This window comes from Streptosporangium sp. G11, assembly GCF_051192615.1.
In the GTDB taxonomy this organism is placed as follows: Bacteria; Actinomycetota; Actinomycetes; order Streptosporangiales; family Streptosporangiaceae; genus Streptosporangium.
Genome location: NZ_JBPJUQ010000068.1, coordinates 1 through 44,693 on the forward strand (window position 1 = coordinate 1; position 44,693 = coordinate 44,693).

General features: G+C 71.0%; 32 protein-coding genes and 1 pseudogene. 19 read left to right on the forward strand and 14 right to left on the reverse strand.

Annotation, left to right across the window (positions count from 1 at the left end):
* Positions 1 to 232: 232 nt before the first annotated feature.
* Positions 233 to 530: pseudogene (locus ACSDR0_RS39220) on the forward strand (transposase); the annotation flags it as partial.
* Here ACSDR0_RS39220 and ACSDR0_RS39225 read toward each other — a convergent pair.
* Together ACSDR0_RS39225 and ACSDR0_RS39230 are read right to left on the reverse strand one after the other, a co-directional pair.
* Positions 526 to 1,614 (reverse strand): NADPH:quinone oxidoreductase family protein, encoded by a 1,089-nt coding sequence (locus tag ACSDR0_RS39225; RefSeq protein WP_435294023.1) that lies wholly within the window; start codon positions 1,612 to 1,614, stop codon positions 526 to 528. The pseudogene ACSDR0_RS39220 and the gene ACSDR0_RS39225 sit on opposite strands and share 5 nt — an antisense overlap.
* A gap of 331 nt (positions 1,615 to 1,945) precedes the next feature.
* A complete protein-coding gene (locus tag ACSDR0_RS39230) occupies positions 1,946 to 2,614 on the reverse strand; it encodes an alpha/beta hydrolase (RefSeq protein ID WP_435294024.1) in 669 nt (222 codons plus the stop codon).
* 183 nt (positions 2,615 to 2,797) lie between these two features.
* Here ACSDR0_RS39230 and ACSDR0_RS39235 point away from each other — a divergent pair, with 183 nt between their 5' ends.
* Positions 2,798 to 3,760: an AraC family transcriptional regulator gene (locus ACSDR0_RS39235; RefSeq protein ID WP_435294025.1), complete on the forward strand. Its 963-nt coding sequence runs from the start codon at positions 2,798 to 2,800 to the stop codon at positions 3,758 to 3,760.
* Positions 3,761 to 3,857: 97 nt separating this feature from the next.
* On the opposite strand, the gene ACSDR0_RS39240 is transcribed toward ACSDR0_RS39235, so the two are convergent.
* The 4 genes from ACSDR0_RS39240 to ACSDR0_RS39255 form a co-directional block, all read right to left on the reverse strand.
* On the reverse strand, positions 3,858 to 4,790 hold the full coding sequence (locus ACSDR0_RS39240; RefSeq protein ID WP_435294026.1) for a hypothetical protein: 933 nt from the start codon (positions 4,788 to 4,790) through the stop codon (positions 3,858 to 3,860).
* A 181-nt stretch (positions 4,791 to 4,971) separates the two neighbouring features.
* Positions 4,972 to 5,178, reverse strand: a complete 207-nt coding sequence (locus tag ACSDR0_RS39245) for a hypothetical protein (RefSeq protein ID WP_435294027.1) — start codon at positions 5,176 to 5,178, stop codon at positions 4,972 to 4,974.
* Positions 5,179 to 5,728: 550 nt separating this feature from the next.
* On the reverse strand, positions 5,729 to 6,832 hold the full coding sequence (gene manA, locus ACSDR0_RS39250; protein ID WP_435294028.1) for a mannose-6-phosphate isomerase, class I: 1,104 nt from the start codon (positions 6,830 to 6,832) through the stop codon (positions 5,729 to 5,731).
* Positions 6,829 to 6,969, reverse strand: coding sequence for a hypothetical protein (locus tag ACSDR0_RS39255; RefSeq protein WP_435294029.1), 141 nt, complete (start codon positions 6,967 to 6,969; stop codon positions 6,829 to 6,831). The genes manA and ACSDR0_RS39255 overlap by 4 nt, the downstream gene beginning before the upstream one ends.
* A gap of 395 nt (positions 6,970 to 7,364) precedes the next feature.
* On the opposite strand from ACSDR0_RS39255, the gene ACSDR0_RS39260 reads away from it, so the two are divergent.
* The 5 genes from ACSDR0_RS39260 (at position 7,365) to rfbC (ACSDR0_RS39280) (ending at position 13,312) form a co-directional block, all read left to right on the forward strand.
* The gene (locus ACSDR0_RS39260; RefSeq protein WP_435294030.1) at positions 7,365 to 8,285 is read left to right on the forward strand and encodes a hypothetical protein; all 921 of its coding nucleotides are present in this window, start codon (positions 7,365 to 7,367) and stop codon (positions 8,283 to 8,285) included.
* Positions 8,286 to 8,298: 13 nt separating this feature from the next.
* Positions 8,299 to 9,564, forward strand: a complete 1,266-nt coding sequence (locus ACSDR0_RS39265; protein WP_435294031.1) for a sensor histidine kinase — start codon at positions 8,299 to 8,301, stop codon at positions 9,562 to 9,564.
* The gene (locus ACSDR0_RS39270) at positions 9,561 to 10,226 is read left to right on the forward strand and encodes a LuxR C-terminal-related transcriptional regulator (RefSeq protein ID WP_435294032.1); all 666 of its coding nucleotides are present in this window, start codon (positions 9,561 to 9,563) and stop codon (positions 10,224 to 10,226) included. The genes ACSDR0_RS39265 and ACSDR0_RS39270 overlap by 4 nt, the downstream gene beginning before the upstream one ends.
* 285 nt (positions 10,227 to 10,511) lie before the next feature.
* Positions 10,512 to 12,509, forward strand: coding sequence for a DUF1996 domain-containing protein (locus ACSDR0_RS39275; RefSeq protein ID WP_435294033.1), 1,998 nt, complete (start codon positions 10,512 to 10,514; stop codon positions 12,507 to 12,509).
* Between the two features lie 203 nt (positions 12,510 to 12,712).
* Positions 12,713 to 13,312: a dTDP-4-dehydrorhamnose 3,5-epimerase gene (rfbC, locus tag ACSDR0_RS39280; RefSeq protein ID WP_435294034.1), complete on the forward strand. Its 600-nt coding sequence runs from the start codon at positions 12,713 to 12,715 to the stop codon at positions 13,310 to 13,312.
* A 197-nt stretch (positions 13,313 to 13,509) separates the two neighbouring features.
* Here the strand turns inward: rfbC (ACSDR0_RS39280) and rfbB are convergent, their stop codons facing one another.
* The gene (gene rfbB / locus ACSDR0_RS39285) at positions 13,510 to 14,493 is read right to left on the reverse strand and encodes a dTDP-glucose 4,6-dehydratase (RefSeq protein ID WP_435294035.1); all 984 of its coding nucleotides are present in this window, start codon (positions 14,491 to 14,493) and stop codon (positions 13,510 to 13,512) included.
* A 364-nt stretch (positions 14,494 to 14,857) separates the two neighbouring features.
* On the opposite strand from rfbB, the gene rfbA reads away from it, so the two are divergent.
* The gene (gene rfbA, locus ACSDR0_RS39290) at positions 14,858 to 15,730 is read left to right on the forward strand and encodes a glucose-1-phosphate thymidylyltransferase RfbA (RefSeq protein WP_435294036.1); all 873 of its coding nucleotides are present in this window, start codon (positions 14,858 to 14,860) and stop codon (positions 15,728 to 15,730) included.
* A gap of 86 nt (positions 15,731 to 15,816) precedes the next feature.
* Positions 15,817 to 16,131 carry a DUF5988 family protein gene (locus ACSDR0_RS39295; RefSeq protein ID WP_435294037.1) on the forward strand — a complete coding sequence of 105 codons (315 nt, stop codon included), beginning with the start codon at positions 15,817 to 15,819 and terminating at the stop codon, positions 16,129 to 16,131.
* Positions 16,132 to 16,244: 113 nt separating this feature from the next.
* On the opposite strand, the gene ACSDR0_RS39300 is transcribed toward ACSDR0_RS39295, so the two are convergent.
* Complete coding sequence (locus ACSDR0_RS39300; RefSeq protein ID WP_435294038.1) at positions 16,245 to 16,934, reverse strand: TetR/AcrR family transcriptional regulator; 690 nt, start codon at positions 16,932 to 16,934, stop codon at positions 16,245 to 16,247.
* 513 nt (positions 16,935 to 17,447) lie between these two features.
* Between ACSDR0_RS39300 and ACSDR0_RS39305 the strand changes: the two genes are divergently transcribed.
* Positions 17,448 to 18,989 (forward strand): MFS transporter, encoded by a 1,542-nt coding sequence (locus tag ACSDR0_RS39305; protein ID WP_435294039.1) that lies wholly within the window; start codon positions 17,448 to 17,450, stop codon positions 18,987 to 18,989.
* Positions 18,990 to 19,235: 246 nt separating this feature from the next.
* Here the strand turns inward: ACSDR0_RS39305 and ACSDR0_RS39310 are convergent, their stop codons facing one another.
* Positions 19,236 to 22,013 (reverse strand): helix-turn-helix transcriptional regulator, encoded by a 2,778-nt coding sequence (locus ACSDR0_RS39310; RefSeq protein ID WP_435294040.1) that lies wholly within the window; start codon positions 22,011 to 22,013, stop codon positions 19,236 to 19,238.
* 621 nt (positions 22,014 to 22,634) lie between these two features.
* Between ACSDR0_RS39310 and ACSDR0_RS39315 the strand changes: the two genes are divergently transcribed.
* Positions 22,635 to 23,429: a thioesterase II family protein gene (locus ACSDR0_RS39315; protein ID WP_435294041.1), complete on the forward strand. Its 795-nt coding sequence runs from the start codon at positions 22,635 to 22,637 to the stop codon at positions 23,427 to 23,429.
* A 689-nt stretch (positions 23,430 to 24,118) separates the two neighbouring features.
* On the opposite strand, the gene ACSDR0_RS39320 is transcribed toward ACSDR0_RS39315, so the two are convergent.
* The 4 genes from ACSDR0_RS39320 to ACSDR0_RS39335 all read right to left on the reverse strand — a co-directional run bounded on the left by ACSDR0_RS39320 (position 24,119) and on the right by ACSDR0_RS39335 (position 29,035).
* Positions 24,119 to 24,979, reverse strand: coding sequence for a 3-hydroxybutyryl-CoA dehydrogenase (locus ACSDR0_RS39320; protein WP_435294042.1), 861 nt, complete (start codon positions 24,977 to 24,979; stop codon positions 24,119 to 24,121).
* On the reverse strand, positions 24,976 to 25,995 hold the full coding sequence (locus ACSDR0_RS39325; RefSeq protein WP_435294043.1) for a 3-oxoacyl-ACP synthase III family protein: 1,020 nt from the start codon (positions 25,993 to 25,995) through the stop codon (positions 24,976 to 24,978). The genes ACSDR0_RS39320 and ACSDR0_RS39325 overlap by 4 nt, the downstream gene beginning before the upstream one ends.
* Positions 25,996 to 27,372 carry a crotonyl-CoA carboxylase/reductase gene (ccrA, locus tag ACSDR0_RS39330; protein WP_435294054.1) on the reverse strand — a complete coding sequence of 459 codons (1,377 nt, stop codon included), beginning with the start codon at positions 27,370 to 27,372 and terminating at the stop codon, positions 25,996 to 25,998. It lies immediately after the preceding gene.
* 232 nt (positions 27,373 to 27,604) lie between these two features.
* Entirely contained in the window at positions 27,605 to 29,035 is a 1,431-nt protein-coding gene (locus ACSDR0_RS39335) for an acyl-CoA carboxylase subunit beta (protein ID WP_435294044.1), read from the reverse strand.
* A 984-nt stretch (positions 29,036 to 30,019) separates the two neighbouring features.
* Between ACSDR0_RS39335 and rfbC (ACSDR0_RS39340) the strand changes: the two genes are divergently transcribed.
* From rfbC (ACSDR0_RS39340) to ACSDR0_RS39355, 4 genes are all read left to right on the forward strand, one after another.
* Positions 30,020 to 30,631, forward strand: a complete 612-nt coding sequence (gene rfbC, locus ACSDR0_RS39340; protein WP_435294045.1) for a dTDP-4-dehydrorhamnose 3,5-epimerase — start codon at positions 30,020 to 30,022, stop codon at positions 30,629 to 30,631.
* Positions 30,632 to 30,659: 28 nt separating this feature from the next.
* Positions 30,660 to 31,784 carry a DegT/DnrJ/EryC1/StrS family aminotransferase gene (locus tag ACSDR0_RS39345; protein ID WP_435294046.1) on the forward strand — a complete coding sequence of 375 codons (1,125 nt, stop codon included), beginning with the start codon at positions 30,660 to 30,662 and terminating at the stop codon, positions 31,782 to 31,784.
* A 220-nt stretch (positions 31,785 to 32,004) separates the two neighbouring features.
* Positions 32,005 to 32,904 carry a proline iminopeptidase-family hydrolase gene (locus ACSDR0_RS39350; protein ID WP_435294047.1) on the forward strand — a complete coding sequence of 300 codons (900 nt, stop codon included), beginning with the start codon at positions 32,005 to 32,007 and terminating at the stop codon, positions 32,902 to 32,904.
* Between the two features lie 4 nt (positions 32,905 to 32,908).
* Entirely contained in the window at positions 32,909 to 33,859 is a 951-nt protein-coding gene (locus tag ACSDR0_RS39355) for an ACP S-malonyltransferase (RefSeq protein WP_435294048.1), read from the forward strand.
* 48 nt (positions 33,860 to 33,907) lie between these two features.
* On the opposite strand, the gene ACSDR0_RS39360 is transcribed toward ACSDR0_RS39355, so the two are convergent.
* A complete protein-coding gene (locus tag ACSDR0_RS39360) occupies positions 33,908 to 34,156 on the reverse strand; it encodes an acyl carrier protein (RefSeq protein WP_435294049.1) in 249 nt (82 codons plus the stop codon).
* A gap of 264 nt (positions 34,157 to 34,420) precedes the next feature.
* Between ACSDR0_RS39360 and ACSDR0_RS39365 the strand changes: the two genes are divergently transcribed.
* The 4 genes from ACSDR0_RS39365 to ACSDR0_RS39380 form a co-directional block, all read left to right on the forward strand.
* On the forward strand, positions 34,421 to 35,959 hold the full coding sequence (locus ACSDR0_RS39365; protein ID WP_435294050.1) for an amino acid adenylation domain-containing protein: 1,539 nt from the start codon (positions 34,421 to 34,423) through the stop codon (positions 35,957 to 35,959).
* A gap of 435 nt (positions 35,960 to 36,394) precedes the next feature.
* Positions 36,395 to 37,867: an AMP-binding protein gene (locus ACSDR0_RS39370; protein WP_435294051.1), complete on the forward strand. Its 1,473-nt coding sequence runs from the start codon at positions 36,395 to 36,397 to the stop codon at positions 37,865 to 37,867.
* Positions 37,864 to 39,105, forward strand: coding sequence for a type III PLP-dependent enzyme (locus tag ACSDR0_RS39375; protein ID WP_435294052.1), 1,242 nt, complete (start codon positions 37,864 to 37,866; stop codon positions 39,103 to 39,105). The genes ACSDR0_RS39370 and ACSDR0_RS39375 overlap by 4 nt, the downstream gene beginning before the upstream one ends.
* A 131-nt stretch (positions 39,106 to 39,236) precedes the next feature.
* A partial coding sequence (locus tag ACSDR0_RS39380) for a beta-ketoacyl synthase N-terminal-like domain-containing protein (RefSeq protein ID WP_435294053.1) occupies positions 39,237 to 44,693 on the forward strand: 5,457 nt, incomplete at its 3' end.

Genomic DNA, 44,693 nt, shown 5'->3' on the forward strand with positions numbered 1-44,693 from the left:
TCTGGGGCCGTCCGGCTCCTGAGCCTCGCCGCCGTCGACGTCGGTTTATCTACCTGCTTTGAGGAACGAAGCACTAGTACTTCAGTGACACTTCAGGATCTTCCTGAATGAGATCGCATGGAGACGGCCACCGCGTGATCATTCGGTGTTTGTGAAGACATTCAACGACCCTGCGGTGGCCGTGGGCCATAGCGTGAACCCTGCCGACTGGCAGATCACCTTCGATGAGCTGGTGGCTCGGATCGCGGGCCGGTTCGGCCGCATCGAGCCGCGCCGTACGGCACGGGCCTGCCTTTCGGCTCCGCTGTCGAACATCGAGCGCAAGAACTGCTGGTACCTGGCTGAGCAGGCCGGACACGCCGGGCCGCACGCGATGCAGCGGCTGCTGCGCACCGCCCGGTGGCAGGTCGATGAGGTCCGTGACGACCTGCGCGAGTACGTGATCGAACATCTCGGCCACGACAGTGGCGTGCTGATCGTCGATGAGACCGGCTTCGTGAAGAAGGGAAGTGGCGGTGCCGGGTGTCAGGAGACCCGGACGATGGTCTTGCCATACCGTGGACTGCGCAGGTCGGCGATGACCGCGGGAACATCGTCGAAGTCGCGGACACTGCCGACGGGTGTGGCGATGACCTTCTGCTCGGCCAGTTCGCAGAGACGGCCGTAGGCCTCGGCGTCCTCCTGCGGCGTGAAGCCTCCAGCGAAGACACCGACCGCGGAGTAGTTCCGTCGGACCATGTCCATCGTGTCGATGGTCAGCCAGGAGCCGGCGGCGTATCCCACGATGGCGACCTGCCCGTCTCGCGCGAGCGCGCGGAGCGCCTTGGTACCCGGCTCTCCGCCGACCACGTCGAACAGAACGTCCACGCCGGCCCCGCTGGTCAGTTCTCTGGCTCGGGCGGCCACGTCCTCGGTCTTGTGATCCACCGTGTGATCCGCGCCGATCCGGGCGCAGAAATCACGCTGCTCCTGGCTGCCGGCAACCGCTATGACGGTCGCGCCGAGCGCTTTGCCCAGCTGGATGACCGCGCTGCCGGAGCTTCCGGAGGCGCCAAGGACGAGCAGCGTCTGGCCCTCGGCCAGGGAGATCCGCTGCACGAGGGAGGCATAGGCCGTCCGGAAGGCGATGATGAAGCCTGCGGCCTGCTCGTCGCTGAAGGTGGAGGGGATGCGCCAGGTCTTCTCCTCGCGGACGTAGGTGTATTCGGCGCAGCCGCCGATGCCCTCAAGGAACGGTGTGAGGCCCATCACCCGGTCGCCGACCGCGTAGGCCGAGCCGGACGGAGCGGCGACCACCTCGCCGGCGACCTCCTGGCCCGGTGCCGGCAGCGCCGACATGCCCGGATAGGAGCCTTCCATCATCAGCATGTCAGGCAGGCCGACCCCACTGGCGCGCACCTTGACCAGCAGGCGCCCCGCGGGTGGGGTCTCGAAGGTGTGCCGCCGCAGCTCCAGGACCTTCTCCGGAACACCGAGGGCCACGGCCCGCCATGCCTTACCTGTGAACATTGTCGAACCCCGTACTTCGTTCTTCGGATGTCCGTGTGATCCGCGGCCTGGCAGGCCGGGGCGTGGGTGTCGCCGGTGGTGTGGCGACGGCACCCCGAAGACCATGCGAACGGTGTCCCGATGGTGGCTGGGAACAGGCTGGGTCCCGGCGGTGTTTCGGGACGGTCGAACCTACTGGGCCGGGACCGTAGGGTGTGTCCGGCGCGTTGTCGTTCCCGCGGGTCGCTGTCCGGTAGGACGTCTGAACGTGCCATGCCAGTACGTCAGGGCGAGCTCCCGGGCCTGCTTCGCGTCTTCCTCAGCTCCACCAGTCCCTTGGGCTGATCTGGCCTGACCCAGCGCTTTCGGTTCGCATCGACCTTTCAGGGCCACTGATCGACAGGTGATGTCCGTACTCACACTGACAACCGGTGTCCGTTCCCGCCTGCGATGCCATTCAGGCCGGTCGCGAGATCCCGTCGATGAGGGCGGCCAGCCGGCGTGGCTGGGACAGGAACGGAGAGTGAGAGCTGGTGATCCGGCGAATCTCGGTGGCCTGGGCCGCCATCTGCTCCTGCAGCGCGGGCGGGAGGGACTTGTCCTGCTCGGTGACGATGTAAGTGGACGGGATGTCCCGCCAGGCGGCCGCGTCGACCTTCTCCGCGAACGATCGGACGGTCTGCTGGACCAGCCCGCTCATCGCCTGCTCGGCGTCGGCGTCGGTCAGGTCGCCGTAGAGCGAGGTGCGCGGGTCGTCGCCGAGCGGGAACAGGCCGCCCATGTCTTCGGGGTCGGGTGCACCGTGGAGGGTGTACATCGACTGTCCCTTGTCCGGCATGTACGCGGCAAGATAGATCAGCCGCACGACGTTGCCCGCTCCGGCGGCGGCCTCGGTGACCGGGATGCCCCCGTAGGAGTGACCGAGCAGCACGACCGGCCCCTCGATCGACGCCAGCTCCTCGGCCAGCACGGCGGCGTCCTCATGCATGCCCGCGGTGGGATGCTCGCCGGCGCTGCGTAGCGCCGGCGAGCGCGTGTCATGGCCAAGGGCGTGCAACTCGGGTTCGAGCCTCGCCCAGCATGCCGGCCGGTGCCAGGCGCCGTGGACGAGCATCACAGTGGTCATGAATGGCGCTCCAAGTTTCTCATTCGGTATGTCCGGAGGGTGTCAACCCGCCACCGGGAAAGCCCGATGGCCGTCGGCAAACTCGATGCGGGCGGACCGGCAACGAGTGCCGATGCGTGGCATGACCGCAACGCTAGGCGGTAAGGATTGGACTTGGAATGATCAGAGGTCCAACATAGTTGCGTGAGCGTCCAGCAAACTGATCCCCTCCAAGACGTCCTCACCCTCCTCGGCACGACCAGCCACATGTCCATCGGGCTGGTCGCCGGCGGCGAGTGGGCGCTGTCGTTCGAGCCACCGCCGGCGGTCAAGTTCAACGCGGTGCGCCGCGGCCACTGCCTGCTCACCGTCGACGGCGTGCCGGAGCCGATCGAGCTGACCGAGGGCGACTGCTTCCTGCTCACCCAGCCGCGGGCCTTCACCCTGGCCAGCGGTTCGGGGGTGCGGCCGGTCCCGGCCCGCCCGGTCTTCGCGGCGGCCACCGGCGGCATGGCCCGGGTGGGCACCGGCGAGGACGTGATCTTCATCGGTGGCCGGTTCGACTTCGGCGAGCGGGCCCAGGAGTTGTTGCTCGACGTGCTGCCGCCGGTGATCCACGTACCCGGCCGCACCGCAGAGGCCGCGACCGTGCGCTGGGCGCTCGAGCAGATCGACGCCGAACTGCGCGACCGGCCGCTCGCCTCGACACTGGTCGCCGAGCATCTCGCCCTGGTCATGCTGATCCACCTGCTGCGCCTGCACCTGGCCGTCGCCGGGCCGGGCGCGGCGTCCGGCTGGCTGGCCGGGCTCACCGACCCGATCGTGGCCCCGGCGCTGGGGGCCATGCACGCCCGGCCGGCCCACGCCTGGACGGTGGCCCAGCTGGCCGAGGTCGCGGCGGTGTCCCGGTCGACGCTCGCCTCCCGGTTCAAGCATGCCGTCGGGCAAGGTCCGCTGGACTACCTGACCGGCTGGCGGATCGAACTGGCCGCCGAGCGCCTGCGCCGCGGCGACGAGACGGTGGCGATGATCGCCCGTGAGGTCGGCTACGGCTCGGAGAGCGCACTGAGCAACGCGTTCAAGCGTGTCACCGGCGCGTCCCCGCGAGAGTACCGCCGCCGGATCGGTGCAATCGGCGATTCCGGTGGCGGCACAGTTCGGATGTGACCCCAGGTTGGGGACGTGACTTCCTATCGGCTATGTCGCCCAGCGATCCCGCTACCAGGGCAGATTCCAACCATGATGTCAAAGTGTCACTGGAGAACTAGGCCGGTGGCGCGAGTCGCGTCACCTGGTCGAGGGTGGTCTTGTCGAGCCTCGCCTGGAGCAGCCCGTTGTCGACACCGGGGTCGCAGGCCGGCGAGACCCGGACCTCCGCGGGTGGCCCGTCCGGGTAGCCGAACAGGAGCCGGAGGTCGACGACGCCCTGGACGCCCTCGCTCCCGCGGCACACGTCGCCACTCGGCCGGCTGTCCAGGGCGTTCAGCGTCGCGGCCAGGGCCTCGGCCGTCTGCCCGCCGTGCTCCAGCCGGGGGGACCGCCCGTCGTGGGAGGCCTGCCCGCAGACCAGGACCGAGACGGGCTCGCCGGGCACCATCCGCTCGTTCTGGCCCCGGCGTCCGGTGGACCCGTGACAGGGGTCGTCCGGCCGTACGGGGTTCCACGTTCCGGTCCGGTAGGCGGCGGTGATGTCCCGCCCGACGTACGAGCGGCTGCCGACGGTGCCGTTCGTCGTCGTCACGCAGGCGTTGACCTCCTCGGCGCTGCCCACCCAGAGGGCGTCGCCACGGGGGTAGGCGAACCGGATGAGATAGTTCGTCATCGCCCCGCCCGCCGCCGTGCACGGAGCGTCGAGATCGTCCGTGGTCACCGGGAGATAGCCCAGGTCGTGGGCCATGGCCGTGGCCCCGCCTGTCAGGATCCGGGATCCGGCGAGCCGCTCGCCCCCCGGGTGCGCGTTGTCCCCGGGGTAGGCGCAGATCATCGCCGAGACCGGCTCTCCGGGGACGAGCGACTCCCCGGCCCCGTTGAGGTCGGCGGCGGCGGGCACCCAGCCGCCGGGCCTGTCGCCACCCCATCGCTCCGGGCACGACGCCGGCACGGACGACGGCGCGCGCACCGCCTGCGAGATGAGCATGGTCGCCGCGCATGCCGCCGTCAGGGCCAGGGCGACGCGCACACCGTGGAGAAGCCTCACGATACTGAAACGTCAATCTCCGGTGAAGGGTTCGGGCTGCGGGGAAAAGGAAAACGCGTCCCGCCGGCCCGGGGGATTTTCCGGGAAATCCCGCTGTGCGCGTCATGTTCCGGGCGGAATTTCGTCGTCGTGGGGAAAGCGGATGGTAAAGCCGGGAGATTCCGCACGTCCTGCCTCCGGGTCACTTCTTGGGGGCGAAACCGTGTCTGACCTCGCCCTTGCTGCAGCGCGGGCAGGGGCGGTATTGGCGAGGGAAGAAGGTGGCTTTCAGTGTGCCGGATCCTTGGCATTTGCGGCACTTTGAGAGGTAGTTGCGGATCCAATCGGAGATAACCCATATAGTGAGCACGGCGAGGATGAGCAGCGCAGGTTCCATGGTGAACTCCACCGGGTGAGGGTTCCGTGAGGCCTTCGCCAATAACACCTCGCATTCACGCCGTCGCGTTACGTTTCAACGAACGGTATATCGCCTGCTTATACCGCTTGCGGTAACGCATGGAATTGTGATTACCCCTCTTATGGTGTTTCGGGGTAAAGGTGAAGTGGTGGTCGGGCCGGGGCCGCCGGAGACGCCGGGCGTCACGCGCCCGTCCCGATTCCCGGCCCAGGCTCCCCCCGTTGGGGCCGGGACCGGGACGCTCAGCCGGTCGCGAGGTGCTCGGCTTCGTGGTGCAGTACCTCGACCAGGATCAGCTCCAGATGGAGGTCTGGATCCGCGAGGTCGTCGGACGGTGTCATCGATACCTCCAGCCTCGCTGGTGGGGACGCCCCGCCTGCCCCGTGGGTTATCCGCCATAGCGGGCCGGTATGGAGGTAAGGCCCCCGCCCGCCGTCCTGAGCGGCCTGGCCCCGGCCGGACGCGCTCGACACCGGAAAGTACCGCGCCCTCCGCCCGGCGCCGTGAGGGGCGCCGGGGGAGGGCGGTTCGGTGGATGCGCCTACTCGGTTCCCGGTTCGGCCCAGAAGACCGTTCCGGGACCGTGCAACTCGACGGGTCCGTGGGCGGCGGGGACGAAGGCGGACTCGCCGGGACGCAGGGTGTGCCCGCCGGTCTCGATCTCGCCCTCGGTGCACAGCAGGATGCGCGGCACCCCGCCCTCCAGGGTGAGGCCGGATCCGGGGACGGCCGTGCCGAGGCGGAACTCGGGGGCGGGGGTGCGGTAGAGGTCGCCGACCGGCTCGACCCGCAGGGCCGGGATCGAGGGGTCGGTGACCCGCAGCAGCTCCTCCACGTCCATCGGCTTGCCGGTCAGCCCGGCGCGCAGCACGTTGTCGGAGCCTCCCATGATCTCCACGCCGAACCCGCTCAGGTAGCAGTGCAGGACCCCGGCGCCCAGGAAGAGCGCCTCGCCGGGCCGCAGCTCGTGGCGCCGCAGGAACAGCGGGGCCAGGCAGGCGGGGTCCTGCGGGTGGATTCCCGCCAGGCGTACGACCAGTTCGTTGTCGGGACCTCCCGCCACCGAGGCGGCCCGCGCGATGGCGGCCACGAGATCCGCCCTGCCGTCCTTGGGCCACTCCACCATCACGCGGAGCGCGGCGGAGGCGTCTCCGGCGGCCAGCGGCGCGACGACGGACTCCAGCTCCGTGACGCCCAGGCCGCCGATGAGGGCGGCCGCCTCCCGGGGAGGACGGAACCCGGCCAGCGCGGTGAACGGGGTCAGCGCGCAGATCAACTCGGGCTTGGGGAACGGGTCGACGTAGGTGCCCCGGGCGAAACCCTCCCGCGCCTGCTCCTGCGAGGGGTGAACCTGGAGCGAGAGCGGCAGGTCCACGGCGATCAGCTTCAGCAGGTACGGCAGCCGCGAGCCGAACCGCTCGACGGTCTCCTTCCCCAGCTCGGCCTCAGGGTCGGCGGCCACCGTCTCGGCGAGGGAGAGCCATGTCCCCCGGCGCAGCACCGACGAGGAGCCGGACGGGTGGGTGCCGAACCACATCTCCGCCTCGGGCAGCTCCGCGGGGGAGGGGCGCCCGGTCAGCGTGGCGATGGCCGTGTGCGAACCCCAGTCGTAGTTCTTCACGGGGTTTCGCAGGAGGTCCGTCATGACGCCTCCACCGGCGCGGGCGCGGTGGCGCCGGGCCGCCCGCCGTTCTCCGGCCGAGAAGACCGCCGCGTGGGCGTGCCGCCAGGCCCGGCCTTGCCTGCCGCCGCGCGGGCGGCGGGGATGAAGGAGTCGTTCATGATCCTCTGTGTCCGTGTGAGTCCGTGAGCAGGAATCGAATGAATGTCGCAGAACGCCGATGTTACGCGTCCTCGGTACCGCACGGCTGTCAGGGCGCCGCCAAGACCCGGTGCCGGGTCCGTGGACGGGGAGGTGGAGGGCGCCGGCCGGCCCCGTGGCCGTCGAATCGCGGGCCGGCACCGTAGCAGCCCGCCCCGGCGGGCCCGCCAGGACGAAAGTCCCGGTTCACGGGCTGGACGGGTCCCGGTTTCCGGGCCGGGGACACCGGTGTGGGTCCGGGCGGCGAAGCTCCCGCGGACGGAGAGTGGGGCGCGGCGAAAATGGTGTTTACTCGGGTCTGCGCAGCGCGGATGGGACCGTCGCTCGCGGCGTATCAGGGGACAGGAGGTTCACCGTGGGCGCAGACCGCCGCGCGAATCGTGAACGCGGGTTCCCGGAGCGGCACCCCTGGGGCCGGCAGACGAAGTACGTGGTCCTCGCCGTCGCCGTGGGGGCCGTCGCGGTCGGGGTCCCGCCGCTGCTGACACCGGGGCAGGACGGCCTGTTCACCGCGAGGCCCCAGAACGTCCCGCCCGCCGCGCGCTCCGGAGCGGCCACGCCGTCCCCCGCCCCGTCCGAGGGGCTCACCGAGGCCCTCCCCACCGGCCGCCGCACCCCCGAGGGGACCGCGGACCGGCCCACCGCCACGCCCGTTACCACGCCCGCCGTCTCCCCGAGCGCGTCGCGGAGACCCCGCCTGGCCGTCCGGCCGAAGGTCTCGCCCACCGCGCGGTCCGTGCCCCGTTCCTCCGGCTCCCCGGGGCTCTCCTGTGTCGCCCCCGCCGGGTCCGGCGCGGGCGGTACCGTCGAGATCACCTCCACCCGCCCCTCCTGCGCCGTCTACACCACCGCCCTGAGCACCGGCTGGCAGGCCCTCGGCACCGGGACGAACGTCACGCCCGGCCAGAAGCTGCCCGACGGGCAGCAGACCGCGATGAGGGTGCAGAAAAGGGTCAAGAAGCGGGAGGACCCGGCGACGGTGACGCTGCTCGCCGCCTCGCCGTTCACGGTCGGCGGGAACACCACGCTGCGCCTGCGGATCTTCGGAGGCAGGGAGTTCGGCACGATCCTGCGCGTCTCCGCCTCGCCGTCCGCCGATCGCGCGGGCACCCGGACCATGGTGCTCGAGGCACCCCCGCTCCGCTGGTCCACCTTCACGCTGCGCGTCGGGGCGCTGTCCCCCGAGCGGCTGCGCCGGGTCGACCTGGCCATCGCCACCGACCAGATGCCTCAGGCGTACGAGTTCTTCGTCGACGACATCGTGTTCAGGGGCTGAGGGGGGCAGGACGGTGACACGCTTGCACGCCTACGCGGTGGACCCCGTGGTGGCGGCGGCGGCACTGTGCCGCGCGGTGATGCTGGGCCGGGCCGCGGTCGTGCTGACCGCGGCCGGGGCCGGGCTGCTGCTGGTGACCGACAGGTGGCGGGTGCTGGCGGTGCTGGCCTTGACCGTCTTCGCCACGGTCGCGGAGGTGACGGTACTGACCCGGTGGCCGGCCGTCGTACGCAGGGCACTGCCCGTGATCGCGGTCGACTGGCTCGTCGCCCTCGCGATCCTCGCGCTCAGCAAGGGCGGCATGGCCTACTTCTGCTACGCCGCGGGCTCGGCCGCCCTGGGCGGCGCGTTGCTGGGGATGCGGGCCCTGGCCATCTGGGCGGCCCAGGCCGCGTGCGGCTTCGCGGCCGCGGCCTGGACCCTGCGGGAGAGCAGGCCCCCGCCGGACGTCGCCGCCTTCGTGATGGCCTTCCCCATGACCAGCGTCCTCGCCGGTGTGGGCGGCGCGGTGGCCACCGCCGCCCTGGTCCGCTACATGAACCTGGCCGTGGACGTGGTGGCCTCCGCCCAGCGCTCGGCGGCGGCCGACGAGCGCGCCCGGCTGGCCAGGGAGCTGCACGACTCCGTCAGCAAGACGCTGCGAGGGGTGTCCTTCGCGGCCCTGGCCCTGCCCTCCTCGCTGCGCCGCCAGCCCGCTCTCGCCGAGCAGCTGGCCGACACCGTCTCCCGGGGCGCGGAGGTCGCGGCGCGGGAGGCGCGGCAGCTGCTGGAGGGGCTGCGGAGCGACGTGCCCGACCAGGCGTTCGAGGAGACGATCCACGGGCTGTGCCGCTCCTGGTCGCGCGGCTCCGGCATCGGCGCCCGGATCACCGCCGCCCGCTGCGATCCCGGCGTCGCGGTGCGCTACGAGGTCACCCGCATCCTGCAGGAGGCCCTGGCGAACGTGCAACGGCACGCCCGTGCCCGGGAGGTCGTCGTACGGCTGGCACAGTTCGACGGTTTCCTGGAGCTCGTCGTCGCCGACGACGGCGTCGGCTTCCACGTCCCGCGCGAGCTGGGCGGGCTGCAGTCACGCGGGCACTTCGGGATCGTCGGGATGTCGGAGCGGGCGCGGGCCCTGGGAGGCTCGCTGCGCGTCGTGTCCGGCCCGCGCGGCGGTACGGTGGTGACGCTGCGGGTGCCGATCTCCGGGGGCGGGCCGGACGCCGGCGAGCTCCTGCACCGCGCGGGTTCTCCCGTGCCCTTCACACTGCGCAACCCCGTGGAGCCCTCCCTGTGATTGACGTGCTGGTCGTCGACGACAACCCGATCGTCCGGGCCGCGATGTGCGCCTTCCTGGACGCCAGTGACGGGGTGCGGGTCGTGGGCGAGGCGTGCAACGGCCGCGAGGCGCTCGCCGCCGCCCGGCGGCTGAACCCGGCGGTGACCCTGCTGGACCACCGCATGCCGATCGCGGACGGGCTCTCCGTCCTGGGTGAGCTCGCCCTTCATACGACCGTCCTCGTGCTCACCAGCGACTCGGGGGAGGACCTCATCACCGCGATGCTGCGCGGCGGGGCGCGCGGTTACCTGGTGCACGGCCAGTTCGACCCGCCGGACCTGCTCCGCGCAGTCCAGGCCGTCGCCGCGGGGCGGGGCTGGCTCTCGCCCGCCGCCGCCTCCGTGGCCACGTCCCTCTTCCGCAGCCAGGCGGAGCAGGAGCGCGAGCAGCGCGAGCGCGCCGAGCGCCGCCACGCCGCGCAGACCCGCTACGGGATCACCCGGCGGGAGCGCGACGTGCTGATCCTGCTCTCCCAGGGCCTGTCCAACGCCTCCATCGCGGTGCGGCTGGGACTGACGGAGAAGACCGTCAAGAACCACCTCAGCCAGATCTTCGCCAAGCTCCGGGTGAGCAGCAGGACCGAGGCCGTCGTCGTCTGGACGGGGGACCGTCCCGCCTGACGCCCCGCCGGACCTGACGCTCGGCCGGTTCTGACGCCCGCCGGGCGCGTACCCGGGAAGTAGGCCGTGGTCATCGGCCGAACCGGGACCTTTGGCCCAGTCCGCGACCTTCCGCTCGCCGTTAGCGTACGACCCGCCGTCGCACGGGGCGCTCGCCGGACGTGGCAGGGTGCTCTCCGGCGATCAGCCGGCCACGGGACCGTGGCCGCGCGACGGCCCCACGTTTCGCCGGCGGGCCCGCGAGCCCGCCGGCATGCCTCGCAACAGCCATCCGAAAGGACCTTCATGGTCGACCAGAAGCGACGACGGGTTCGGGCCGCCGCCGATTCGCCGGGCGTCTCCGAGTTACGGGCCGTCGCACGGCAGGGGCGCCGCCTGGGCAGGATCGCCGCGACCGCCCTCCTCGCCGCCGGTCTCGTCGTGGCGATGAGTCCGCCGGCCCCGCCGTCGGACGAGATCCTGGCCGCGGGAACCACGGAGCTGGCCGCCGCCGCGTCGCCCGCGCACCTCACGGGGGAGCGAGGGCGGGCGAACCGCGACGCGGCACTGCCGACGGCGTCTCCGAGTTCGACGTTTTCCGGGCCGCCGCCGCGGGCGCAGTATCGGGAGTTCGCGGCGAATTGCACGGTGACGCGTTATCTGTCGGACGACCCGATTGTTTATCCGGGTCTGGCGGGTGCGGCTCATAATCATACGTTCTTCGGGAACAGGGGGACGGACGCGGATTCGACGAACGCGTCGTTGGTTTCTGGGTCGACGAGTTGTCAGGATCCGAAGGACGGTTCGGCGTACTGGTCGCCGACGTTGTTGCAGGATGGTAAGCCGGTGAAGCCGGAGATGGCGACGATTTATTACAAGTCGGGTGTCTCGGATTATCGGACGGTGAAGCCGTTCCCGGTGGGGTTCCGGTTGGTCGTCGGTGACGCGAAGATGACGTCGGCGGCGGATTTCAAGGGTTACTGGAGTTGTGGTAACGCGAGGTCGAAGGATTTCCCGGCGTCGTGTCCTTCGGGGTCGTCGTTGATCATGCGGCATCAGGCTCCGAGTTGCTGGAACGGCAGTGATCTCGACAGTGCGAACCATCGGAGTCATGTGGCGTATCCGGTGGGCGGGGTGTGTCCGGCCGCCTATCCGGTGGCGGTGCCGATGCTGGAGATGAAGGTCCCCTACAAGCTTCCCGGCGGTAGGACCGAGGGGTTGTCGTTCTCCTCGGGAGTGAGTTACTCCTTCCACTACGACTTCATGAACGGCTGGGACCAGCAGCGTCAGGTGGCGCTGGTCAAGCACTGCGTCAACGGCGGACGCCAGTGCAACGGCGTCGGCTACGACCAGCACAAGCCCGGTACGCCGGACGAGGACGGCGGGACGTCCTCGCCGACCCCCACCGCTTCTCCCACCACGAGGCCGACGGCCTCCCCGACTCCCACGACGAAGCCGACTCCGACCACGAAGCCGACCGTGTCCCCGACTCCCACCTCGACCCCCAAGCCCACCGCGTCTCCGAGTTCGACGTTTTCCGGGCCGCCGCCGCAGGCGCAGTATCGGGAGTTCGCGGCGAATTGCACGGTGACGCGTTATCTGTCGGACGACCCGATTGTTTATCCGGGTCTGGCGGGTGCGGCTCATAATCATACGTTCTTCGGGAACAGGGGGACGGACGCGGATTCGACGAACGCGTCGTTGGTTTCTGGGTCGACGAGTTGTCAGGATCCGAAGGACGGTTCGGCGTACTGGTCGCCGACGTTGTTGCAGGATGGTAAGCCGGTGAAGCCGGAGATGGCGACGATTTATTACAAGTCGGGTGTCTCGGATTATCGGACGGTGAAGCCGTTCCCGGTGGGGTTCCGGTTGGTCGTCGGTGACGCGAAGATGACGTCGGCGGCGGATTTCAAGGGTTACTGGAGTTGTGGTAACGCGAGGTCGAAGGATTTCCCGGCGTCGTGTCCTTCGGGGTCGTCGTTGATCATGCGGCATCAGGCTCCGAGTTGCTGGAACGGCAGTGATCTCGACAGTGCGAACCATCGGAGTCATGTGGCGTATCCGGTGGGCGGGGTGTGTCCGGCCGCCTATCCGGTGGCGGTGCCGATGCTGGAGATGAAGGTCCCCTACAAGCTTCCCGGCGGTAGGACCGAGGGGTTGTCGTTCTCCTCGGGAGTGAGTTACTCCTTCCACTACGACTTCATGAACGGCTGGGACCAGCAGCGTCAGGTGGCGCTGGTCAAGCACTGCGTCAACGGCGGACGCCAGTGCAACGGCGTCGGCTACGACCAGCACAAGCCGTGACCGGGATCCGGTAACGCCGCCCTGGCCGGTGTGGGGTGTCACGCGATCGCGTGGCACCCCTGCTCGCGTCCGCAGATGAGGGGTTCCCAAGGCGCGCGCGGAACTGAAGACTCCGCTGGGAGGAGGCCACGGCGCCCACGGCCTCGCCGTTCCACGCCCCCGCCCACCGGCGGGACGGGGCGTGACCCCGGAAGGAGACAGCGATGAGCATGCGCCCGCTCGGCATCGACGGTGCGTGGGTGTTCGAGCCGAAGGTGTTCCCCGACAGCCGCGGCAGCTTCCACGAGTGGTTCCACGGAGACGACTTCCGCGAGACGATCGGCCAGGGCCTGACCCTGTCGCAGGCGAACTGCTCCGTCTCCCGCAGGGGGACGCTGCGGGGCGTGCACTTCGCCGACGTCCCGCCGGGCCAGGCGAAGTATCTCAAGTGCGTCAGGGGAGCGGTCTTCGACGTGATCGTCGACATCCGCGTCGGATCGCCCACCTTCGGGCACTGGGAGTCGGTGCTCCTGGACGACGAGCGGCACCGCGCCGTCTACGTCGCCGAGGGGCTCGGCCACGCCTTCATGGCCCTGACCGACGACGCGACCGTGGTCTACCTCTGCTCCGAGGGGTACGCGCCCGGCCGCGAGCACGGGATCAACCCGCTCGACGCCGAGCTGGGGATCGGGTGGCCCGCGGGGGTGGAACCCCTGCTGTCGGAGAAGGACGCGGCGGCGCCGACCCTGGCGCGGGCGCGGCGCGAGGGCCTGCTTCCCACGTACGAGGAGTGCCTGGGTTTCTACGCCAAGCTCCGTGCTTGAGCGTCGGCACGCTCCGTGCGTACGAGGAGTGCCTGGGTTTCTACGCCGAGCTCCGCGCTTGAGCGTCGGCGCACTCGTGCGTACGAGGAGCGCCTCCGTTTCCACGCCGGGCTCCGGTCCCGTTCCGCGTGGCCCCGCCCCGGGCCGCCGGTCCGGGGCGGGGCCACGCGCGGCGCGACCGCCGTGCGGAAACGGGTTCAGCTGACGCGCACCCCCGCCTTGAGGGGCTCCCACCAGGCGCGGTTGTCGCGGTACCAGGCCACGGTCTCGGCCAGGCCCGTCGCGAAGTCCGTGCGCGGCTGGTATCCCAGCTCTTTCTGGATCTTGGTCCAGTCGACCGAGTAGCGGTGGTCGTGGCCCTTGCGGTCCTCCACGTAGGCGATGCTGCTCTCGTCGGCGCCGAGGGCGTCCAGGAGTAGGCCGGTGAGCTCCCGGTTGCTCAGCTCGGTGCCGCCGCCGATGTTGTAGACCTCGCCGGGGCGGCCCCCCGCGCGGACCAGCTCGATGCCCCTGACGTGGTCGTCGACGTGCAGCCAGTCGCGGATGTTGAGGCCGTCGCCGTACAGGGGGACCTTCAGCCCGTCGAGCAGGTTGGTGATGAAGAGCGGGATGACCTTCTCGGGGAAGTGGCGGGGCCCGTAGTTGTTGGAGCAGCGGGTCACCCGCACGTCCAGGCCGTGGGTGCGGTGGTAGGAGAGTGCCAGCAGGTCGCCGGCGGCCTTGGAGGCGGCGTAGGGGGAGTTGGGGCTCAGCGGGTCGGTCTCCGGCCAGGAGCCCTCGGCGATCGAGCCGTAGACCTCGTCGGTGGAGACGTACACGAAGGTCGTCAACCCGCTGTGGAGCGCCGCGTCCAGAAGCGTCTGGGTGCCCACCACGTTGGTCCACACGAACTCGGCGGCGCCGAGGATCGACCTGTCGACGTGGGACTCCGCGGCGAAGTGCACCACCTGGTCGTGCTGGGCCACGAGCTTGCCGGTGAGCTCCGCGTCGCAGATGTCGCCGTGCACGAACTCGAAGCGGTCGTCGCCGCGGACCCGGTCGAGGTTGGCCGGGTTGCCCGCGTAGGTGAGCTTGTCCAGGACGGTGACCGCGTCGGGGCCGTCGGGGCCGTCCGTGCTGAGAAGGGTGCGTACGTAGTGGGAGCCGATGAAACCGGCGCCTCCCGTGACGAGAATCCTCATCTGAGATCCACCTCGCTGTGGTCGCTGGGCGGGGCAGATCCGGCCCCGCGGCCGTGGGCGTCGCAGGGGCGGTGCCCTTCCGTGAATGCGCGCGGGCTCTGGAATTCCGGCACGCGCACCGCGACCCGGTTTTTAGCCGTGATTCGCCATCGCGGAATTCCGGTCCGCGGCTCCGACTGTAGGGGCGAGATCCGATGGGAGAAACCCTGATTGTGCCGGTGAAATCATCCGGCGATAAATAGGGGGAGAAGAGTGGCGATAGGGGGTTGATGGCTTTTATGCCCCATGTGAGTCTTTCCGTTAACCGGCCGGCTCACCGCCTGATTGATCCGCACACGCCGGCTTCGTCATGAAGGGCTTTTCCGTGAAAGGTATCATTCTCGCAGGTGGTCACGGCACGCGGCTATATCCGCTGACGCTCGCGGTATCCAAACAACTCCTGCCCGTGAACGACAAGCCGATGATCTACTATCCGCTGTCGGCGCTCATGCTCGCGGGCATCAGGGAGATTCTGATCATCTCCACGCCGACCGACCTGCCACAGATAGCCCGCCTGCTGCGGGACGGGTCGCACCTGGGCCTCGACATCACCTACGCCCAGCAGGACGAGCCGAGGGGACTGGCCGACGCCTTCATCGTCGGCGCCGACCACATCGGCGCGGACCCGGTGGCCCTGGTGCTCGGCGACAACATCTTCCACGGCCACTCCTTCTACGACATCCTCCAGGAGAGCGTCGCCGACGTGGACGGCTGCGTGCTGTTCGGCTACCCGGTCAGCGACCCCGAGCGTTACGGCGTCGGGGAGACCGACGAGGGCGGCAGGCTCGTCTCGATCGAGGAGAAGCCGGTCAACCCCCGGTCCAACCGGGCCATCGTCGGCCTGTACCTCTACGACAACAACGTGATCGACATCGCCAAGAACCTGCGGCCCTCCGCCCGCGGCGAGCTGGAGATCACCGACGTCAACCTCACCTACCTCGAACAGGGCAAGGCGCGCCTGTACGACCTGGGCAGGGGCTTCGCGTGGATGGACGCCGGCACGCCCGAGTCGATCCTCCAGGCCAGCCAGTACGTGCAGGTGCTGGAGAACCGGCAGGGGGTGCGGATCGCCTGTGTCGAGGAGGTCGCGCTGCGCATGGGCTTCATCGACGCCGAGGCCTGTGACCGGCTGGGGGCGAAGCTCTCCGCCTCCAGCTACGGCCGCTACGTGCGCGCCGTCGCCGCGGAGTTCCGCTGAGCGCCTCCCCGTCGCGGGCGGCGCGGAAGCGGTCCACGGCCGCGGCGGGCCACATCGGCCGAACACACCGACCGGAGGTATTCCAGGTGAGCGTTTCCATCGGTTCCATCGACCAGGGCGGGCAGGAGGGCGCGGCGAAAGAGCGCGCCCTTTCCGGAGCCGTTCCGCCGCGGCTCGGCCCGGCATATGTGGAGGTCGTCCTCGAAGGCGGTCCCACGGACATCCCGCGGACCCTCCGGGTCGACGAGGCGGTGTTCGCGTACGGGAAGATAAAGATTCCCAGAAAGAATGGCTACGAGCACTTCGAGCGGCCCCTCACGCCGCCGGTTCCCGGTGACGTGATTTCCGAAGACGACGCGATGGTTTTCCGATGGACGACCCGGACGAAAATCGCCGAATAGCCGGGACGCGGATACCGCCCGGCATTACTTTCCGGCATGGACCGCTTCGCGGTGAAGGCGCCCCGAACGGCCCGGAGCGGCTCGCGCCCCGGGACCCCGCCGGTGGGCGGCCCCTATTTCGCCAGGCCGCGCATCGGCCCCGGCTTCACGCCGTACGCCGCCCCCTTGTCGCGGTCCTCGATCAGGACGGCGAGACCGTCGAGAAGCCGTCGCAGGCTGAACTCGAACCACTTGTCGATGTCGATCGCGTCGCCCTGCTCCGCGTAGAGCCTGGACAGCATCGGGAACTGCCCGGACTCCAGGATCTCCAGCAGCATCGGTGTCTTGGAGGCGCGCCACTGCCTCGTCGTGACGCCAGTGCGGCGTTCGGCCTCCACCTCGTTCACCAGCAGCAGGGCCGCGCCCTGCACCTGGGCGCTCACCATGATGGCCACCCAGTGCATGGTCGTCGGGTCGAGGCCGAGGCCGTCCATCGCGCGCATCGCCCACTCGACGTCGGCCAGCACGTTGGGCCCGATCGGCGGCTGGGGCGTGGCGATGACCCGCAGCGCCCAGGGGTGCCTGGAGTACATGCCCCACTCCCGCCTGGCGGCCACCTCCAGCCTCGTACGCCAACCTCCGGGCATGGGGGAGGGGTACGAGCTCTCGCCGAAGACGGACTCGACCATCAGCTCGACGAGCGCGTCCTTGCCCGACACGTAGCGGTACAGCGACATTGTGCCCGCGCCCAGCTCGGCCGCGACGCGGCGCATCGACAGCGCGTCGAGCCCCTCGGTGTCGGCGATCTGGACGGCGGTGCGCACGATGCGTTCCGTGCTCAGGCCGCTCGGAGGCTCGTGGTGCTCGGCAGGCCCCCCGGCCTGCCTGGACACGGTGTGGCCTGCGCCGGAGCCGTTGCCGGACAGGGCGGTGGCGGATGGAGGGGGCGGGGTGGCTCGCTCGGCTGCGCGAACCCGGTAGGCCCGTGCCTGACAGGCACGGGAGCAGTATCGCGGGCGCCGCCCCCGGGGCGCGGCGTTCAAAGGCTTGCCGCACTGTGCGCACGTCAACATATGGTCCTCGTCCGATTCCGGCCTAACCAGTTGTGTGACGAAATCCTAACACATGTTTTTTTGTGACGTAATAAGTGTTTCCCCCGTGATGATATGCAGAGTCAGGGCGCGTTCCCGCAGCGCTGATCTGCTGTGCTATCCCCGTACCCATCTGCGATTTAATGTGTGTGATCACACTTCTCGGTAAATCATTGCATAGGTCCGAGAATTGTGCGTACGATGTATGCACCTGACCACGTACGATGTACCCGAGGAGTTGTGCTCATGACACAGGGCGTAGCCACGGCCGGGCGGAGGGAGTGGCTCGGGCTGGCGGTGCTGGTCCTGCCCGTCTTGCTCATCTCCATCACTGTCACGGTGCTGTACTTCGCGCTGCCCTTCCTGAGCGCCGACCTCGCGCCGACCGGTTCCCAGCTGCTGTGGATCGTCGACATCTACGCCTTCCTGCTGGCGGGCCTGCTGATCCCGATGGGCACCCTGGGCGACAGGATCGGCCGCCGCAAACTCCTGCTGGTCGGCGCCACCGCGTTCGGCATCACGTCGGTCGTCGCGACGTACGCCCCCAACGCCGAGCTGCTCATCGCGGCCCGTGCCCTGCAGGGCGCGGCGGCGGCGAGCCTGATGCCGCCCACCCTCGCGCTGATCCGCAACATGTTCCACGACGCGCAGCAGCGCCGGATGGCCGTCGCCATATGGGCCGCCAGCTTCGCCGGGGGCAGCGTGCTGGGGCCGATCGTGGGCGGCTGGCTGCTGGAGCGCTTCTGGTGGGGATCGGTGTTCATGATCAACGTGCCGGTCATGGTCCTGCTGCTGGTCCTGGGGCCGCTCCTGCTGCCCGAGTACCGCGACCCGAACCCCGGGCGGTTCGACCTGTCCAGCGCGGTGCTGTCGCTCGCGGCCGTGCTGCCGACGGTCTACGGGATCAAACAGTTCGCCGCCGACGACTTCAGCCCCCAGGCGCTGCTCAGCGTCGTCGTCGGGCTGGCGTTCGGCGTCGTGTTCCTGCGCAGGCAGCGGGCGTTGCCCGACCCCATGCTCGACCTGAGGCTCTTCTCCAGCCGGGGCTTCAGCATGTCCCTGATCACGAGCACGCTCGCGATCTTCGCCCTCGTGGGGCTGTTCTACTTCATCGCGCAGTATCTGCAGATGGTGCTCGGGCTGCGGCCGTTCGTCGCGGGGCTGCTGACCCTGCCCGCCGCGGGCACAGCCCTCGTCGGCTCGATGCTGGCCGCCGTGGTCGCGCGGTGGGTGCGTCCCGGATACATCATCGGCGCCGGCATGATGCTCGCCGCCGGCGGCTTCCTGGTGATGAGCTGGATCGAGGTCGACTCCGAGCGATGGCTCCTCATCGCGGGCCTGCTCCTGCTGGGGTCCGGGATCGGAGCGGTGCAGGCGGTGGCCTCCGACATGATCGTCGCGGTGGCCCCGCCGGAACGCGCGGGCTCGGCGTCAGCGGTCATGGAGGCCTCCACCGAGCTGGGCGGCGCGCTCGGTGTCGCGATCCTGGGCAGCATCGGCCTGGCCGTCTACAGCGAGGAGTTCGCCGAGGCGAGTCCCGCGGGACTGACCGGGAACGACGCCCTGGCGGCGCACGAGACCCTCGGCGGCGCGATCGGGGTGGCCGAGCGATTGTCCGAGCAGGCCGGAGGGGCTCTGCTCGACGTCGCCCGCGCGGCCTTCACCAGCGGCATGCAGGTGGCCGCCATCCTGGGCGCCGTCATCATGGCACTGACGGCGGTCCTCGCCACGATCCTTCTCCGCTCGGTACGGGTGGACACCTCCACGGTGGACAGCCACACCGAGTGAACCGCTCGCCGCCCGCGCCCCCGGTCCGCCCCCACCGGCTGCGCGCGGGCGGCGGGCAGGTTCGATCCGAGGAGAGGGAGGCACCGAATCGGAAAGGCGCGGTTCTCCGGGAGAACCGCGCCCATGGCGTGAACGGGATAGGCGTGAGCGGGGGCGGGTGTGGACAGGTGTGGACGTGTGGACAGGGTGAGTGCGAGCGGGATGGGTGTGAGTGGGGTCAGGCGTGAGTGCGAGGGGGTGGCGGGGTCAGGAGAACTGCGCCGGCAGGTCCCTGCGTCCCTTCACGTTGAGCTTGCGGTAGATGCGGGTCAGGTGCTGCTCGACCGTGCTGACGGTGATGTAGATCTTCCTGGAGATCTCGCGGTTGGTGTAGCCCAGCGCGGCGAGCGAGGCGACGCGTTGCTCGGCGTCACTGAGCACGTTCATCCCCTCCAGTCCGCCACCGTTGTCGTAGCCGTCGGTGTTGTGCCGTACGGCCTGCCGCAGCGGCTCGGCCTGGCACTCGCCGGCCACGCTGACGGCCCGGTGGCCGACCATCCGCGCCTTGTTGGGTTCGCCGAGCTCGTTGAGGGTGTGGGTGAGGTCGACCAGCGCGTAGGCCATCTCCAGGCGGTCGCCCGCGGCCTGGAGCATGTCGATCGCCTCCCGGAGCAGGGACGGACGCTGCCTGAGGTCACTGGCCGCGGCGAGGAGGCGCTGCGAGATGCCTCTCGCCCGGAGCGAGTCACCGCCGGGCAGGTCGTAGGGCTCCTCCAGGAGGGCACGGGCCTGTTCCCGCTGGTCCGTCTGGAGCAGGGCCGCCGCGGCGCCGTGGCGCCACGGCACCAGGGTGGGCGTGTCCAGCCCCCATGCGCGCATCAGCCGCCCGCACGTGGAGAAGTCGTCGAGCGCGGCGTGGGAGTGGTTGGTCGCCAGATAGTAGTGGGCGCGGGCCTGCAGGTAGTAGAGCCCGAACCGGGTCTGGAAGATCGTGTCGGGCACGGGCCGCCTGAGGTGGTGCGCGGCCACGTCGTACTTGCCCATCTCGGTGGTGGCGCGGATCAGCACCGCCAGCGGCAGCCCGACGAGGACGCCCAGGCTCCGAGGCGGCACGATGTCCAGGGCCAGGCGCGCGTACTCCTCGGCGAGGACCAGGTCCCCCTGGCGGATGGCGATGATCGCCCGCAGGGAGGCGAGCATCGCGCGCCAGGTGGGCGCGCGGCGCATCACGGCCTCCGAGTACATGACGTCGCACCAGGGCGCCGCCGTGTCCGGGCGGTCGGAGTAGATCAGGGCGAAGAGCGCGGACTCGACGGTCTCCAGGTTCGCGTCGTCCAGTGAGGTGGAGTGCAGGACGCGTTCGGCGATCCCGAGCGTCCTGTCGTCGGGGCCGTCGCGCAGGACGGTCGCCAGCAGCGCCGCGGCCTGCGCGTGCGGACCGCTCCCGGTGGCCGTCCACACCGTTCTCGCCGTTCTCGCCGGAGGGACGGCGCCCGTGAAGGCGCCCGTGACGGCGCGGGTGCGGGAGAGGACCAGCGGGTGGGAGCAGGACAGCCGGTAGTGGAGGACGTCGAGCCACGCCGACTCCTCGTCGGCGCCCGGCTCGGCGGCCAGCATGTCCATCTGTTCGAGCACCTCCACCGCCTCGTCGTGCTGCCCGTTCCAGAGCAGGTATCTCAGCAGCGCGTCCAGCTCCTGGAAGCCCAGCCCCTTCTGACGGGCGGTCGCCATGAGCCGGCCGACGTGCCGGTTGGCGGCGGCGGGGTTGAGGCGCCACTCGGCCCGCGCGAGCATCGCCGTCGTCAGCGTGCGCTGCCGGTCGTCGTCGCACAGTTCGAGGGCGAGTTTCAGGCACCGCACCGCGAACTCGTGCCGGTCGTTCGTGAGCGCCTGCTCGGCGGCCTCGCGGAGCTCGGCCAGCGCCCAGGGCTCCTGGAAGAAGTGGGACGCGCCGATCAGGTGCTCGGCGACCACCGTGGCGGCGGCCCCCTCGGCGTGCAGGAGTTGCGCGGCGCGCCGGTGCATTTCCTCACGCCTGCGCGGATCCAGGTCCTCGAGTACGGCCTCGCGGGCCATGGTGTGTCGAAAACGCAGGGAATCGAGGATGCCGACGACGCCGAGGCAGTTCAGCGCCTGGTTCACTATCGTCGTCGGGAGGTCGAGCAGTTCGGCCAGAAGAATCGGCAGGGAGTATCCCCCGAGGAGCGCGAGGCCGCGGGCGACCATCAGCATCGCGGGGTCGCTGCGATGCAGAAGAGCGCGGACGGACCGTGAGAAAGCGTCGGAGACGACCAGCTCACCCGTGTTGTCGTTCCCCTTCCCGGCGTCCTCCACCAATGCCTTGACCAGCAGGGGGTTACCTCCGCTGACCTTGTGGCACGCCGGCCCGAGTTTGACCGCCGCGGCGTCCCCCATGGACTCGGAGATCACCTTCACGACACTCTCGAAAGAGAAGGGCGCCAGCCTGATTCGCTCGTAGTGGGGGTGGCGCATGAGGTCTATCTCAATATGCGGATTCATTCCCTGAAGGCCCTCTGTGGCCGTCAGGACAATGAAAACGTTGGCGCTCTTCAATCGGTGTACGAAATTCAGCAGCAGCTGCCACGACATGGAGTCGGCATATTCGACGTCATCCACGGTGATAAGAACGGTATTCGACTTGGAAAGTTCGAGAATAATGGCCCACAAACCCTGGGTGATGCGGAGCCAGTCGGATTCGTCGGGACGCTCGCCCGGTGATTTCGCCCCCGGTGCCGCGTCCTCTATCAGCTGCGCCGCCCGCGAGGCGTGGGCGATCGGCAGCGCCGCGTTGTGGAAGATCTGGCTCACCACGCCGAGCGGCACGTTCTGATCGTTCTGCGAGCAGGTGGCGCTCAGCCAGACGACCCCCGAATCGACGGCGCGCCGGCTGAAGGCGTACACCAGTTCGGTTTTGCCCGTCGCGGTGGGCCCGGTGATCGTTGCGACGCGGCCACGGCTGTGCGCACAGTCCGTTAATAGATCGGTGAGAAACGTGATTTCACTGTCGCGCTCGATTAATATCATCGGGCTCCCCGTTCGCCCCGGTGTCCCTAGATGAAAGCAGATGATAGAACGACAACATCTGATGCATAAAGGCAGGACTCCGGCGGAAACCTACCTTTGACCGTGGGTGCTGTCAAGTTTTTTCCCTCTCCGAAGAGCCCCGCAACGGGGAGGGAAGGTGGTGCTGCGGATTTCATCACATGGCTAAGTGCGATTTCATCATTCTCCTGCGGCTAGTTTCATCACGACATCGTGTATATGATGTCGGGGTGGCCCCATATGCACCCAGCGAGATCATGTACTTCTCCTGTGAAAAATGCAAACCCCCTATCAACCCTTATGTGGGAAGCTGATTTAGGGGGGCGCTCGGGCCCGTTCCACTGGATCTGTGCAGGTCGCTTTGGATACTGTGTCGCACGTCGGCGGCCATGTGTTGCCGATTTGTGATTGGCGGATCACGTTCGGTGGTGAATGAATCCGTGCGGATGACGGTGAGTTAGGTCACTCCCCTTCATGCGTAATTGCGAAACGGATTGATAATCTCCAGGATTCGTGACGGCCGAAATTGGTTGTTCGGTGATCGGCGCAGGGCCGGCGGGCCGGCCGCGTGCCGGACGGCGGGACTCGGAGTGGGACGGTGTCATGGAAGACGTCAAGGGCGGCGACGACGCGTGGATCCGGCGTCTCCTGTTCGGGCCCGCCGGGGCCGAGGCGGCCGGTGCGCCGGTCGCGCTGGTGTGCTTTCCGCATGCCGGGGGCTCGGCCAGCTTCTATCTCCCGGTGGCCCGCCTGGCGCCGCCCGGCGTCGAGGTGCTCGCGGTGCAGTACCCGGGCAGGCAGGACCGGCGGGCCGAGAGGTGCCTGGACGACATCGGCGAGCTGGCCGACCGGATCGCCGACGCGCTCCAGGCGTGGACCACCCGCCCCCTGGCCCTTTTCGGTCACAGCATGGGAGCCCTCGTCGCCTTCGAGGTGGCCCGCAGACTGCAGGAGCGCGGCACCGTGCCGCTGGCGCTGTTCGCCTCGGGGCGGCGCGCCCCGTCGGTCCACCGTGACGAGCGGGCGCACCTGCGGCCGGACGACGGGTTCCTGGCCGAGCTGCGGGGACTGGGCGGGACCGCCGCGAAGGTGCTCGGTGACGACGACTTCATGCGGGCGGTGCTTCCCATGGTGAGAAGCGACTACCGGGCCGTCGAGACCTACCGCTACCGGCCGGGGCCGGGACTGTCGTGCCCGGTCGTCGCCCTGTCGGGCACCGACGACCCGAAGGCCCGGCCCAACGACGTGAGAGCGTGGCGCGACCACACGGAGGCGGGGTTCGAGATGCGGCTCTTCCCGGGTGGTCACTTCTACCTCAACGACCACGCCGAGGAGATCGTCGGCCTCGTTGCCTCCCGCGTCTCGTCCGCCCTGGCGGCGGGGGACCCGGGCCGCTGAGACCGCCGTGGGACGCTCGGAAACGCCTCGGGGCACTCGGACCCACGGAATGCCGTAAAAAGCCCCTGGAAAGCCTTGGAACATCCCGGCCCCCGTGAGGGCCGGGCCTCTCGCGCCCAGGGTGTCGCGGCGCTCCCGCGCTCACCGGGCCGCGTGCCGTCACCGGTCTCGTGTGCGCGGTGGCCCGCCGTCATCGGTCTCGTGTCCGCCGGGCCGCGCCGTCATCGGTCCCGTGTCCACCGGGTGGCGCCATCGCGGGTTTCGTGTCCGCCGGGCCGCTCCATCGCCGGTCCCGTGTCCACCGGGCCGCGTACGATCTCCGCGACTTCCGCGATCCTCGTGTGGAAAAGGCTCTTTCCTCATTCCGTACACTGTCTGCCCTGTGTCGAAATGATTCTCGCCGCGTCGAAACGCTTCCGCCGGGCGCCGTGGTTCCCGGACGCCCTTTCCCCCGGACTCTCGGGCCCGCGCCGTGTCCCGTGCCCCGCTCCGGCTACCGCCCCTGTCCGGACGCCGGTCCCGGTCCCGCTCACGGCCCCGTCCTCGGCTCTGTCCTCGGCTCTGTCTTCGGCTCCGTCCCAGGCTTCGTTCCCGGGCGGTCCCCGGGCCGCGCGTTCACCCGGGCACGCGAGAACGGCGCCTGGACCGTGTCCGGGCGCCGTTCTCGGAGGGACTCTCGGAGGGGAGACCTACGGGTAGGTGTGGAACCCGCGGCCGGTCTTCTTGCCGAGGAGGCCGCCCTCGACCATGCGCAGCAGCATCGGCGGGGGCGAGTACTGCTGGTCCTTGAACTCCTCGTACAGCGCGCCGGCGATCGAGGCCACGGTGTCCAGCCCGATCAGGTCGGCGAGTTTCAGCGGTCCCATCGGGTGCGAGCAGCCCAGCACCATCCCCTTGTCGATCACGTCGGCGGTGGCGAAGCCCGTCTCCACCATCCGGATGGCCGACAGCAGGTACGGGATGAGCAGGGCGTTGATCACGAAGCCCGCCCGGTCGGGGGAGCGGATCACCTGCTTGCCGAGCGTCCCGACCACGAACGCCTCGGCGCGGGCACGGGTCTCGTCCTCGGTGAGCAGCGACTCGATCAGCTCCACCAGCTGCAGGGCGGGAACCGGGTTGAAGAAGTGCACGCCGATCACCTGGCCGGGGCGTTCGGTGGCCTTGGCCATCCTGATGATCGGGATGGACGACGTGTTCGACGCCAGGATCGCGTCCGGGTCCTCCACGATCTTGTCCAGCGCGCCGAACAGGTCGAGCTTGGTCAGCTCGTTCTCCGGCGCCGTCTCGAAGACGATCTGCCGGTCGCCGAGGTCGCCGAGGTCGGTGGTGAAGGTGACGCGTTCCAGCGCGTCGCTCCGCTCCACCTCGGTGATCATCGCCTTGCGCAGGCCGTGGTCGAGGGACGCCAGCAGCCGCTGCCTCCCGCGGGCCAGCGAGGCCCCGCCGGAGACCGCGACCCGCACGTCGAGTCCCGCGCGGGCGCACACGTCGGCGATGCCGGAGCCCATGACCCCGCATCCGACGATGCCGACCCTGTGGATGTCGTTCATCCCGCCTCCAGGGGGGTGGTGGCCGACCAGCGGAGCAGGCTCGCGCCCGTTGACATGCCGCCGCCGAAACCGGCGAGCAGCACGAGGTCGCCGTCGCCGAGCATGCCCGACCGGTTGGCCTCGTCGAGCGCCACGGGCACCGAGGCGCTTCCCACGTTTCCGTATCGTTCCAGCGTGCGCGGGGTGCGCGCGCCGGTGAGCCCCGACCGCTCGATCAGCTCGTCCAGCAGGACCCCGTTGGCCTGGTGCGGGATGAAGGCGTCGACCTGGTCAAGCCGGTGGCCGGTGCCGTTCACCAGACTCTCCAGCAGGGGCGGGACGTTCTCCATCACGAAGTCCCGCACCCCGCGGCCGTTCATCCTGAAGTAGTGGTCGCCGGCCGCGACGGTCTCGTGCGAGGCCGGGAGCCTGCTGCCACCGGCCTTGACGTGGATGAGCCCGTGCGCCTCACCGCGGCTCGACAGGTCGCAGGCGAGGATCCCGTACGGCTCGGGCACCGTGCCGACGAGGGCGGCGCCGGCGCCGTCCCCGAACAGCACCGCGGTGCGGCGGTCGGTGAAGTCGAGGATGCGCGAGTAGATGTCGGCGCCCACCACCAGCGCGTACGTGTCGGGCTGGATCGCCAGCAGGGCCCGCGCGAGGGCGAGCCCGTACACGAACCCGCTGCACACGACGTTGATGTCGAAGCAGGCGGCGTTGTAGGCGCCGAGCGCGTTCTGCACCAGGTGGGAGGTGGGCGGCTGCGGGGAGTCGCCCGTCGAGGTGGCGACGATGATGTAGCCGACCCGTTCGGCGTCGAGGCCGGCCTGTTCGAGCGCGGCGGCCGCGGCCCGCGTCGCGAGGTCCGAGGTCGCCTCGTCCCGCGCGGCGTACCGGCGGAAGGAGATCCGGGTCTTGCGCTGGATCCACTCCGCGGTGGTGCCCGCGCGTTCCGTCAGCTGCTCGTTGTCGATCTCTTCCTTCGGCAGGTACGAGCCGGTCGCCAGAATCCCGGCGGTTCGCCTGGCCGCGGCCACCTACACCCTCCCCGCGGCGAGGGGCGCGTCGAACAGGGGCCCGGACGCGGTGCCGGCCGGCTTCCGCAGCGGGTTCAGCCTGGCCTCGCCGACCTTGGCGCGCATCACGGGGTCGGTGACGCCGAGACCCGGTTCCGGGGCCATGCACAGCACGCCCACCTTGCCGAGGTGCCCGTTGGTCTGCACCAGCCGCGCGGCCTCGGCGACCTCCTCGAGCGGGTACACCGACGACAGCGTCGGCACCAGCTTGCCGAGGTCGAACAATCGCAGGCACTCCCACAGCTCCTGAAGGTTCGCCGCGTGGCTGCCGACGATGCGCTTGAGGTTCATCCAGAGGTAGCGGTTGTCGAAGTGGTGGTCGTAGCCCGTGCTCGATCCGCACGTGACGACCACACCCCCGCGCCGGGCCACGAACACCGAGATCCCGAACGTCGCGCGGCCGATGTAGTCGAAGACGATGTGCGGGTCCCCGCCCGCCCTCTCACGGATGATCTTTCCGAGGCGTTTGCCCAGCTCGATCGTCCGCTCGGGGGTGTTGGGAACGTCGTCGCCCATCCCGATCTCGTTGCGGTTGATGACGATGTCGCAGCCCAGCCGCTCCAGGGCCTCGGCCTTCGCCGCGGAGCCGACCACCCCCACCGGGATGCCGCCGCCGTTCTTCACCATCTGTACGGCGTACGCGCCGAGGCCGCCGGTGGCGCCCCAGATGAGGACGATGTCGCCCTGCTTCATGCCCGCGCCCTGGCGGCTGACCAGCATGCGGTAGGCCGTCCCCGCGCACAGCGTGATGGAGGCGGCCTCCTCCCAGGTCAGGTGGGCGGGCTTGGGGACGAGCTGGCTGGCGCGCGCCACCGTGTAGTGGGCCAGCCCGCCGAAGTTCGTCTCGAAGCCCCAGACGCGCTGTTCGGCGCCGAGCATGCCGTCGGCGTGGGTGCCCGGCTCCTGGTCGTCGACCTGGACCGGGCTCATCACGACGTGGTCGCCCACCCGCCAGCGGCGCACGCCGCTGCCGACCCGGACGATCACCCCGGCGCCGTCGGACCCCAGGACGTGGTACGGCAGGTCGTGCCGGGTGGCGAACCCGCCCGTGGCGCCGAACCGCTTCAGGAAGGCGAACGTCGGCACCGGCTCGAAGATCGCCGACCAGACGGTGTTGTAGTTGATCGAGCTGGCCATCACCGCGACCAGGACCTCGTCGGGCGCCAGCTCGGGCATCGCCACCCGCCCGACGCGCAGCGACTTGCGCACGTCCTTGTCGTCGATGTCGGTGAACATGTCGACGTCCTCGACCCGCAGGTGGGCGGCGAGATACTCCTCCGGCAGCGCGGTCCGCGCCAGCTGGTCGGGGGAGGCCCCGCCCAGCAGGGCCTCGGCCATCGGGTCCGCGGAGGGGGCCGCCGGGTTCACCAGGCGGGGGAAGGGCGTGTCGGGGGAAACGGCGTTCATCGGAATCCACCGGCTCCTTTCGGTGTGGTGGGCTTGCCTGCGGTGACAGCCGTCGGAGGACGGGCCCGTCCATGGTCGTGAAGCGGTCTCCGGAGGTGACCGGAGAAGTCGTGGTGCGAGAAGGCGGGGAAAGCAGGGAAGGCGGGGAAGGCGGCGGGGCGGGTCAGAGGGGGATGTTCCCGTGGTCGCCGCGCGCCGCCGGGGCGGCGGCGAGGGCCTCGGCGATCCTGCGCCGGGTGCGCGCCGGGTCGACCACCTCGTCGACGACGCCCAGTGAGAGGGCGCGGCCGACCCCTCCCGCGGTGCGGACGTGCTCGTCGACGAGCCGGAGCCGCAGCGCCTCGCGCTCGTCGTCGCCGGCGGCGGCCAGCCGCTTGCGGTGCAGCACGCCGACGGCGGCCTCGGCGCTCATCACCGCGACCTTCGCCTCCGGCCAGGCGAACACCGCGGTGGCGCCGAGGGAGCGGGAGTTCATCGCGATGTACGCCCCGCCGTAGGACTGCCGGGTGACGAGGGTGACCCGGGGGACGACGGCCTCGGCGAAGGCGTGCAGCAGCTTCGCTCCGCGCCGGATCACCCCGCCCCACTCCTGGCCGACGCCCGGCAGGTAGCCCGGCACGTCGACGATCACCACCAGCGGCACTCCGAACGCATCGCACATCCGGACGAACCTGGACGCCTTCTCCGCGCTGAGCGAGTCGAGGCAGCCCCCCTTGCGCAGCGGGTTGTTGGCGACCACGCCGACGGAGGCCCCGGCCAGCCGGCCCAGGCCGACGACGACGTTGGCCGCCCATCGGGGCTGCATCTCCACGAAGGGCGCGTCGGCGTCGAGGAGCTCGCGCACCAGGGGGTGCACGTCGTAGGCCCGCCGGGGGTTGTCGGGCAGCAGCGCCCGCAGGTCCGTGCCGTCGCGTACCGCCTCCACGTCGAAGGTGGAGCGGCGGGCGAGCAGCTCGGTCGTCCAGCGCGCCTGCTCGTAGGCCTCGGCCTCGGTCTCGACCACCACGTGCGCCACGCCCGACTTGCGGCCGTGGGCGACGGTCCCGCCGAGGGACTCCATGTCGATCTGCTCACCGGTGACGGCGCGCACCACGTCGGGGCCGGTCACGAACATCCGGCCGGCCGTCGCCATGATCACCACATCGGTCAGCGCGGGCCCGTACGCGGCGGCGCCGGCCGCCGGCCCCAGCACGACCGACACCTGCGGCACCCGGCCCGAGGCCCTGGTCATCGCGGCGAACACCCGCCCGACGCCGTCCATCGACTCGACGCCGTCGGCCAGCCTGGCTCCGCCGGAGTGCCACAGGCCGATGACCGGCCTTCCCTCCAGCAGGGCCGTGTCGACGGCGTCCACGATCTTGAGGCTGCCCGCGGCGCCCATCGCGCCGCCCATGTTGGTGGCGTCCGTGCAGTACGCGATCACGTCGATATCCGCGACGCGGCCCCGCACGGTGGAGACGCCGCTTCCGTCCTCGTCGTGCAGCGGAGACAGGGAGCCCGGGTCGAGCAGCCGTGCCAGGCGGACGGCCGGCGCACGCTGGTCGAGTTCGCGCTCCTGCTGAGTGCTCGGATAGCCGACGGTCAGCGCCATCATCTATTCCCAGGTGAAGTCGGTACGGTGAAGGGTGTGTTTCCTTGCACGCGGAGAACCCCCATCGAGAACGGGTACGGGCACGATCGGCCGTTGACGGCCAGTGAATGTCAGCGGTAATCAGGAATGGAAATCCGCCGTTCTCTACCCGGCCCGTAGATGAAACGCTATATGTCCGCCGCGGGCGCACCAACCCTTATCTCACCCCTAACGGATTTGTCCATTCCGGCGGCCGTGTTCCGCCCGCCGGACGCTCAGGGGCCGCCGCGTCCGGCACGGGACGCGTCGGTTCGCGCGCGAGGGAGAGCGGGGGAGAGCGGGGGAGAGCGGGGGAGAACCGAGGGCGGAGCCGGTCCGCCCGCCGGTGCCCGGCACGGGACCGGACGGGGCGAGGGGTGACCGGTGCCCGCCCCCGCCCAGCTCAACGGCGTCTCCGAGCCGGCGGGGGGCGGGCGCCGGCGCCCGGGAGCGAGCGGCTCTCCCCCCTCGTTAAGGGGGGCTAGGGGGTTGTTCGCCGCCGCGCCGCTGACGACCATGAACGGTGTCGGCGAGAAACGGCACCGGACGCGGAACCCGGCCCGCCGAACCTCGGTGAAACACGTCCTCCCTCACCCGCGGGCAGGTTCGGAAAAGGCGGGAAACGGGGCGTGATCACCGGTGGTCGCGTTTTCTGAGTTTTCTGAACGCCCGTCGATCACGGCTCCGGATTGTGCGGGTCGTGATTTTCGCGTGCGTTCCCGACGTGCGGAAAAACGCGGCGCGCGGTTTTTCGCGTGCGGTGAGGGCGGCGTGTCGTGCGGCGGCGCGACGCCCGGTGGCGCGTCCGGTGACATGCCGGTGACGCGCCGGGCGGTGCGTGCGGCGTGCGCGGCGCGTGCGGTTCTCCGGCTCGCGGCCGGCGGGCCCGCGTGCCCACCGGCGGCGCGGGCCCCGCGTGCTCACGGCACCGGCCACCGGTACCCGGCAGCTCCCAGAAAGGTTTCGGACATGCAGATCCACCAGCTCGAAGTGGACGGCTCGTTCCTGATCACCCCCCAGATCTTCTCGGACGACCGGGGGCTGTTCCTGGAGGTCTTCAACCAGCCCGCCTTCCACAAGACGATCGGCCATCCCCTCTCGGTCGCCCAGGTCAACTGCTCGGTGTCGCGCCGCGGGACGATCCGCGGCCTGCACGCCGCCTCCCTTCCCGGCCAGGCCCGCTACGTGACCTGCGCGCAGGGGGCCATCGTCGACATCGTCGTCGACATCCGGGTCGGCTCGCCCACGTACGGCAAGCACGTCGCGGTCCAGCTGACCGCGGAGAACCGGCACGCCCTCTACCTGGCCGAGGGCCTGGCGCACGGCTTCGCCCCGCTGACCGCGCACGCCACGGTCGTCTACCTGTGTTCCAGCACCTGGTCGCCCCACGGGGAGATCCAGATCGACCCGCTGGACCCGGAGCTGGCACTGCCCTGGCCGCGGCAGCACGAGCTCCTGCTGTCGGACAAGGACCGCGCCGCCCTGTCGCTGCGGGAGAGCGCCGAGCGGGGGCTGCTGCCCTCGTACGCCGACTGCAAGGCCAGATACGCCGAACTCGACGACTACGCCTTCACCGGATGACGACCCTGCGGAACCCCTGGAGCCAGTGATGATCCCATTGTTCAGCGTGGCGATGTCCCCCGAGGCCCCCGCCGCGGCCGCCCAGGTCCTGAGTAGCGGCAGGATCGGCCAGGGCGCCAAGGTCGACGAGTTCGAGAGGGCCCTGGCCGACAGGATCGGCAACCCCAGGGTGAGCACGCTCAACAGCGCCACCGCCGGCCTGCAGCTGGCCCTGCACCTGGTCGCCGGCGACCGCGGCGAGGAGGGCGACCCCGAGGGCGAGGTGCTGACCACGCCGCTGACCATGGAGGCCACCAACTGGGCCATCCTGGCCAACCGGCTGCGCATCCGCTGGGTCGACGTCGACCCGGCCACCCTCAACGTCGACCTGGACGACCTGGCCCGCAAGATCTCGCCGCGGACGCGCGCCATCATGGTCGTGCACTTCGCCGGCTACCCGGTCGACCTCGACCGGCTCGCCGGGATCCTCGACGAGGCCGAGGCCAGGTTCGGCTTCCGCCCGGCGGTGATCGAGGACTCGGCGCACGCCTGGGGGGCCACCTACCACGGCCGCCCGATCGGCACCCACGGCAACATCTCCGTCTTCAGCTTCCAGGCCATCAAGCACCTGACCTCCGGCGACGGCGGCGCGATCGTGCTGCCCGACGACGAGCTGCACCGGCGGGCCCGGCTGCTGCGCTGGTTCGGCATCGACCGCACGGCCGACCGGCTGCGCAACCCGCCCGACGTCACCGAGTGGGGCTTCAAGATCCACATGAACGACATCAACGCCTCGATCGGGCTGGCCAACCTGGCGGCCGTCGACGGGGTCCTGGCCAGGCACCGCGACAACGCCGCCTTCTACGACCGCGAGCTCGCCGGGACTCCCGGGCTGGAGCTGACCGAGCGCTCCGGTGACCGGGAGTCGTCCTTCTGGATCTACCCCATGAAGGTGGAGGACCGGGAGTCGTTCATGAAGCGCATGGACGACGCGGGCATCATGGTCAGCAACGTGCACGAGCGCAACGACCTGCACACCTGCGTCCGCGACTACTCCGCGCTGCTGCCCAACCTCGAACGCGTCGCCCCGCGCGTCGTCTGCGTGCCCGTCGGCTCGTGGGTCACCGACGAGCAGCGCGAGCACGTCGTCACCACGATCAGGAAGGGCTGGTGACGGCCCTTCCGCCCGCGGGGCCGGGTGCGCGAGGGCACCCGGCCCCCCGCGACCGCCGGGAGCCGGCGACCGGGAACGGTGGCCCCGACCCCGGCGGGGTCGCCGTTCGCGGTGGGTCCCGTGCCGGCCGGGTGCCCGTTCCCGGCGAGTCCCCTGTCGGCCCGCCGGCCGTTTCCGACGACCCCGGCACCGGCACGCCGGCCCGGTGAGGGAGGTTCACATGTCCATCGCCCCCAGCGTCAAGGGAACCCTGGCGTTCGGCGAGCACAAGACCTGGTACCGGGTGACCGGCACCCCCGGGTCCGGGCGGCCCGCGCTGGTCGCCCTGCACGGAGGACCGGGCAGCACGCACGACTACCTGGTGGGCCTGGCCGTGCTCGCCGAGGCGGGCTGGCCCGTCGTCCACTACGACCAGCTGGGCAACGGCGGCTCGACCCACCTGCCCGGCGCGGACGCGAGCTTCTGGACACCGCGGCTGTTCCTCGACGAGCTGGACAACCTGCTGCGCGGCCTGGGCGTGGACGACGACTACGTGCTGTTCGGCCAGTCGTGGGGCGGCCTGCTGGCGGCGGCGCACGCCTCCGCCAGGCCAAGGGGCCTGCGCGGCCTGGTGGTCGCCAACGCCCCCGCCTCGTACCCGCTGTGGCTGAGCGAGATGCGGGTCCTGCGCGACCGGCTGCCGCCCGGCGTCGACGACACGCTGCGCCGGCACGAGGCCGCCGGCACGACGGACTCCAAGGAGTACTTCGACGCCATGATGGTCTTCTACAACCGCCACGTCTGCACGCTCCAGCCGTGGCCGCGCGAGTTCCTCGCGACGTTCATGGAGATCTACAACAACCCCGCCGTCTACTACGCGATGAACGGGCCGAGCGAGTTCCACGTGATCGGCTCGCTGCGCGACTGGGGGGTGGTCGACCTCCTGCCCGGCATCGAGGCGCCCACCCTGGTGATCTCCGGACGGCACGACGAGGCCACCCCCGCCACGGTGCGGCCGTACGCCGACCTCATCCCCGGTGCGCGCTGGGAGATCTTCGAGAACTCCAGCCACACGCCGCACCTGGAGGAGCCGGAGCGCTTCACCGCGGTCATGACCGAGTTCCTCAAGAGTTTGGAATAGCCATATGGAGACCGGCGCCAAGGCCGCCACCGCGATCGTCTTTCCCGGCATGGGCCCCACCAAGTTCACCGACGTCGCCGCGTTCATGCTCGACAACCCCTCGGCGCGGCGGCTGGTCGCGCTCGCCGACGACGCGCTCGGCTACTCGCTGACCGGCCGCTTCCGCGACTCGGGCGACGACTACACCGAGGCGGCGCAGGTCGCGTTCATGGTCAACTGCCTGGCCCTGGCCGACTGGGCAGGTCAGGAGCTGGGCATCGAGCCCGAGGTGTGCGCGGGCCCCAGCTTCGGCGGCAAGGCCGCCGCCGCATACTCGGGGGCGCTGTCCTTCGAGGACGCCGTGCGGATGACCGCCGGGCTGGCCCGCTGCACCGAGGAGTACTTCGCCCGGGAGCACACCGACATCATCACCCACTCCTTCGTGCGCGTCCCCGAACCCAGGTTGCGGGAGCTGCTGGCGGAGCTGGACGGGCACGGCGAGTGGCACGACCTGTCCTGCCACATCGACCACGACTTCCACATGCTGTCGCTGCGCGAGCGGCGGGTCGAGTGGCTGCAGGAGCGGGTCCGTTCGGTCGGCGGCCTCTCGCTCTACACGATGCGGCCCCCGATGCACTCGGCCGCGTTCGAGCCGCTGCGGCGCAGGGCGGCGGCGGAGGTCCTCGACGACCTGAGCTTCGCCGACCCCCGCCTGCCGGTCGTCGACGACCACGACGGGACGGTGCTGACGACGGGGGAGCAGGTGCGGACGATGCTGCTCGACGGCTTCGTGCGGGCGCTGCGCTGGCCGGACGTGGTGGCCGCCCTGCGAGGGCTCGGCGTGGCCAGGGTCTGCGTCGCCGGCCAGGACAGCCTGTTCGGCCGGGTGCCGGTCACGACGAGGAACTTCACCGTCGTCCCGGTGAACCCGCGGGTGGCGATGGCGCCGCAGCTGGCGCGGCCCTCCAGTGTGTGAGGGGGCCCGCGGGTCCGGGGGGACGTGCCCGCGAGCCCCGGCGACGGGTCAGGCGACGGGCCTGAGCATCCCGGACAGGGCCTTCCAGAGCGTCCCGGGGGTCTCGAAGGTCTCCATGGTCAGCGCCTCGTCCTGGAACCGCACGCCGTACTCCTCCTCCAGCGTGGCCAGCAGCTCGACGATGGCGAGCGAGTCGAGCCCGAAGCCCGACAGGTTGCTGTCCTCGCCGAGCCTCTCCTCGGGGGGCAGAAAGGGGAGCTGCCGGCGCAGGATCTCCTCGAAACGATCGTCCCACATGGCAATCGATTTCCCTTCTCAATTGTGGTCGCGATGAGGGGCCGCACGAAAAAGGGCGGCAATGGGGGCCGCGATTCTCGGAATTCGCCCCTGGGGCGGCGCCCGTGTCGGGCACTACTGTGGATTCAGCCCCTCTGACGCTGAATCTAGCGCGCGTTCGCGCCGGTGTCCACCATTCCCGCCGGAATTCACTGAATTAGTCCAGTGCTTTCCGCAAGGTGTATCCGAATATTTATGGGCGCCCATCGAGATCCGAGGACGGAAATGAACAGAGAAACCTCCCACGCTCTCTACTCGCGTTTTCTGCGTGGCCTGGAGGCGTCCCCAGAAGGGGTGGCCTTCCGCGTCGGCGCCACCGCCGTCACCTACGCCGAGGCCCACCGCTCCGCGCTGCTGTGGGCGGGGGCGCTGTCGCGCTCCACCCCCGCCCCTCCCGGGGCCGTAGGGGTGCTCGCCGCCAAGGGCACCACCTCCTACGTCGGCGTCCTCGCCGGTCTGTACGCCGGGGCGACCGTCGTGCCGCTGCAGCCGGACTTCCCCGCCGCCCGCACCCGGCAGATGATCGAGGCCGCCGGGGTCACCACGCTGGTCGTCGACGACCGGGGCGCGGCGCGGGCCGCCGAGCTGCGCGCCGGGGGGCTGGACGTGGCGGTCCTGGACCCGGAGGCCGCCGACCCCGCGCACGCGCTCGCGCGCCCCCGTCCCGTCGACCCCTCCGACGTGGCGTACGTGCTGTTCACCTCGGGGTCCACCGGCCGTCCCAAGGGGGTGCCGATCACCCACGCCAACACCGCCCACTACTTCGCCTTCCTCGACCGGCGCTACGACTTCACCCCCGGGGACGTCTTCTCGCAGACCTTCGACCTGACCTTCGACTGCGCGATGTTCGACCTGTTCTGCGCCTGGGGGGCGGGGGCGAGCGTGGTCGTCGTGCCGCCGCACGCCTACCGGGACCTGCCGGGGTTCCTCGCCGAGCAGGGGGTCACGGTGTGGTTCTCCACGCCGAGCGCCATCTCGATGGTCCGCAGGACGAGCGGCCTCCTGCCGGACGCGCTGGCCGGCCTGCGCTGGAGCCTCTTCGCCGGAGAGGCCCTGAAGTGCGCCGACGCCGCCGACTGGCAGCGGGCCGCCTCCTCCTCCACGCTGGAGAACCTCTACGGGCCGACCGAGCTGACCATCACCATCACCGGCCACCGCTGGGACCCGGAGACCTCGCCCGAGCTGGGCGTCAACGGCATGTCGCCGATCGGCATCCTCAACGACGGGCACGACCACCTGCTCCTGGACGCCGAGGGCCGGCCCGACCCCGTCGAGGGCGAGCTGTGGATCACCGGGCCGCAGACCACCCGCGGCTACCTCGACCCCGCCGACGACAGGGACCGGTTCGTCGAGCGCGACGGGCGCACCTGGTACAACACCGGCGACCGGATCCGCCGCGCGGCCAACGGCGAGCTGGTCTACCTGGGGCGGGCCGACGCCCAGGTGCAGGTCCAGGGCTGGCGGGTGGAGCTCGCCGAGATCGACCACGCCCTCTGCCTCTGCGAGGGGGTCGAGGACGCGGTGACGGTGAGCAGCACCATCAACGGCGTCACCGAGCTGGTCGTGTTCTACACCGGGACGCCCTCGCGCCCGGCGGACCTCGCCGCCCGGCTTCGCGACATCCTGCCGCCGGGCATCATCCCCCGCCACTACCGGCACATGGACGAGCTGCCGCTGAACCCCAACCGCAAGGTCGACCGCGTCGGCCTGCGCGGCCAGGCCGACGGCCTGCTCGTCGGCGCGGGAAGGTCGCGGCCCGCGTGACGCTCCCGGGGCCGGTCCCGGTCCCTGTCCAGGGGCCGACCCCGGTCCCGGTCCCTGTCCCAACTCCGGCGCGGGCTCCGGTCCCGTTCGGGAACCGGCTCCGGTGCCGGTTGCGGCCTCGGATCCGGCACGCGGCCCGCGACGGCGCCGCGATTTCGGCAATGGCCCCGAGGCGGCAAAGGCGCCGCCGTGAAAGCGGCCCCGGAAAGGCACCCCAGTGCCGGAACACACCCCCCGGATTCTTAGGGGGGCGTAGGGGGTGGGGGGCGCCGAGAGGCGCGAGGTACCGTTTCCATGGATTTGTCTGGTCCAATCGTGAAGTTAAGTGAATGGGCCGCCGGAAATAATTCCCTTTTTCTTTTCAGGGACGGGAGAGTCACGTTGGACGGCTTGATTCCCGGGGCGCCGCCCCTGCGGTCGGATCTCATACACAATGTGCTGGACGACGCCGCGGCCGCGAGGCCCGCCGACGCCGCGGTCCGCGACTCGCGGGGCGGCTGGGACTACCGGCGGGTCGAGGAGCTCAGCCACGCCTTCGACGGCTGGCTGGCGGCCCGGGGGGTCGGCCACGGCGACCGGGTCATCGTCCAGCTTCCCAACCGGCGGGAGATGGTCCCCATCGTCTACGGCGTCTCCAGGCGCGGCGCCGTCCTCGTACCGCTGAACCCCGGCATGAAGCCCTTCCACCTGCGGTCGGTCCTGGAGGACTCCGGGCCCGCCCTGGTCATCGGCTCCGGGGAGTCCGGCGAGGTCGTACGGGACCTCGCCGCCGTGCCCGTGCACGACATCGACGAGATCTGGGCCGAGGTCGAGGAGCGCGCCGGCCTGCCCGCCGCGCACGAGCCGGTCAAGGTCCTGCCGGAGGACGTCGCGATCCTCATCTACACCTCGGGCAGCACGGCCGCGCCCAAGGCGGTCGTGTGCCCGCACGCGCGGGTCACCTACGCCGCCTCCGCCATCAACGCGGTGCTCGGCTACCGGCCGGACGACGTCGTCTTCTGCCGGCCGCCGATGTCCTTCGACTACGGCCTGTACCAGATCTTCCTGTCGGCCCTCGGCCACGCGGAGCTGGTGCTGGCCGGCGACGGGCCGGACCTGGTGCTGCTCGGGCAGATCCGCGAGTGCGGCGCGACCGTCGTCCCGGTCGTGCCCTCCCTGGGCTCGATGATCGCGACGCTCGCCAGGCGCGCCCCCGGCTCCGCGCCCGCCGTGCGGATGTTCACCAACACCGGGGCGGCGCTGCCCGCCGCGACCATCGACAGCCTGCACGAGTCGTTCCCCGGGGCGCGGGTGGTCCGGATGTACGGCATCACCGAGTGCAAGCGCGTCACGATCATGGAACCGGAGCTGGACCGGGAGCGCCCCGGCGCGTCCGGCAGGCCGCTGCCGGGCACCAGGGTGCTGATCCTGGACGGCGAGGGCCGCCCGCTGCCCGCCGGTGAGATCGGGGAGATCGTCGTGGCCGGGCCGAACGTGATGGCCGGCTACTGGCGCGACCCGGTGCTGACCGCGCGCGCCTACCGCCCCGACCCGGAGACCGGCGAGGCGCGCCTGCACACCGGCGACTACGGCCGGCTCGACCAGGACGGCTACCTCTACTTCCAGGGACGCCGCGACGACATGTTCAAGCGCAAGGGCACCCGGATGAGCACCGTGGAGATCGAGGCCGCCGCGATGGACGTCCCCGGCGTGCGGGCGGCGGTGGTCCTGCCCCCCGACGAGCACCGCGACCTCGTGGTGTTCGTCGAGAGCGACCTGCCCCCCCACGCGGTGCTGCGAGAGCTGGCCCTGCGGCTGGAACCTCCCAAGGTGCCCGCCGCCTGCCACGTGCTCGACAAGTTCCCCCTGACCCTCAACGGCAAGAACGAGCGCAAGCAGCTGGCGCTGCTCCTGGAGGACGCGCGATGAGCAGGAACGCAGACCTCGTCGCCCAGTACGGCTCCCCGCTGTACGTCTACGACCTCGACCGCGTCACGGCCGCCCGTGACGCCCTGCTGTCCTCGCTGCCGGAGGACTTCAAACTGTTCTTCTCCTTCAAGGCCAACCCCCACCCGGAGATCGCCCGCGCGCTGCGCGGCGACGGCGAGCGCGGCTGCCTGGCCGAGATCAGCTCGACCGGGGAGCTGGCCGCCGCGCTGGAGGCCGGTTTCCACGGCTCCCAGATCCTCTACACCGGCCCCGGCAAGACCTACGAGGAGCTGAGGATCGCGATCGGCGCCGGAGTGGCCTCGTTCTCCGTGGAGTCGCCGACCGACCTGCAGCACGTGGGCGAGGTGGCGACCGAGCACGGAGTGGAGGTCGACTGCCTGCTGCGCGTCAACAGCGCCACGTCGAGCGCGGCCACCAGCATCAGGATGACCGGCACGCCGTCCCAGTTCGGCATCGACAGCGAGACGCTGCCGGAGCTGATGCCCGAGATGAGCGCGGTGCCCGGCACCCGGCTGGCCGGGGCGCACCTTTTCTCGCTGAGCAACGCCAAGGACGAGGAGGGCCTCGTCGGCGAGTTCCGCCACACCATCTCGGTCGCCGCGGGTCTCCAGCGGGAGACGGGCCTGCCCATCCGCTTCCTGGACATCGGCGGGGGCTTCGCCGCCCCGTACCTGTCGCCGGGGGAGCGGCCCGAATACCCGAACCTCCGCGCGGAGCTGGAGGTCATCCTCGACGAGCACTTCCCGCGCTGGCGCGAGGGTGTCCCGGAGATCGCCTGCGAGTCCGGCCGCCACCTGGTCGGCGACGCCGGGGAGCTGCTGTGCACCGTGGTCAACATCAAGGAGAGCCGGGGGCGCAAGTTCGTCATCCTCGACGCGGGCATCAACACCCTCGGCGGCATGTCCGGCCTCGGCCGGCTGCTGCCGGTGTCCGTGCGGCTGGACGACGACGCCCTGTCCGAAGGGACCGACCCGGCCGGGCTGGAGGTCGCGACTCTGGCGGGCCCCCTGTGCACCCCCGGCGACCTCCTCGGCACGAACGTGCGGCTGCCGGTGCTCAAGGTGGGCGACGTGGTGAGCATCCCCAACGCCGGGGCGTACGGGATGACCGCGAGCCTGCTGATGTTCCTCGGGCGCCCCGCGCCCGCCGAGGTCGTCATGCGCGGCGGCGAGGTCGTGTCCGCCTCCCGCGTCGAGTTCGTCCGGAAGTACAGCTGACCCACCCGGGGCGCGCGGCCGGAACCCGGCCGCGCTCCCCGGCGGGGCCGTCCCGCGCCAAGGCACCCGGCGGCCCCAGCGGATTTCGAAGATTCACACGGCTTTTTCATACGACGACGTGGAGTGGACGGATGAGCGAGTCCGAGCAGTTCGTTTCTGGCACCTCCGGCGCGGCGGGCGGCGGGCGGGGAGAACCCTCGGCGTTCGAGTTCCCCCGCGCGGACCTCCCCACCGAGCGGCGGCTCGGCTTCCTGGTCGAGCTCGTGCACGACCTGACGGTCGAGATCCTGCGCACCGTGCTGCCGTACGCGCCGGACGTCGTCGACCCTCACCAGGCGTTCCGGGAGATGGGCTTCGACTCGCTGGCCGCCGTCGAGCTGCACGACCGGCTGGCCGACAGGATCGGCGCGGAACTGCCGATGACGCTCGCCTTCGACCACCCCACCCCCGCCGCCGTCGCCGCGTACCTGTTCACCGAGGTCTTCGGCATGGCCGCCGAGGAGGCCTCGGAGGTCCGCGCGACCGTCGGCTCCGACGAGCCCATCGCCATCATCGGCATCGGCTGCCGCTACCCGGGAGGCGTCGCCACCCCCGAGGAGCTGTGGCGGCTCGTCGCCGAGGGCGCCGAGACGACCACGGGGTTCCCGGACGACCGGGGCTGGGACCTGGGGCGGCTCTTCGACGACGACCCGGAGAAGTCCAACACCACCTACGCCCGCGTCGGGCACTTCCTGCACGACGCCGCCGAGTTCGACTCCGACTTCTTCGGGATCAACCCGCGCGAGGCCGTGGCGATGGACCCGCAGCAGCGGCTGCTGCTGGAGACCGCGTGGGAGGCCTTCGAGCGGGCCGGCATCGACCCGCGCTCGCTGAAGGGCAGCCAGACCGGCGTGTTCATCGGCGCCGAGCCGCAGGACTACGGCCCCCGGCTGGACAAGGCCCCCGGCGAGATCGAGGGGTACCTGGTCACCGGCAACGCCACCAGCGTCGTGTCGGGCCGGATCGCCTACTCCCTCGGCCTGGAGGGGCCGACGCTCACCGTCGACACCGCCTGCTCCGCCTCCCTGGTCGCGATCCACCTGGCCTGCCAGTCGCTGCGGACGGGCGAGACCCCGCTGGCCCTGGCCGGCGGCGTGACCGTGATGTCCACCCCCGGCACCTACACCGCGTTCAGCAAGCAGCGCGTGATCGCCGCCGACGGCCGATGCAAGGCGTTCGCCGCCTCCGCCGACGGCACGGGCTTCTCCGAGGGCGTCGGCGTCATCGTGGTCGAGCGGCTGTCGGACGCGCTCCGCCAGGGACACCCGGTGCTGGCGGTCATCCGCGGCTCGGCGATCAACCAGGACGGCGCGAGCAGCGGGCTCACCGCGCCGAACGGCCCGTCCCAGGAGCGGGTCATCCGCCAGGCGCTGGCCAACGCTGGCCTGTCCAGCGGCGACGTCGACGTGGTCGAGGCGCACGGCACCGGCACCAAGCTGGGCGACCCGATCGAGGCGCACGCCCTGATGGCCACCTACGGGCGCGGCCGGGGCGACGCCCCGCCGCTGCGGCTGGGCTCGATCAAGTCGAACATCGGCCACACCCAGGCGGCGGCGGGCTCCGCCGGTGTGATCAAGATGGTGATGGCGATGCGGCACGGCGTGCTGCCCCGCACCCTGCACGTGGACGCGCCCTCCCCGTACGTCAACTGGTCCCTGGGCGCGGTCGAGCTGCTGACCGAGGACCTTCCCTGGCACAAGGACGGCGCCCCGCGCCGGGCCGCGGTGTCCTCCTTCGGCGTCAGCGGCACCAACGCGCACGTCATCCTGGAGGAGCCGCCGTCCGCCGAACCCCTCCCCGAGACCGGCGACGCCGGGGACGCGGGGGAGAGGGCCGAGCCCGTCGCGGTGCCGGTGGCGCTGTCGGCCAGGAGCGAGCCCGCGCTGCGGGCCCAGGCCGCGCGCCTGGCCGCCCACCTGGAGGAGCGCGAGGACCGCGAGAGTCACGGCCTCACCGGCCTGCTCGACCTCGGGCACTCGCTGCTGACCACGCGGTCGACGTGGGACCACCGCGCGGTGGTCGTCGCGTCCGGCCGCGAGGAGCTGCTCGCGGGGCTGGCCGCCCTCGCCGAGGGCGAGTCCGCCCCCGGCGTGTTCGAGGGCGTCGCCCCCGCCGACGCGCGCCCGATCTTCGTCTTCCCCGGTCAGGGATCCCAGTGGGCCGGCATGGCCGTGGAACTGCTCGACTCCTCCCCGGTCTTCGCGCGCAGCATGGAGGAGTGCGCGGCGGAGATCGAGACCTACGTGGACTGGAAGCTGCTCGACGTGCTGCGCGGCGCCCCGGGCGCGCCCACCCTGGAGCCGCTGGAGGTCGTCCAGCCGGTGCTGTTCGCGGTGATGGTCTCGCTCGCCGCGCTGTGGGAGTCCCACGGCGTCAGGCCGGCCGCCGTCGTCGGCCACTCGCAGGGTGAGGTCGCCGCCGCGTACGTGGCCGGAGGCCTGTCGCTGGCCGACGCCGTCCGCGTGATCGTGCTGCGCAGCCGCCTGTTCGCCGAGACCCTGCTGGGCAAGGGCGGGGTCGCCGCCGTCGCGCTGCCCGCCGCCGAGCTGGAGCGCCGGCTCGCCCACTGGCACGGCAAGCTGTCCGTCGGCGGCAAGAACGGCCCCTTCTCCTCGACGGTGGTCGGCGACGCCGACGCGCTGGCAGAGCTGGTCGCCCAGTGCGAGGCCGCCGGCGTGCGCGCCCGCGTCGTGGCCTCCTCGGTCGCCTCGCACTGCGCCCAGGTCGACCCGCTGCGCGAGCGCCTGCTGGAGATGCTCGCCCCGGTCTCCCCGAAGACGGGCGACGTCCCCTTCTACTCGACGGTGACCGGCGGCCTGCTCGACACCGCCGAGCTGGACGCCGGGTACTGGTTCGGCAACGCCCGCTACCCCGTCGAGTTCCACCAGGTCGTCCGGACGCTGCTGGCCGACGGGCACCGGGTGTTCCTGGAGTCCAGCCCGCACCCGGTGCTCGCGATGAGCGTCCAGGACGCGATCGACGAGGCCGGGGCCGACGCCTTCGCCTTCGGTTCCCTGCGCCGCGACGAGGGCGGCCCGCGCCGCTTCCTCGCCTCGCTCGCCGAGGCCCACGTCCGCGGCCTCCAGGTCGCCTGGGAACCGGCCTTCGCCCCGTACGGGCCGCGCCGGGTCGACCTGCCCACCTACGCCTTCCAGCACCGGCGCTTCTGGCTGGACGCCGGCACCTCCGGGGGCGACGTCACCTCGGCCGGGCTGACCGCCGCCGACCACCCCCTCCTGGGCGCGGCCGTGATGCTCGCCGATTCCGACGGGGTGCTGTTCGCGGGCAGGCTCTCCCTCCAGACCCACCCGTGGCTGGCCGACCACGCCGCCTCGGGCACGGTGCTGTTGCCGGGGACGGCGTTCGTGGAGCTGGCGGTGCGCGCCGGTGACCAGGTGGGGTGCGGGGTGGTGGACGAGCTGACGTTGGAGGCGCCGCTGGTGCTGCCCGGCGGCGGCGGTGTGCAGGTGCAGGTGTCGGTGGGGGCTCCGGACGAGACGGGCCGGCGCCCGGTCGCCGTCCACTCCCGGCTGGAGGACGCCCCGCTCGACACCCCCTGGACCCGGCACGCCACCGGCTTCGTGGCCGCGCCCGTGTCCCCCGAGGTGTTCGACCTCATCGAGTGGCCTCCCGCCGGTGCGACGGCGGTGGACCTGGACGGTCTGTACGAGCGGCTGGCGGGCCAGGGCTACGGTTACGGCCCGGTGTTCCAGGGGTTGCGGGCGGCGTGGCGGCGTGGTGACGAGATCTTCGCCGAGGTCGCGCTGCCCGGCGGGATGGGCGCGCAGGCCGAGCGCTTCGGCGTCCACCCGGCGCTGCTGGACGCGGCCCTGCACGCCGAGTCGCTGCTGGGTACCGCCACTGACGGGGTGAGCCTGCCGTTCGCGTGGAGCGGGGTCTCCCTGTACGCCACGGGCGCCGCCGCCGCGCGGGTGCGGCTGTGGTCGGACGGCCCCGGCACCGTGTCGCTGCGGCTGGCCGACTCCTCCGGGGCCGCCGTCGCGTCGGTGCGGTCGCTGGTCTCGCGCCCGGTCTCCTCCGGGCAGCTCGCCGCCGCCACCTCCCACCACGACTCATTGTTCCGCCTCGACTGGACCGTGCTGCCCGTGGTGGAGACGCCGGGGGAGAGCCGGGCCGTCCTGCTCGGCCCCGACGCGCACGGCCTGCGCGCGGCCGGTGTGGTGGTCGAGGGGTTCGAGGATCTGGGGGCGTTGGCGGGTTCGGGGGTGGTTCCCGATCTGGTGTTCGTCTCCTTTGCGGCGCTTGGTGGTGAGGGTGTCGTGTCCGGGGTGCGGGTGGCGGCGTATCGGGCGTTGGCGGTGGTGCGGGAGTGGCTGGCCGAGGAGCGGTTCGGGTCGGCGCGGCTCGTCGTGGTGACCCGGGGCGCCGTCGCGGCCGGGCAGGGCGAGGACGTCCGCGACCTGGCGAGCGCCCCCGTGTGGGGCCTGCTCCGCTCGGCCCAGTCGGAGAACCCCGACCGCGTCGTGCTGGTGGACCTCGACGAGGAGGACGTGCCGGGCGGCGCCCTGCTGGCCGCCGCGGGCTCCGGCGAGCCCCAGCTGGCCATCCGGTCGGGCAGGGTGCTGGCCGCCCGCCTGGCGCGGGCCGCGTCCGGTGGCGGTCTGGTGCCGCCGGCGGGGGTGGCCGAGTGGCGGCTGGACGCGCCGGTCAAGGGAAGCCTGACGGACCTGACACTGATCCCGGCCCCTGAGGCCGGCCGGACCCTGGAGCCCGGCGAGGTGCGGGTCTCCATCCGCGCCGCCGGGCTCAACTTCCGGGACCTGGTCGTCACCCTGGGCATGGTGCCCGAGAACGACGAGCCCATCGGCGGGGAGATCGCCGGTGTGGTGCTGGAGGTCGGGGCCGGGGTGGGCGACCTGGTGCCGGGTGATCGGGTGTTCGGTCTGCTGGACGGGGCGTTCGGCCCGGTCGGGGTGACCGACCGGCGGCTGCTGGCGCCTGTCCCTGCGGGCTGGACCTTCGAGCAGGCCGCCGCCGTCCCGGTGGTCTACCTCACCGCCTACTACGGGCTCGTCCGGCTGGGCGGCCTGAGCTCCGGCGAGTCGGTGCTGGTGCACGCCGGTGCCGGTGGGGTGGGCATGGCGGCGGTGCAGCTGGCCCGGCATTTCGGCGCGGAGGTGTTCGCGACGGCGAGCCCGGCCAAGTGGGAGGTACTGCGGTCGCTGGGTCTGGACGACGAGCACATCTCCTCCTCGCGGGACCTGGACTTCGAAGGGCATTTCCTGGGGGTCACGGGCGGTCGCGGGGTGGACGTGGTGCTGAACTCGCTGGCCCGCGAGTTCCTGGACGCCTCCCTGCGCCTGCTGCCCCGCGGCGGCCGGTTCCTGGAGATCGGCAAGACCGACCTGCGCGCCCCCGAGGAGGTCGCCGCCGCGCACCCCGGGGTCGACTACCTCCCGTACTCGCTGATGGAGGCGGGGTTCGACGGCCTGCGCGACATGTTCTCCGAGGTGCTCGATCTGTTCGGGCGGGGGGTGTTGCGGCCGTTGCCGGTGCGGTCGTGGGATGTGCGGCGGGCGGCGGAGGCG

What these genes read in the sequence shown, in the direction of transcription:
- ACSDR0_RS39225 (WP_435294023.1), bottom strand. Translation starts at nt 1,614, where the DNA reads ATGGTCTTCGGGGTGCCGTCGCCACACCACCGGCGACACCCACGCCCC.
- ACSDR0_RS39230 (WP_435294024.1), bottom strand. Translation starts at nt 2,614, where the DNA reads ATGACCACTGTGATGCTCGTCCACGGCGCCTGGCACCGGCCGGCATGC.
- manA (WP_435294028.1), bottom strand. Translation starts at nt 6,832, where the DNA reads ATGACGGACCTCCTGCGAAACCCCGTGAAGAACTACGACTGGGGTTCG.
- ACSDR0_RS39255 (WP_435294029.1), bottom strand. Translation starts at nt 6,969, where the DNA reads ATGAACGACTCCTTCATCCCCGCCGCCCGCGCGGCGGCAGGCAAGGCC.
- ACSDR0_RS39275 (WP_435294033.1), top strand. Translation starts at nt 10,512, where the DNA reads ATGGTCGACCAGAAGCGACGACGGGTTCGGGCCGCCGCCGATTCGCCG.
- rfbC (WP_435294034.1), top strand. Translation starts at nt 12,713, where the DNA reads ATGAGCATGCGCCCGCTCGGCATCGACGGTGCGTGGGTGTTCGAGCCG.
- rfbB (WP_435294035.1), bottom strand. Translation starts at nt 14,493, where the DNA reads ATGAGGATTCTCGTCACGGGAGGCGCCGGTTTCATCGGCTCCCACTAC.
- ACSDR0_RS39305 (WP_435294039.1), top strand. Translation starts at nt 17,448, where the DNA reads ATGACACAGGGCGTAGCCACGGCCGGGCGGAGGGAGTGGCTCGGGCTG.
- ACSDR0_RS39310 (WP_435294040.1), bottom strand. Translation starts at nt 22,013, where the DNA reads ATGATATTAATCGAGCGCGACAGTGAAATCACGTTTCTCACCGATCTA.
- ACSDR0_RS39315 (WP_435294041.1), top strand. Translation starts at nt 22,635, where the DNA reads ATGGAAGACGTCAAGGGCGGCGACGACGCGTGGATCCGGCGTCTCCTG.
- ACSDR0_RS39320 (WP_435294042.1), bottom strand. Translation starts at nt 24,979, where the DNA reads ATGAACGACATCCACAGGGTCGGCATCGTCGGATGCGGGGTCATGGGC.
- ccrA (WP_435294054.1), bottom strand. Translation starts at nt 27,372, where the DNA reads ATGGCCGAGGCCCTGCTGGGCGGGGCCTCCCCCGACCAGCTGGCGCGG.
- ACSDR0_RS39335 (WP_435294044.1), bottom strand. Translation starts at nt 29,035, where the DNA reads ATGATGGCGCTGACCGTCGGCTATCCGAGCACTCAGCAGGAGCGCGAA.
- rfbC (WP_435294045.1), top strand. Translation starts at nt 30,020, where the DNA reads ATGCAGATCCACCAGCTCGAAGTGGACGGCTCGTTCCTGATCACCCCC.
- ACSDR0_RS39345 (WP_435294046.1), top strand. Translation starts at nt 30,660, where the DNA reads ATGATCCCATTGTTCAGCGTGGCGATGTCCCCCGAGGCCCCCGCCGCG.
- ACSDR0_RS39350 (WP_435294047.1), top strand. Translation starts at nt 32,005, where the DNA reads ATGTCCATCGCCCCCAGCGTCAAGGGAACCCTGGCGTTCGGCGAGCAC.
- ACSDR0_RS39355 (WP_435294048.1), top strand. Translation starts at nt 32,909, where the DNA reads ATGGAGACCGGCGCCAAGGCCGCCACCGCGATCGTCTTTCCCGGCATG.
- ACSDR0_RS39360 (WP_435294049.1), bottom strand. Translation starts at nt 34,156, where the DNA reads ATGTGGGACGATCGTTTCGAGGAGATCCTGCGCCGGCAGCTCCCCTTT.
- ACSDR0_RS39365 (WP_435294050.1), top strand. Translation starts at nt 34,421, where the DNA reads ATGAACAGAGAAACCTCCCACGCTCTCTACTCGCGTTTTCTGCGTGGC.
- ACSDR0_RS39375 (WP_435294052.1), top strand. Translation starts at nt 37,864, where the DNA reads ATGAGCAGGAACGCAGACCTCGTCGCCCAGTACGGCTCCCCGCTGTAC.